General features: G+C 54.7%; 50 protein-coding genes and 3 tRNA genes (2 of these 53 cut by a window edge). 28 read left to right on the top strand and 25 right to left on the bottom strand.

What is annotated here, in order from left to right; all coding sequences use genetic code 11:
* A protein-coding gene (gene recC / locus QT230_RS07605) for an exodeoxyribonuclease V subunit gamma (RefSeq protein ID WP_308320996.1) crosses the window boundary here: on the bottom strand, positions 1–3290 show its 5' portion. The gene continues 310 nt to the left of window position 1, outside the view; 3290 of the gene's 3600 nt are visible here — the first part of the coding sequence; the start codon lies at positions 3288–3290; the stop codon falls past the left edge of the window.
* Positions 3291–3482: 192 nt separating this feature from the next.
* Here recC and QT230_RS07600 point away from each other — a divergent pair, with 192 nt between their 5' ends.
* The 4 genes from QT230_RS07600 (at position 3483) to chrA (ending at position 7518) form a co-directional block, all read left to right on the top strand.
* Positions 3483–3914 carry a DUF2384 domain-containing protein gene (locus QT230_RS07600; protein ID WP_308320995.1) on the top strand — a complete coding sequence of 144 codons (432 nt, stop codon included), beginning with the start codon at positions 3483–3485 and terminating at the stop codon, positions 3912–3914.
* Positions 3915–3949: 35 nt separating this feature from the next.
* Positions 3950–4429, top strand: coding sequence for an RES domain-containing protein (locus QT230_RS07595; RefSeq protein ID WP_308320994.1), 480 nt, complete (start codon positions 3950–3952; stop codon positions 4427–4429).
* A gap of 102 nt (positions 4430–4531) precedes the next feature.
* Positions 4532–6214, top strand: a complete 1683-nt coding sequence (gene ilvD / locus QT230_RS07590; protein ID WP_308320993.1) for a dihydroxy-acid dehydratase — start codon at positions 4532–4534, stop codon at positions 6212–6214.
* A gap of 110 nt (positions 6215–6324) precedes the next feature.
* Entirely contained in the window at positions 6325–7518 is a 1194-nt protein-coding gene (chrA, locus tag QT230_RS07585) for a chromate efflux transporter (protein WP_308320991.1), read from the top strand.
* Positions 7519–7620: 102 nt separating this feature from the next.
* On the opposite strand, the gene QT230_RS07580 is transcribed toward chrA, so the two are convergent.
* On the bottom strand, positions 7621–7893 hold the full coding sequence (locus QT230_RS07580) for an XRE family transcriptional regulator (protein WP_308320990.1): 273 nt from the start codon (positions 7891–7893) through the stop codon (positions 7621–7623).
* 220 nt (positions 7894–8113) lie between these two features.
* Here QT230_RS07580 and purE point away from each other — a divergent pair, with 220 nt between their 5' ends.
* Both purE and QT230_RS07570 read left to right on the top strand, forming a co-directional pair.
* Positions 8114–8629: a 5-(carboxyamino)imidazole ribonucleotide mutase gene (purE, locus tag QT230_RS07575; protein WP_308320989.1), complete on the top strand. Its 516-nt coding sequence runs from the start codon at positions 8114–8116 to the stop codon at positions 8627–8629.
* 11 nt (positions 8630–8640) lie between these two features.
* Entirely contained in the window at positions 8641–9810 is a 1170-nt protein-coding gene (locus tag QT230_RS07570; protein ID WP_308320988.1) for a 5-(carboxyamino)imidazole ribonucleotide synthase, read from the top strand.
* A 30-nt stretch (positions 9811–9840) separates the two neighbouring features.
* Here QT230_RS07570 and QT230_RS07565 read toward each other — a convergent pair whose 3' ends face one another.
* The 7 genes from QT230_RS07565 to QT230_RS07535 all read right to left on the bottom strand — a co-directional run bounded on the left by QT230_RS07565 (position 9841) and on the right by QT230_RS07535 (position 15858).
* Positions 9841–10644 carry a TraX family protein gene (locus tag QT230_RS07565; protein WP_308320987.1) on the bottom strand — a complete coding sequence of 268 codons (804 nt, stop codon included), beginning with the start codon at positions 10642–10644 and terminating at the stop codon, positions 9841–9843.
* Between the two features lie 138 nt (positions 10645–10782).
* Positions 10783–11556, bottom strand: coding sequence for a transporter substrate-binding domain-containing protein (locus tag QT230_RS07560; RefSeq protein WP_308320985.1), 774 nt, complete (start codon positions 11554–11556; stop codon positions 10783–10785).
* 181 nt (positions 11557–11737) lie between these two features.
* The gene (locus QT230_RS07555; RefSeq protein ID WP_308320984.1) at positions 11738–12469 is read right to left on the bottom strand and encodes an ABC transporter permease; all 732 of its coding nucleotides are present in this window, start codon (positions 12467–12469) and stop codon (positions 11738–11740) included.
* Position 12470: 1 nt separating this feature from the next.
* Positions 12471–13172 carry an ABC transporter permease gene (locus QT230_RS07550; protein WP_088699055.1) on the bottom strand — a complete coding sequence of 234 codons (702 nt, stop codon included), beginning with the start codon at positions 13170–13172 and terminating at the stop codon, positions 12471–12473.
* 15 nt (positions 13173–13187) lie between these two features.
* On the bottom strand, positions 13188–13958 hold the full coding sequence (locus tag QT230_RS07545; RefSeq protein ID WP_308320982.1) for an ATP-binding cassette domain-containing protein: 771 nt from the start codon (positions 13956–13958) through the stop codon (positions 13188–13190).
* Between the two features lie 204 nt (positions 13959–14162).
* The gene (locus QT230_RS07540) at positions 14163–15164 is read right to left on the bottom strand and encodes a succinylglutamate desuccinylase (RefSeq protein ID WP_308320981.1); all 1002 of its coding nucleotides are present in this window, start codon (positions 15162–15164) and stop codon (positions 14163–14165) included.
* A gap of 253 nt (positions 15165–15417) precedes the next feature.
* Positions 15418–15858: a hemerythrin domain-containing protein gene (locus tag QT230_RS07535; RefSeq protein ID WP_308320980.1), complete on the bottom strand. Its 441-nt coding sequence runs from the start codon at positions 15856–15858 to the stop codon at positions 15418–15420.
* Positions 15859–16067: 209 nt separating this feature from the next.
* Here QT230_RS07535 and wrbA point away from each other — a divergent pair, with 209 nt between their 5' ends.
* Positions 16068–16667, top strand: coding sequence for an NAD(P)H:quinone oxidoreductase (gene wrbA / locus QT230_RS07530; protein WP_308320979.1), 600 nt, complete (start codon positions 16068–16070; stop codon positions 16665–16667).
* A 116-nt stretch (positions 16668–16783) separates the two neighbouring features.
* Here wrbA and QT230_RS07525 read toward each other — a convergent pair whose 3' ends face one another.
* Entirely contained in the window at positions 16784–17857 is a 1074-nt protein-coding gene (locus QT230_RS07525) for a tartrate dehydrogenase (RefSeq protein ID WP_308320978.1), read from the bottom strand.
* Positions 17858–17999: 142 nt separating this feature from the next.
* On the opposite strand from QT230_RS07525, the gene QT230_RS07520 reads away from it, so the two are divergent.
* Positions 18000–18938 carry a LysR family transcriptional regulator gene (locus tag QT230_RS07520; RefSeq protein WP_308320977.1) on the top strand — a complete coding sequence of 313 codons (939 nt, stop codon included), beginning with the start codon at positions 18000–18002 and terminating at the stop codon, positions 18936–18938.
* 4 nt (positions 18939–18942) lie between these two features.
* On the opposite strand, the gene QT230_RS07515 is transcribed toward QT230_RS07520, so the two are convergent.
* Positions 18943–19479: a lipocalin family protein gene (locus tag QT230_RS07515; RefSeq protein WP_308320976.1), complete on the bottom strand. Its 537-nt coding sequence runs from the start codon at positions 19477–19479 to the stop codon at positions 18943–18945.
* 183 nt (positions 19480–19662) lie between these two features.
* Here QT230_RS07515 and QT230_RS07510 point away from each other — a divergent pair, with 183 nt between their 5' ends.
* On the top strand, positions 19663–21909 hold the full coding sequence (locus tag QT230_RS07510; protein WP_308320975.1) for a glycosyltransferase: 2247 nt from the start codon (positions 19663–19665) through the stop codon (positions 21907–21909).
* On the opposite strand, the gene QT230_RS07505 is transcribed toward QT230_RS07510, so the two are convergent.
* The 3 genes from QT230_RS07505 to QT230_RS07495 all read right to left on the bottom strand — a co-directional run bounded on the left by QT230_RS07505 (position 21891) and on the right by QT230_RS07495 (position 24907).
* Positions 21891–22595: a VTT domain-containing protein gene (locus QT230_RS07505; protein ID WP_308320974.1), complete on the bottom strand. Its 705-nt coding sequence runs from the start codon at positions 22593–22595 to the stop codon at positions 21891–21893. The genes QT230_RS07510 and QT230_RS07505 overlap by 19 nt on opposite strands.
* Before the next feature lie 130 nt (positions 22596–22725).
* Positions 22726–23664, bottom strand: a complete 939-nt coding sequence (locus tag QT230_RS07500) for an ABC transporter substrate-binding protein (RefSeq protein WP_308320973.1) — start codon at positions 23662–23664, stop codon at positions 22726–22728.
* 67 nt (positions 23665–23731) lie between these two features.
* The gene (locus tag QT230_RS07495) at positions 23732–24907 is read right to left on the bottom strand and encodes a TauD/TfdA family dioxygenase (protein WP_308320972.1); all 1176 of its coding nucleotides are present in this window, start codon (positions 24905–24907) and stop codon (positions 23732–23734) included.
* Positions 24908–25087: 180 nt separating this feature from the next.
* Between QT230_RS07495 and QT230_RS07490 the strand changes: the two genes are divergently transcribed.
* The 3 genes from QT230_RS07490 (at position 25088) to QT230_RS07480 (ending at position 27841) form a co-directional block, all read left to right on the top strand.
* Positions 25088–25954 (top strand): LysR substrate-binding domain-containing protein, encoded by an 867-nt coding sequence (locus tag QT230_RS07490; protein WP_308320971.1) that lies wholly within the window; start codon positions 25088–25090, stop codon positions 25952–25954.
* Positions 25955–26054: 100 nt separating this feature from the next.
* Positions 26055–27515 (top strand): sodium:alanine symporter family protein, encoded by a 1461-nt coding sequence (locus tag QT230_RS07485; RefSeq protein WP_308320970.1) that lies wholly within the window; start codon positions 26055–26057, stop codon positions 27513–27515.
* A 26-nt stretch (positions 27516–27541) separates the two neighbouring features.
* Positions 27542–27841 (top strand): MGMT family protein, encoded by a 300-nt coding sequence (locus tag QT230_RS07480; RefSeq protein ID WP_308320969.1) that lies wholly within the window; start codon positions 27542–27544, stop codon positions 27839–27841.
* A 152-nt stretch (positions 27842–27993) separates the two neighbouring features.
* On the opposite strand, the gene QT230_RS07475 is transcribed toward QT230_RS07480, so the two are convergent.
* Both QT230_RS07475 and QT230_RS07470 read right to left on the bottom strand, forming a co-directional pair.
* The gene (locus QT230_RS07475; RefSeq protein ID WP_308320967.1) at positions 27994–29562 is read right to left on the bottom strand and encodes a bifunctional GNAT family N-acetyltransferase/carbon-nitrogen hydrolase family protein; all 1569 of its coding nucleotides are present in this window, start codon (positions 29560–29562) and stop codon (positions 27994–27996) included.
* Between the two features lie 42 nt (positions 29563–29604).
* The gene (locus QT230_RS07470; RefSeq protein ID WP_308320966.1) at positions 29605–30519 is read right to left on the bottom strand and encodes a DMT family transporter; all 915 of its coding nucleotides are present in this window, start codon (positions 30517–30519) and stop codon (positions 29605–29607) included.
* Between the two features lie 205 nt (positions 30520–30724).
* Between QT230_RS07470 and QT230_RS07465 the strand changes: the two genes are divergently transcribed.
* From QT230_RS07465 to QT230_RS07445, 5 genes are all read left to right on the top strand, one after another.
* Entirely contained in the window at positions 30725–32746 is a 2022-nt protein-coding gene (locus tag QT230_RS07465) for an NADPH-dependent 2,4-dienoyl-CoA reductase (RefSeq protein WP_308320965.1), read from the top strand.
* 191 nt (positions 32747–32937) lie between these two features.
* The gene (locus QT230_RS07460) at positions 32938–33984 is read left to right on the top strand and encodes a low specificity L-threonine aldolase (RefSeq protein WP_308320964.1); all 1047 of its coding nucleotides are present in this window, start codon (positions 32938–32940) and stop codon (positions 33982–33984) included.
* 294 nt (positions 33985–34278) lie between these two features.
* Positions 34279–36201 (top strand): PrkA family serine protein kinase, encoded by a 1923-nt coding sequence (locus tag QT230_RS07455; protein WP_308320962.1) that lies wholly within the window; start codon positions 34279–34281, stop codon positions 36199–36201.
* A 35-nt stretch (positions 36202–36236) separates the two neighbouring features.
* A complete protein-coding gene (locus QT230_RS07450) occupies positions 36237–37523 on the top strand; it encodes a YeaH/YhbH family protein (RefSeq protein ID WP_308320960.1) in 1287 nt (428 codons plus the stop codon).
* A 45-nt stretch (positions 37524–37568) separates the two neighbouring features.
* Positions 37569–39137, top strand: a complete 1569-nt coding sequence (locus QT230_RS07445; protein WP_308320959.1) for a SpoVR family protein — start codon at positions 37569–37571, stop codon at positions 39135–39137.
* Between the two features lie 80 nt (positions 39138–39217).
* On the opposite strand, the gene QT230_RS07440 is transcribed toward QT230_RS07445, so the two are convergent.
* A complete protein-coding gene (locus tag QT230_RS07440) occupies positions 39218–39532 on the bottom strand; it encodes a high-potential iron-sulfur protein (RefSeq protein ID WP_308320958.1) in 315 nt (104 codons plus the stop codon).
* Positions 39533–39833: 301 nt separating this feature from the next.
* Between QT230_RS07440 and QT230_RS07435 the strand changes: the two genes are divergently transcribed.
* The gene (locus QT230_RS07435) at positions 39834–40109 is read left to right on the top strand and encodes an Lrp/AsnC family transcriptional regulator (protein ID WP_008958975.1); all 276 of its coding nucleotides are present in this window, start codon (positions 39834–39836) and stop codon (positions 40107–40109) included.
* Between the two features lie 91 nt (positions 40110–40200).
* Positions 40201–41061 carry a DNA/RNA non-specific endonuclease gene (locus QT230_RS07430; protein ID WP_308320957.1) on the top strand — a complete coding sequence of 287 codons (861 nt, stop codon included), beginning with the start codon at positions 40201–40203 and terminating at the stop codon, positions 41059–41061.
* A 4-nt stretch (positions 41062–41065) separates the two neighbouring features.
* On the opposite strand, the gene QT230_RS07425 is transcribed toward QT230_RS07430, so the two are convergent.
* The 6 genes from QT230_RS07425 to QT230_RS07400 all read right to left on the bottom strand — a co-directional run bounded on the left by QT230_RS07425 (position 41066) and on the right by QT230_RS07400 (position 46329).
* Positions 41066–42001, bottom strand: a complete 936-nt coding sequence (locus tag QT230_RS07425; protein WP_308320956.1) for a LysR substrate-binding domain-containing protein — start codon at positions 41999–42001, stop codon at positions 41066–41068.
* An 83-nt stretch (positions 42002–42084) separates the two neighbouring features.
* Positions 42085–44109: a CocE/NonD family hydrolase gene (locus QT230_RS07420; RefSeq protein ID WP_308320955.1), complete on the bottom strand. Its 2025-nt coding sequence runs from the start codon at positions 44107–44109 to the stop codon at positions 42085–42087.
* On the bottom strand, positions 44106–45656 hold the full coding sequence (locus QT230_RS07415; protein ID WP_308320954.1) for a BCCT family transporter: 1551 nt from the start codon (positions 45654–45656) through the stop codon (positions 44106–44108). Before QT230_RS07415 ends, QT230_RS07420 begins: the two co-directional genes overlap by 4 nt.
* A 315-nt stretch (positions 45657–45971) precedes the next feature.
* Positions 45972–46058 (bottom strand) — tRNA-Leu (locus QT230_RS07410).
* Between the two features lie 33 nt (positions 46059–46091).
* A tRNA-Leu gene (locus tag QT230_RS07405) sits at positions 46092–46178 on the bottom strand.
* Between the two features lie 64 nt (positions 46179–46242).
* Positions 46243–46329: transfer RNA gene (locus tag QT230_RS07400), tRNA-Leu, on the bottom strand.
* A gap of 249 nt (positions 46330–46578) precedes the next feature.
* On the opposite strand from QT230_RS07400, the gene rnr reads away from it, so the two are divergent.
* The 9 genes from rnr (at position 46579) to QT230_RS07355 (ending at position 54652) form a co-directional block, all read left to right on the top strand.
* Positions 46579–48993, top strand: coding sequence for a ribonuclease R (gene rnr, locus QT230_RS07395; RefSeq protein ID WP_308320953.1), 2415 nt, complete (start codon positions 46579–46581; stop codon positions 48991–48993).
* Between the two features lie 2 nt (positions 48994–48995).
* Positions 48996–49793 carry a 23S rRNA (guanosine(2251)-2'-O)-methyltransferase RlmB gene (gene rlmB, locus QT230_RS07390; protein WP_308320952.1) on the top strand — a complete coding sequence of 266 codons (798 nt, stop codon included), beginning with the start codon at positions 48996–48998 and terminating at the stop codon, positions 49791–49793.
* A gap of 247 nt (positions 49794–50040) precedes the next feature.
* Entirely contained in the window at positions 50041–50415 is a 375-nt protein-coding gene (gene rpsF / locus QT230_RS07385; protein WP_308320951.1) for a 30S ribosomal protein S6, read from the top strand.
* A gap of 33 nt (positions 50416–50448) precedes the next feature.
* Positions 50449–50676, top strand: coding sequence for a 30S ribosomal protein S18 (rpsR, locus tag QT230_RS07380; RefSeq protein ID WP_007113337.1), 228 nt, complete (start codon positions 50449–50451; stop codon positions 50674–50676).
* Between the two features lie 12 nt (positions 50677–50688).
* A complete protein-coding gene (locus tag QT230_RS07375; protein ID WP_308320950.1) occupies positions 50689–51540 on the top strand; it encodes a hypothetical protein in 852 nt (283 codons plus the stop codon).
* 15 nt (positions 51541–51555) lie between these two features.
* Positions 51556–52002 carry a 50S ribosomal protein L9 gene (rplI, locus tag QT230_RS07370; RefSeq protein ID WP_308320949.1) on the top strand — a complete coding sequence of 149 codons (447 nt, stop codon included), beginning with the start codon at positions 51556–51558 and terminating at the stop codon, positions 52000–52002.
* Positions 52003–52239: 237 nt separating this feature from the next.
* Positions 52240–53628 (top strand): replicative DNA helicase, encoded by a 1389-nt coding sequence (gene dnaB, locus QT230_RS07365; protein WP_308320948.1) that lies wholly within the window; start codon positions 52240–52242, stop codon positions 53626–53628.
* 151 nt (positions 53629–53779) lie between these two features.
* Positions 53780–54076, top strand: coding sequence for a hypothetical protein (locus tag QT230_RS07360; protein ID WP_308320947.1), 297 nt, complete (start codon positions 53780–53782; stop codon positions 54074–54076).
* A gap of 273 nt (positions 54077–54349) precedes the next feature.
* Positions 54350–54652 (top strand): DUF6482 family protein, encoded by a 303-nt coding sequence (locus QT230_RS07355; protein WP_308320946.1) that lies wholly within the window; start codon positions 54350–54352, stop codon positions 54650–54652.
* A gap of 19 nt (positions 54653–54671) precedes the next feature.
* On the opposite strand, the gene QT230_RS07350 is transcribed toward QT230_RS07355, so the two are convergent.
* Both QT230_RS07350 and QT230_RS07345 read right to left on the bottom strand, forming a co-directional pair.
* A complete protein-coding gene (locus tag QT230_RS07350; RefSeq protein WP_308320945.1) occupies positions 54672–55070 on the bottom strand; it encodes a DUF393 domain-containing protein in 399 nt (132 codons plus the stop codon).
* Positions 55071–55072: 2 nt separating this feature from the next.
* Positions 55073–56691 carry the 3' portion of a cryptochrome/photolyase family protein gene (locus QT230_RS07345; protein WP_308320943.1) on the bottom strand. Its footprint extends 10 nt past the window's final position, so only the last 1619 of its 1629 coding nucleotides appear in the window; its start codon lies beyond the right edge, outside the window — the gene reads right to left on this strand; the stop codon is at positions 55073–55075.

The following is a 56691-nucleotide window of genomic DNA, read 5'->3' as shown; positions in this document are numbered from 1 at the left end:
TGGTAGCGGGCATTGTCGGCTTCTAGCGGCTCCAGCCGTACATGGCCTGCTTTTGAGAGTAGCTGGGTGGTCATCGGCCGCTCAATATTGCCCGCTAAGTGAGCGACCCAGGGGCGCAGCAAGTGCTGCCAACGGTATTGGCCGCGGCCACGCCCCTGGCTGACCAGGCTGCTGCTGAGCAGTAGCAGGCGGCAGTGATTGCCTGCCTCATCTTGGCGCAGCTCCCCCAACCAATCTTCCAGCGTAACACTTCCTTCCACATAAACTGCTTGAGGTGCGGCCACTACTTGGGGCCACTCTTGCAGGGCTTCTTCGTAGGCACCAAACAGCGCCTCCATCGGCTCCGCCAGTGCTTCGCGCATCCGTTCGCCAAAGGCGCCCACTGCCAGCACGCCCTGACCTTTAAAACGTTCCAGTGCCAAGTGCAGCGCTTCGATACGCGGCTGGCCGTTATCTACGGCGTGGCGTTGGGCGGCGATTAACTGATCCTGCAACTGCCAGTTCTGCAGCCCATCCAGAGTGAAGGGCTCAACGTCCAGCTGGGTGAGTTCTTCCTGCTCGAAGTAGACGCCCAGGCGGTGATTGAAAAACGCTTTGGCCGGTTCGCGCAGAAAGCTGCCTAGCTGGGCAAGGGTTAACGTGCTCTGCTGTTCGGTGTCCGGTTTTAGCTTCGATGGCTGCGAACCTTGGGAGCTTTCGCTTCGCGGTGCGTGCAGGGCGTGCCACTCGTGGGCGTATGTGAATAGGCGTGCCTGGGCGGGGGAGTCGCTGGCTTGTTGAGTAAAGTAGCGGCGACTAAACGGCTGTAGCGGATGCTCGGTGGTCAGGGCCTCGAGCAGCGGCTCGCCGTGTTGCGTGCGCCAGCCCGCTTCAAGGTGGTCGCGCAGCTGGCCGACCAGTACCGAGGGCGGCATGGGGTTGTTGTCGATCTGACTGCGGCCCACCCAACTGATGTAAAGCTGTTGGCGGGCGGAGAGCAGCGCTTCAAGAAACAGGTAGCGGTCGTCTTCCCGCCGCGAGCGGTCGCCGGGCCGGTAGTCGCTGCCCATCAGGTCGAAATCCAGCGGCGGCTGGGAGCGCGGGTACTCGCCGTCGTTCATGCCCAGCAAGCACACCCGCTTGAAGGGTATGGCGCGCATCGGCATTAAGGTGGCGAAGTTAACTGCCCCAGCCAGGAAGCGCTGGGAAAGGCTGTGCTCGTCGATCTGCCCCAGCCAGTGTTCGCGCACCATGGAGAGCGGCAGGGGATCAAAAAGCGCGGCCTCTTCGGTGCTGTCCAACAGCTGCTGTAGCGCTGTCTCCAGTTTGGTGAGCATGACGCTTTCTTGGGCGTCGTCGGTGAGGAAGTAGGTCTCTAGCAGTTCACGCAGCCGGGCCACCCAGCTGGCGGCGTCGGTAGGCTGGCAGAAGGTCTCCCAGGTGCTTTCCAACTTCTCCAGCAGGTTCGCCAGCGGCCCTGCTAGTGAGGCTTCCAGCCCGCCAATATCGTCAAACGGCTCGATGCCCTGCCAGGCTTCGGCGCTGCCTACCGTATACCCCAGCAGCAGGCGGCGCAGGCCAAACGCCCAGGTGTTCTGGGTGAGGCCTTCGGGTAGATCCAGCCGGGTGCGCTGTTCGGCATTAAGCCCCCAGCGAATCCCCGCGCCCTCAATCCAGCGGCTAAGGGTGGGTAGGTCGTGTTCATCAATGCCAAATCGGCTGCGCAGGGCGGGGACTTCCAGCAGGTCTAACAGGTCGCTCACCGAGAGGCGCAGCTCCGGCAGGCGCAGCAGTTTTTCCAGCGCGATCATCATCGGCAGGCGGTGGCGGCTGGCCTGATCAGAAAGCGTGTAGGGAATGTAGCGCGGGTCGTCGGGTTTCGAGTGATAGCTACCGAAAGCGGAACGGTACTGGCCGAATACGGCTTCAATATGCGGCGCGTAGCGGTCGATATCCGGCACCATGACGATGATGTCGCGGGGGCGCAGATCCGGATCGGCGCTGAACGCGGCTAGCAGCTGATCGTGAAGGATCTCCACTTCCCGTTGGGGGCCGTGGGCGATATGAAACACGATAGAGTCGTCGCTGGTCGGGTCTAGCGCGGGCCAGTGGGTTTGAGTTTCCGCGACTGGGCGCAGCTCACGGATATCATCTTGGAGCTGGCTGAGTAGGCAACTGTGTTCGTCGCTGCTAAACGGCTCAAACATATCAATACGGAGCGCTTGCTGCTCGAACAGGGTTTGGTAGTTGCCCGAATCATCGTGCTCATCGAGCAGGCGCAGGTAGTCACGCCCTTGCTTGCCCCAGGCTGCTAGCAGTGGCTGGGCGTGCAGGTGCAGGGCATCGCTGGCGTCACCGGTACCCAACACATCCAAGGCATCGGGCATGCCTGCCTTGCGTTGCTGGCGGTAGCGGCTGGCGCGCAGCAGGTCTTTGTGTTCGATAATATCTGCCCAGTAGAACTGGCAGGGGTTGTGCACACAGAGCACAATTTGGCAGCAGCGCGACAGCGCCGCCAAAGCTTCCAGCGTTTGCTGCGGCAGCGATGAGATGCCGAAAATAATCAGCCGCCGGGGTAGGCCGGACGGGCACTGCTGACCTTCAAGCTGAACGGCGGCGTCCAAAAAACGGCTGTGTACCTGGGCGCGGCTGCTGTTAAGGCCTGCCTCACCTAGAGTATTAGCCACATCGTCGCGCAGTGCGCGCCATAAAGCGGGCTGCCACAGCTGGTGTGCTTCCAGCGGGCGGGCTTCGCCACGGGCGGTGATGAGTACATCGTTGCCTCTCGCCCAGGCGTCCAGCCAGTCGGCGCGGTAGACCTGATACTGGTCGAACAGATCCGCTAGCCGTTCGGCCAGTTGATAGTGTTTGCGCTGGTCGCGGTCGACCTCTAAAAAGCGCGCTAGTGGCGCAAAGGCTTCCTGCTCGGCAAGGCTGGGCAGCAGGCGTAGTAGGCGCCATATCAGCCGCGATTTATCAAATGGCGAGGTTTCGGGAACTGCCTCGGTGTCTGCCGTCGTGTGGGTCAGCACCGTGCGGTAGGCTTGCCATAGAAAGCGTGCGGGCAGCGTCACGTTCAGCGCCGCCGCTATGCCCGCTCCACCTTGGGCCGGGTCTTCTGCCAATGCCAGTTTCAGCCACTGCCCGATACCGTTGCTCTGCACCAGAATGGTCTCATTCTCAAGCGGCGAAAGCGGGTGTCGCTGCATCCACTCCACTGCCAAACCGCGCAAATCTTCCAGGCGATTGGCGTGTACCACCATAAAGCCCGGCGTTAACGGCGTTGGTGAGAGCAGCGGGTTTGCAGACATGCGCGATGTTTCCTAATGGGTGAGCAGCGGAGTGGATGATTCCTTCACGGCTAAGGCGGTGGCTAAGTGTATGGTGCCATAAGTTTAGTTCTGAAGCTTGAATCCCTAGCATCCTAGATAAGAGCTGCTATGATGAATATGTGATGCATATAAGTTGCATATTGGCTGTGTAAGTGTAGCAGGAGGTTGTCGATGGCAATGGACACGGTAAAAGAATCTCTCAATGAGCCTTCTGGGTATCGGGTGCCCGACTCGTTCGAGCGATTTTTGGCTGACCTGAAGGGCGTTGCTCGCGAAGAGCGTCACCCACTGATTAACCCAAGGTTGTTCGCCAGCGCATTGAGTATCGATATCCAAACGCTGGCCACCCACGCGAATGTCCACCGCACGACGATCTCACGTGCTCAGGGGGCGGAAAAACTACAACGTTATCTGCGGGATGCACTTCGAGTGCTCGGCGCTGCGGCAGATATTAATGGTGATTTTCATGACGCCTTGTTTTGGTTTCGCAATGAACCTCTTGGTGCGTTTGACTATAAAACACCCGAGCAACTCGTAAGTGAGGGACGCGCAGATGACCTGCTGCGTTATGTTCAGGCGCTACAAGCGGGTGTGGTGGGATGATATTGCTGCCAGAGCTAAAAACTCAGGCATACCGTGTGCATGTTCCACGTTGGGCATTTTCACCTACCAGCGGGGCTGGTGCGAGAGAGCATGGCGGGCGGCTGAACCGTGTTGGTGTAGATGCGTTATATCTCTCGCTTGAGAAACAGACCGCGTTAGCGGAGTACAAACAGCTTTCTGCATTAATGCCTCCTGGGCTGATTGTTAGCTATACGGTCAGCGTGACTAGTATTGTCGATTTTCGATCAGGTTATAACTCAAAATGGGATAGCCTGTGGCAAGAGCTTAACTGTGACTGGCGTAAGTATTGGTTTAATCAGCGTATTGAGCCGCCTAGCTGGCTATTAGGCGATATGGTGTTGGAGCAGGGGGCTAAGGGAATACTTTTTCCTTCGTTGGCATACGGCTCAGGCACTAACCTCGTTCTCTATACTGAAACGCTGACAGAGAACGATATGCTTGAGGTCTATGATCCCAAAGGCGATTTGCCACGTGATGCACGATCCTGGCAGTAATTACTTTTAATAACATTACTTATACGGCCTCTAGCCTTGCGCGAACGCCGTAGCATCGCCAAGCTATGCGGATACCGTGAACAACGCTAAGAGAGATCTCCAATGACCGACCCTACCAATAATTCCCGCCGCCACTCTGCTCAAGTAGTCGATGGCCCTGGCAAAGCCGCTAGCCGCGCCATGCTGCGCGCCGTGGGTTTTAGTGATGAAGATTTCAAAAAGCCTCAGGTAGGTATTGCCTCTACCTGGAGCATGGTGACGCCTTGCAATAGCCATATTAATGAACTGGCCGAGTTTGCCCGTGATGGCGCCGATGCGGGCGGCGGTAAGGGTGTGATTTTCAATACCATCACCATTTCCGATGGTATTGCCAATGGCACCGAAGGTATGAAGTACTCGCTGGTGTCGCGGGAAGTGATCGCCGACTCCATCGAAACCGTGGCGGGCTGCGAAGGCTTTGATGGCTTGGTCGCGATTGGCGGCTGCGATAAGAACATGCCGGGCTGCCTGATGGGCTTGGCGCGTTTGAACCGCCCCAGCGTGTTTGTGTACGGCGGGACCATTATGCCGGGTAAAGGGCACACCGATATTGTCTCCGTGTTTGAAGCCATGGGCGCGCACTCACGCGGCGATATCGATTTGATCGAACTTAAAAACATCGAAGAAACCGCCATTCCGGGCCCCGGTTCCTGTGGCGGTATGTACACCGCCAACACCATGGCCTCGGCCATTGAAGCACTGGGTATGAGCCTGCCGGGCAGTTCGGCGCAGAACGCCATCTCCCAAGAGAAGCGTGACGACTGTAAAGCCGCGGGCGAAGCGGTGCTGGCGCTACTGGCCGACGACATCAAGCCCTCCGATATCATGACCCGCGAGGCGTTTGAGAACGCGATTACTGTGGTGATTGCGCTCGGCGGTTCCACCAATGCGGTGCTGCACCTTATCGGTATGGCGCGCACCATTGGCGTTGAACTCACCCTTGCCGACTTCACCGAGATTGGTAAGCGCGTACCGGTACTGGCGGATCTGCGCCCCAGCGGCCATTACATGATGAGCGAGCTGGTGGCGATTGGTGGTATTCAGCCGCTGATGAAAATGCTGCTTGATGCGGGCTTGCTCAACGGCGAATGTTTGACCGTGACCGGTAAAACGCTGGAAGAGAACCTGGCTGAGGTTGAGCCTTATCCTGCTGAGCCCCCGATCATTGCGTCGCTGGGTAATCCGATTAAAGCAGAAAGCCATCTGCGTATGCTTTACGGCAACCTAGCCCCAGAAGGCGCAGTCGCCAAAATTACCGGCAAAGAGGGGACGCGCTTCTCTGGCTCGGCGCGAGTATTTGGCTCGGAAGAGGAGGCCCAGGCGCGCATCAATGATGGCACTGTGGTCGCTGGCGATGTCGTGGTGATTCGCTACGAAGGCCCGAAAGGAGGCCCGGGAATGCGCGAAATGCTCACGCCGACATCCGCGATTATGGGCCGGGGTCTCGGCAATGACGTGGCGCTGATTACCGACGGGCGTTTCTCGGGCGGTAGCCATGGCTTTGTGGTCGGCCATGTGTCGCCGGAAGCCTTCGACGGCGGCCCGCTGGCGCTGGTGGAAGATGGCGACATCATCACTATTGACGCCGTGGCCGATACGATTGACATGCGTGTGCCTGAAGAAGAACTTATGCGCCGGAAGGCGGCGTGGCAGCGGCCTGAGCCGCGCTATAAGCGGGGCGTGCTGGCCAAGTATGCACGCTTGGTTAGCTCGGCCAGTACCGGTGCGGTGACCGACCAGGAATAACCACGCTGCCGTGATGAGCATCTTGTCATGAACTGGTTGTCATAAAGCGTTAAAGCGCAAGGCTTACTATAAGAGCCTTGCGTTTTTTAATTGGGTAACAGGTGGTTGATATGGTGGAGCAAACGCAGACACGTGGGCGCATAGGTGAGGTTTTTTGGGCATTTTTAGCCCTCGGCTTAACGTCTTTTGGAGGCCCTGTGGCGCACCTTGGCTATTTTCGCACCGCGTTTGTGGAGCGCCGAAAGTGGTTAACCGAAAGCGCCTATGCTGATCTCGTGGCGCTATGCCAGTTTTTGCCGGGGCCCGCGAGTAGTCAGGTGGGTTTTGCGCTTGGCTTACTGCGTGCAGGCCCCTGGGGCGCGGCCATGGCGTGGTTGGCGTTTACGCTACCTTCCGCGATCGTGCTGGTGCTGTTTGCCTTTGGCGCGGCGGTGCTGGATGGCCCTATCGCCAGCGGTATTATTCACGGCTTGAAAGTAGTGGCGGTAGCCATTGTGGCTCACGCGGTATGGGGCATGGCGCGCAACCTCTGCCCCGATAAAACCCGTGCGGCAATTGCGCTTGCGGCAATTTTCACGGTGGTACTGGTCAGTGGCCCGCTGGGTCAAGTCGCGGCGATTATACTGGGTGGATTAGCCGGGCTAGCGCTGTGTCGCGATGGCGCTGCTGCTACGGCAAGTGAACCGCTGCATTTTCCGGTATCGCGCCGGGTGGGTATGGTGGCTCTGGGGCTGTTCGGAGGGTTATTGATTCTGCTGCCACTATTGGCGGGAAGCGCCCTTTGGCCCAACATTATTGATGCATTTTACCGTTCAGGCGCACTGGTGTTTGGCGGTGGGCACGTGGTGCTGCCGCTTTTAGAAGCTGAAGTGGTGCAGTCGGGTTGGATTACGCCGGATGAGTTTTTGGCTGGTTACGGTGCGGCCCAAGCGGTGCCGGGGCCGCTATTTACTTTTGCGGCTTATTTAGGCGCACTGCTGCCGGGTATCAATGGTTTTGTTGGCGCCTTGCTGGCACTGCTAGCGATCTTTATCCCCGGCTTTTTGCTATTAGTCGGCGTGCTGCCATTTTGGAATCAGTTTCGTCAGTGGGGCAGTGCCCAGGCATTAATGCGCGGTGCTAACGCAGCGGTCGTGGGTATTTTAGGCGCAGCGCTTTATCAGCCGGTGTGGACGAGCGCCATTATAGGCAAAGAAGAGTTCGCTTTGGCACTGACAGGGTTTTTACTGCTAACCGTATGGAAGCTGCCCGCCTGGGTGGTGGTCGCAGTGATAGCGTTGGGGGGAATTGCGATTGCGCCTTAAGGGAAGGCAAAAGAGGTTTAGTAATATAAAAGAAAAAAATGTATCAGACCGCCGAGAGGCGGTCTGTTGCTGAGGGGCAATAAGAAAGCAGAAAAGTAGCTGCTATGGCGCCTCCAGCTCTAAGGTGCGACGCAGGGCGTGAAGTTCATCCACTCCCAGGTGCTCAAGCCTTCCGGCGAGCAGGTCGCTAATTTTCTGAACGGGAAGCCCAGCCCTGCGGGCTATATCTCGGCTTCCTAGGTCTGATACGGCGATCAGACGTATGATAATACGCATTAATCGCGTACGTTTTTCAAGTTCCCTGACGTCGAGGTCAGGGCTGCTTCGCGGAGGATCAAGCTGTTCCGCAGTGGCAGTTGCGCGTGCCGTGCTCATGTGGCTCCATTAGTCTGAAATGACAATCACACAATGCCGCCAACCGGTGCGTATTTCAATGCCTATTTTGATGAAAATTTCACCCCCTCTGCAAAGCCCGCAAACGGCCTGGCTCTGGTAAACTATCCGCCTTCTTATTTTGTTGTGTGCCTAGGCAGGTGCACGCTACTTTTTTACTTTTAATCTCGCTTTTAAAGGCCGATGGGCCGAGGAGTTTTGCATGTCGTCGAACAGCGCACCCAAGGTGGGCGTGATCATGGGGTCCAAGTCTGACTGGCCGGTCATGGAGCACGCGGTTTCCATGCTGGAGCGTTTGGGCGTGGCCTATGAAACTCGCGTGGTGTCGGCGCACCGCACGCCTGACTTGCTGTTCGACTATGCCAAGAGTGCTGCCGAGCGGGGCTTACAGGTGATTGTGGCGGGCGCAGGCGGCGCCGCTCACTTGCCGGGTATGGTGGCTTCGCAAACAGCGCTGCCGGTGCTGGGTGTGCCGGTGGAGTCGAAAGCCCTGAAAGGCCTGGATTCGCTGCTCTCGATTGCACAGATGCCGGGCGGTATCGCGGTGGGTACGCTGGCGATTGGTAAAGCGGGCGCCACCAACGCGGGTTTGTTAGCCGCACAAATTGTCGGCCTGCAAGATGTCACTGTGCGCAGTGCTGTCGAAGCGTTTCGCGCTGAGCAGACGCAGAAAGTCCTCGATAACCCGGATCCGCGCCCCGAGCCGGAAGCAGAATAAGGAGGCTATCCATGAACTCAGGTTTTGCAAAGGACGTCGATGTGAAAACTGACGTTGTAAAAAACATCGGCGTACTGGGCGCAGGCCAATTAGGGCGTATGTTGGCGCTGGCGGGTTACCCACTGGGTAATCGCTTCACCTTTTTGGATACTACGGGCAATCCCAGTGCGGGCATCGGCGATGTTATTGTTGATCCTGACAACCTGCATTTAGCCGAGTTTTTGGCCAAGGTTGATGTGGTGACCTACGAGTTCGAACATTTGCCCGTTCAACTGGTGCGTGAGATCGAGCAGCACAAGCCGGTTTACCCCAGTAGCCGCGCCATTGAGGTGTGCCAGAATCGGGTCGAAGAGAAGACGTTGTTTGATCGTTTAGGCATTCCCACGCCTGCTTATCGCGTGGTCGAGAGTGCCGAGCAGTTGGAAGCGGCCGCCCGTGAGTTGGGTTGTCCGGTGGTGGCCAAATCGGTCACAGAAGGCTACGACGGCAAAGGTCAGGCGGTCTTGAAGCAGCCTGAGCAGGCGGGCGAGGCGTGGAACGCTATCGGTCACGCGCAGTTGATCGTTGAGGCTTTTGTCGACTTCGTGCGCGAAGTTTCGATGATCGCCGTGCGTGGTCGCGATGGCGAGGTGGTTTTTTACCCCATGGCGGAAAACCAGCATGTAGACGGTATTCTGCGCTACTCGGTGGCGCCGCTGCCGGATTTGGACGCCAGTGTTCAGCAGACCGCTGATGACTATATTCGCGCACTGCTCGATGAGCTGGATTATGTGGGCGTGCTGGCGCTAGAGCTGTTTCAAACCCGCGATGGTAGCCTGCTGGCCAACGAAATGGCGCCCCGCGTGCATAACTCCGGTCATTGGACGATGGACGGCGCAGTGACCAGCCAGTTTGAGAATCACCTGCGTGCCATACAGGGCTTGCCTTTGGGTGATACTCAGGCGATTGCGCCTACCTGCATGATTAATGTGATTGGCCGAGAAGGCGACAACGCGGCGATACTAGCGCTGTCGGATAGCCATCTGCATCGTTATGACAAAGCTGAACGCGCCGGACGTAAGCTTGCCCACGTCAATATCCTTGCGCCTAACCATGCTGAGCTGCTGGAAAAAGTTAACGCCTGCAGCGCTTTGTTGCCGGAGGCGCCACCTCCAGCGTTAAGTTTTTCCATCAAGCAGTAGTTGCCAAAGCCGCCTAGCCAGGCGGCTCTTTTAACTTAACTGGCCACTTAGCAGCAACCACAGTGCGATTAACGCAAAGTGACCGGGGTACCATGCCAGCCATAATCGACGTGGCATTGCCAAGTTAACGGCAGGTATACGCTGAGCTGCACCTGCGGCCAGTATAAGCACTACCACACAGGTTCCTACGGTAAACGATTTAGCCATATCGGAGGCATTCATCTGACCGGCTATCCAAAGTACTGGGAAAGCCGCTAAACCGGCCCAAAGTCGCGACTGGAAATCACTGCCCGCTTGACTCAAAGCGTGCAGCGCAAACATTAATAGCGGAATCAATAGCAGTCCGTTATGACCGTATTCCACCCAAAATCCCAGCAAGTACCAAACGGTAACGCCCACCGCAGCGCCGCCTAACAGCCAGGGCAAACCTAACGTTTGCTGCTGGTAGTGTTGCCAGCCTTGGCGTACCAGCGTCCCCAAGGCTAAGCCACTGGCCAGGGTGAAACAGACATTCAGGATAAAAGCGTCAGATGTGCGCGGCATCATCATGTAGGGGAGCTGGGCGACCAAGCCGATAATTAAAATACGCCGTGAGTAGCGCAGCGGATTGCGTGTATTAAATAGGCCATGCCACGCTACCATGGCAGCAAACAGCGGAAAGGCGATACGACCAATGGAAGAGCCTGCCCAGCTTAAATCCCAATCGCCGGGTAGCACATAGCGAGTGAGGTGATCCACGGTCATGGTGATCAGCGCCAGCCACTGGCCCCAGCCTGTCCAATGGGAAGAAGGGCGAGGGAGAGTACCTGCATGTGGGCTAGTCGAGTGAGCCATAAAACCTCCGTGTTGAATAGGCGCAATGATACACAGACAGAGGTGGCTTTACCTAGTTCACTGAATTGGCTGCGCTAGGCAGAAACGCATCACCCCGGCAATTGCCGGGGTGATCGTGGTTGTGGCTTGCTGTGGGGCTTACTCAGCTTCACCGAAATAACGGTTGTAGATCTCGTCGTAAGTACCGTCTTCCTGTACTTCAGCTAGGGCTTCGTTGAACTTCTCGGCCAGCGCTTCGTCGCGTTGACGGAAGGCGATACCAAAACCGTCACCGAAGTACTCTTTCGGCTCACTGATGCGCTCGCCTATTACGACGTACTCAGCTTCTTCGCTTTCCAGCAGGGTGGATTGACCAATTGGGAAGTCGAGGAACACGATGTCCAGACGCTCAGCTTCCATATCCAGCACCATGTCGTCGGCGGTGGAGTAGCGGCTGATGTCGGCAACGTCGCTGAAGTTGTCAGTGACGTAGTTGTCCTGCAGAGTGCCACGCTGAACGCCGATGGTCATGCCTTCCAGCGTCTCTTTGGTGGCTTCGCTAATGCCCAGGTCGCTTGCCGCAAACCATGCAGAGGGCATAGTGATATAGGGGTCGGAAAACAGCACTTGCTCACGGCGCTCGTCGTTGATGGTCATTGACGACATGATGGCGTCATAGTTGCGCGACATTAGGCCAGGAATAATGCCGTCCCACTCTTGCTCAATCCATTCGCAGGTAACGCCCATGCGATCGCACAGTTCGTTGCCAAGGTCGATATCGAAACCGGTGAGTTCGCCTTCAGCGGTGCGGAACTCCATCGGCTCGTAGGGCACGTCAACACCAATGCGCACATTGTCGTAGTCACGTGCTTGCGCTGAGGAGGCGGCTGCAACGGCTAAGCCCAGTAGCGAGAGAGTTAGTAGCTTTTTCATGTTGTTACTCCGTAGAAAGCGGGTTCGCCTAATGGTGATCCCCGTTTTTAACTGACAAATAGTTGTTAGCCGATAAATAAATTAACTCAGGTTGGCGCTGACGAAAAGAGGGCGTCACTTTGTGAACCAACGTTTGTTTGACGGTTGCACCGTTTTTCCATGATCAATCGGTTTTCCAAGATCAAGCATCTTGTGGCCGGAGATGCGCGAGCAGCTTTTTTTCGAGATAGCGGAAGAAGAACAAAATCGCGAACGTTAAGCATAGATAGATGGCGGCCACGAATAGAAATGCCTCAAACGGCGCGTAGTAGCGGGCGTAGACAAAGCGCGCGGCACCAGTTAAATCCATTAGCGTGACCACGCTGGCAATCGCGCTGGCGTGAAGCATAAAAATCACTTCATTACCGTAGGCGGGTAGGGCACGGCGAAAGGCGCTGGGTAAAATGATTCGGCGCATCATTAAATTCTGCGACATGCCATAGGCACGGGCGGCTTCAATCTCGCCTTTAGCAGTGGCTTTGATGGCGCCCCGAAAAATCTCGGTGGTGTAGGCGGCGGTATTGAGCGTGAAGGCAATCAGTGCCGGATAGAAAGCTTCACGTAGGACCGGCCATAAAAAGCTCTCTTGGATGCCATCAACAAAGACGACGCCGTAGTAAATGATATAGAGCTGAATCAGCAGCGGTGTGCCACGAAAGACGTAGGTGTAGAGGTAAATCGGCAGGCTGATCCACTTATGCTTGGAGCTGCGCATAATGGCCAGCGGCACAGCGAGAATGAGCCCCACAATCAGCGATAAAAATACCAGTTGAGTGGTTGTGACCAGGCCTTCCCAGTAGTAACCCAGTGTATCCGCGGTGAAAATCGTGTTACCAGCAAGAAGGTCACTGAACCATGTGGAAATATCAAGCATATCACTGACCTCCAAAGCCGATGTCGTAGTGTTTCTGCAGGCGCGCAAAAATCCATTCGGATACGCTGGCGATGAGTAGGTACGCTACGGCGACGGGGAGCAAAAAGGTAAACGGCTCATGGGTCGCTCGGGAGGCTTCCGCTGCTACACGTACCATATCGGTCAAGCCGATGACGGAAACCAGCGCAGTGGTTTTGAGCAGCACCATCCAGTTGTTGGATAGCCCCGGTAACGCGTGGCGCATCATTTGTGGAAAGCGGATGCGGCGAAACACGAGACCGCTGCTCATACCATAGGCTTTGCCCGCTTCGATCTGGCCGTTATCCACCGCCATAAAGGCGCCCCTGAAGGTTTCGCCCATGTAGGCGCCGAAGATAAAACCAATGGTCAGCACGCCCGCGGCGAAGGCATTGAAGTTAATGTAAATATCGATGTCGTAGCTGTAATAGAGCATGTCGCTGATGGCGTTAACACCGATCTGGCCACCAAAAAACAACAACATCATTAATACGAGATCCGGCACACCGCGAATCAAGGTGGTGTAAACCGTGGCAGTCCGCCTTAGGAACCAGTTGCGCGACATCTTTGCACTGGCGGTCAGTAGCCCCAAAATAATCGCTAAAATCAGTGACAGCACTGCTAATTGAACGGTGACGCCTGCCCCCTCGATCAGCCTGGGGCCATACCCTTGTAGATCAATCATGGTAAGCCTCGCGGATCAGTATTTGGGGGCCAGAAATTGCTGCAAGCGCGGTGATTGCGGATTGCCCAGCACTTGCTCCGGTGGTCCCGCCTCTTCCACTAAACCTTCGTGAAGGTAGATCACCTGGCTGGAGACATCACGTGCAAAACTCATCTCATGGGTGACAACGACCATAGTGCGGCCCTCTTCGGCCAAACCATGCATGACTTTCAGTACATCACCCACCAATTCGGGATCAAGGGCGGAGGTGGGTTCGTCAAACAGCATCACTTCGGGGTCCATCGCCAGCGCCCGAGCAATCGCACCGCGCTGCTGCTGGCCGCCTGACATCTGTGCCGGATAGGCGTTGGCGCGCGCCGTTAAGCCCACGCGATCGAGCAGGGCATGGGCGTGTTCCAGGGCTTCTTTCTTAGGTTTTTTCAGCACATGAATCGGCGCTTCGATAATGTTTTCCAGCAGCGTCATATGGGCCCAAAGGTTAAAACTTTGAAACACCATAGAGAGCTTGGCACGCATTTGTACTACCTGCTTCCAATCTTCGGGCTCGCGACCGTGTCGAGTGGTTTTAAAGCGGATGGGTTCGCCATGCACAATGAGGTCACCGTCGTCGGGCTGTTCAAGCAAGTTCATACAGCGTAAAAAAGTACTTTTACCCGATCCAGAGGCACCTATCAGGGTGATCACATCGCCCTTTTGGGCTTGTAGTGAGAGACCTTTCAGAACTTCCGTATCGCCAAAGCGTTTTTTAATATTACGCACTTCAAGGGGAGTAGGCGTAGCGGCCATATCATTGGCTCCAGTACAGAGTTGCCGCAGCAACATATGGGTTGGATGCGGCTGGCGCGAAAAAAGGGGCGATTCTATCAGGCTGGGCGCATTATGCGCGCTTTCCTTATAACATTATGCACTCGACGTTGGTCTTATCGATGTCGAGGGGCCTGTTATCGCCTTACCATTGTTATTGTCTTAGCTAGATTGCTTACCTGGGGTTCAAGCGATAGGCGCCACCAATAGCGCGGCACGGGCGCCGACCTCTACCTGGGCATTGGGGAACACCACGTAGAGAGGCGTATCGCCCACACGAAACTCACCGGCATTACCATCCTTCGCCAATAGGGTGTGTGGCTCAAAGCGGCTAAAGTTAGCCGTATCCTCGGCAAAACAGAGCTGGAAGTCATCGGAGTGACGTATTAACTCGTGTTGAACCTGAAAAAACTGCATTTGCGTGACTGGCTGACTGGGCGGAGAGCGCCCTTCACTAAGCGCTGAGAGCAGCGCGTGCATCGGTTTTAGGGATGCCATATCGTTTTGCCCGAAAGGGGCGACGCGCCCAAGCTCAAAGGTAAATGCCTGGGCGGCGTGATAGTGCTTGCTGTAGTGAGAGAAGGTCCAACTGTGCTGATGCTGGTGCAACACAGCCTGCATATCCGCCGCTGCTAGCCAGCCCCACTGCTCGGCCTCTGTGGGGAAATCGGCATAGGGTTCTACAACGAAACGGGTATAACGGCTATCCCTTATCGCGGTATGTAGGTCGTAATGCAGCTTGGGTAGCCCGGAATGGCGCGCATAAAAACCATCCACAGCGGCCATTAACGCCCGGGCGCGATCTGGCTCTTCACCTTCGGCGCGTAGTTCGTTGTGTAGTTCGTTGTGTAGTTCGCGGCTAAATAGCCGGTTTAAATTGGTGGTAATAAAACGCTGCTGTGCCTTAAGTGCGGGTAGATTGCCTAAAATCACCAGGACGGGTGCGCCGAGCTTTATACTGCCTGCTTCTAAGCCGCTTAACCATTCACCTACCAATTCAACCGGAGCGGTTTCATTGCCATGGATGGCGGCTGAAAAAATGCACGCGTGGGCGCTTTGGCTTACCGTGTTAGGCGTCAGTTCCAAAACGCCAGGCGCATGCAAACAGTAACGGCCGCTTGCGAAGACGCCTTGACTAGCGGCGGGGGACTGCCCGTCAAGCGACCAGTCGAGCCATTGGCCTAGCATTGTCGCTCCTTAGTATTTGTTGTCTATGCTCGTCGTCAGTACAAAAGTGAGCCTAGCATCACCATGCTGAGCGTTTGTCACAAGCTAGTAGGTCGTTCGCGTGTAAAAGCCTAGCTTATTCGTGAAAAAGCGTATTTAGGCAGCAAGTTGGATCTTAACCGCGGCTCTAATAAGTCACTAGTATCAAAAAAGCACCCATGCTGAGCATGAGCGCTTTTTCTCATTATGCTTCGTAATTACGTAGAACGTTGGGTTATGCAGAGCGCTGGCGCTGCATTTCTTCCTGATACTTGCTGGCAAGAGACGTTTTTTGTCGCTCTTGCAACCCACGTCCAGCCAGTTGAAAAACCTCTTGCTCCTCTTCATCCAGGTGGTGGGTGACTAAATCCTGGAGCTGCTTGGCGTGGGTAAGCCAATGTGTGGCGCTGTAGTCGGTTTCATCAAGAAGCTCTAAAAGCTCATCAATCTCATGGTGTTCGGCAACGCTATGGCGGGCTTTCTCCTGGGTCATGTCAATCGACATCATGGGGATATAGAGCGCTCGCTCTTCTGCGGCAGCGTGATAGTGCAATTCGGCACGCACCTGCTGATAAAGGTTATCGCGCTCGCCGCTATCTCCATGTGTTTCAACTAAGCGGGCAAGCAGGTCGCGCTGAATATCGTGGTCCTTGCGCAGGGCTTCAAAAATCGTCATTCCAAACTCCTTGGATACGTTGGCTATATATAGACAAGTCAAAAGCTAGTGGTGGATGGCGGAAAGTGCAAGGTAGCGTTCGTCGATGAAATCGACGCTCGCGGACGAAAACATTCGCTTTTTTCTACTATAGGTTGCGCTATCTTAGTGTTCACCAGTTTGTTGGGTAACACCCCATCGCAACGCGGAACGATGTAAAGGAGATAGCAATGACAAAGGTACTAGTTCTTTATTATTCAATGTATGGACATATCGATACGATGGCGCACGCTGTTGCAGAGGGTGCAAAAGGCGTGAGCGGTGTAGAAGTAACGGTTAAGCGTGTACCCGAAACCATGCCGGAAGAGGCGTTTAAAAATGCCGGTGGTAAGCAGGATTACGATACCCCGGAAGCGAATCCGCAAGAGCTTGCCGATTACGATGCGATCATCTTCGGTACGCCTACCCGCTTCGGTAACATGGCCGGTCAAATGCGTACTTTTCTGGACCAGACTGGTGGCTTATGGGCGAATGGGGCGTTACGTGGCAAAGTAGCTAGCGTGTTCACCTCGACCGGTACCGGCGGCGGTGATGAGATGACCATTACTTCTACATGGACCACGCTTGCCCACCACGGCATGATCATCGTGCCTATCGGCTATGGCGTTGAAGAGCAGTTTGATATTTCCAAAGTCAGCGGTGGTACACCCTATGGTGCAGCAACCTTGGCAGGTGGAGACGGTTCTCGCCAACCTGATGAGCGCGAACTTAAAATTGCCCGTTTCCAGGGTGAGTTAGTGGCTAAAACGGCGGCCAAGCTGGCCAGCTAATTAATCGTTTAAGTCAGCTAGTAAGTTCGATAGCGCATAACTCATCTAGCTCGTAATGTAAAAGCCTCGCTGGAGAAATCCAGCGAGGCTTTTAATTGGCTGATTATTTTAGGGGGTTACTCTGCCAGCTTGTCGGCAATCGCTTTGCCTAGGCTTTCCGTGGTGCCATTACCGCCTACATCGCGGGTCAGTACATTGGCGTTCCCCTGGCTTAACACTGCCTCGATAGCTGTGACCATTGCATCACCGGCCTCTTTATAGCCGAGGTGTTCAAGCATCATCGCCCCCGACCAAATCTGGCCGATGGGGTTGGCGATGCCTTTGCCGGCGATATCCGGCGCGCTGCCGTGCACTGGCTCAAACAGGCTAGGGAAGTTGCCTTCTGGGTTGATATTGGCCGAAGGGGCAATACCGATAGTGCCAGTGCAGGCAGGGCCTAAGTCCGAGAGAATATCGCCGAATAGATTGCTGCCCACTACGACGTCGAACCAGTCCGGGTGGAGAACGAAGTTGGCAGTGAGAATATCGATATGGAATTTATCCACGGCGATCTCTGGGTAGCCCTTGGCCATCTCGACCACCCGCTCATCCCAGTAGGGCATAGTGATGGAGATGCCGTTGGATTTGGTCGCGGAGGTAAGTTTTTTACGCGGGCGGGTTTGTGCTAGCTCAAAGGCGTACTTCAGTACGCGGTCAACGCCGGTGCGGGTCATGACCGTGTCTTGAATCACCACTTCCCGGTCGGTGCCTTCAAACATCTTGCCGCCAACGCTGGAGTACTCGCCTTCGGTGTTTTCTCGCACCACGTAAAAGTCGATATCGCCGGGTTCGCGGCCTGCCAACGGGCTTTTAATGCCGGGCATCAGTTTGCAGGGGCGCAGGTTGATGTACTGGTCAAAACGGCGGCGGAACTGGAGCAGCGAGCCCCATAGAGAGATATGGTCGGGGACTTTATCGGGCCAGCCGACCGCGCCGTAAAACAGTGCATCGAACCCTTTCAACTGCTCGAACCAATCATCCGGGAGCATTTTACCGTGCTCGAGGTAGTAGTCGCAGCTACCAAACTCAAAGGTAGTGAATTCTAGGTCAATATTAAAACGCTTAGCGGTGGCCTCAAGCGAGCGAACGCCTTCGGGCATGACTTCAGTGCCGATGCCGTCACCGGCGATAATGGCGATACGGTGGGTCATAGTGGTTCCTTATCTCGTTTGTTGCTTTGCATGCTTGTGAGTCGTGAGTCGTGAATAAAGTGTAGCGACTATTTTGGTGGAGATAATCAGGCTATTATTCAATCTATTGTTGCGTAAAAGTGAAGAATGGCTGAGGGCTGGCATGGCTTACTTGGATGATTTGGCATTTTTTCAGCACTTGGCGCGGGCCGGGAGTTTAACGGCGACTGCTCGTGAACTGGGGCTGTCGCTCTCGGCGGTGAGCAAGCGGCTAAAGCAGTTGGAGGCGCGCCTGGGAGTGGAGTTGGCGGCTCGCACCACGAGGCGGTTGACGCTGACGGCAGAGGGCGAGCGCTATCTGGCTCGTGGTGCGCTGATTTTGGATGAGCTGGATGAACTGGAAAATTCATTGGGAGAGGGAGCCGATCAGGCGCTGAGTGGTCGGCTGCGGGTCAACGCCACCTTTGGTTTTGGTCGCCGCCATATCGCACCGCTACTGTCACGCTTTTGCGCCGAGCACTCTGAGGTGGAAGGGTGGTTAGAGCTGACTAATTTTCCCCTTAACCTGAGCGATCATGGCTTTGATATTGGCATTCGCGTGGGTGAGCCACCGGAGTCGCGTTTGGTTGCCCGGCGTATTTTGGCCAATCGGCGGGTACTCTGCGCGTCGCCTGACTACATTGCCCAAGCTTTGCCTATCCACACACCGGCAGATTTGCAGCAGCACGCCTGTTTAGTCATCCGTGAGAACGACAGTGATTTTCCGCTATGGCGTTTTGTGCCCAGCGGCCAACCGACCCAGTTAGCATCTGGAAAGGTGCAGTCGGTCAAAGTCAGCGGTCGGCTGGCCAGCAACGATGGTGAGGTGATTACCCGTTTAGCCTTGGACGGCCACGGTGTAATGCTGCGCTCCTGGTGGGACGTTAACGAGCACCTTGCCAGCGGGGCATTAGTTGAACTGCTGCCAGGCTGGCAAGGCGTGCGGGCGGATTTTTACGCGGTATTCGAGCAGCGCCGCCATGTGCCCGCCCGGTTACGCGCCTTTATTGACTATGTTCAGCGCGAGATGAACGGGCGGGTGTCGGCAATGCCCGAACATTAATCGGTTATTGAGTCGGGCACTCCTCACCTTGAGACACGTCGATTAGCTCATCGGTGGGGAAGTCTAGTTCGGCTGCCCGTTGGCGCAGGCGGTTTTCGGTCGCGCTATCCATCTCCGGCGTACGCGAAAGTATCCATAGGTAGTCGCGATTTGGTCCGGCCACTAGCGCCCACTGATAGTCGTCATCCAGTTCTAAAATGTTGTAGCCGCCGTAGAAGGGCCCAAAGAAGCTCACTTTCAAACGCCCAACGCTCTCTTCATCAATAAAGTAGGCGCGGCCTTCGGCTTCGTCCCATGCCTGCTCTTCCAGGTTGTAGCCGCGGTTGATTACCCGCACGCCGTCATCATCACGCAGGCTGTAAGTGGCGGTGACGCAATCTAGGCCGCGCTCAAAAGAGTGATCCAAACGGGCAATTTCGAACCACTGGCCGAGGTAGCGGTCTAGCTCAAAACCCGTGATTGGCTCAGTGCCATCGGGAATGCCGGTGCAGCCGGTGAGTAAGGCCATGCTGACGACGCTGCTTCCTAGCAGTACTTTCATTAACACGCTCCTTGGCGGTGAACTATGGTTTGCGGTGATATGGTTGGCGACGAGCTATGGTTGGCGACGAGCTATGGGCGATCGACTATGGTGAGTGCTGTTGCTGTATAGTAACGGTATTTTAAGGCCTAAACCGCTGCACTGGCGGCGACCCCATTTTTATCATTGAAAAAGCGCTTTTAAATGCCTCGACGCTCCTTTCTTCGTTTTTCCCGCCAGCGCTGGTTGCGGCTGTTCTTCTATCTTAATCTGGCCCTGGTGGTTGGGCTGATTGCCCACCAGATCTGGCTGTACGTGGCAGAGCCCAAGTTTGAGTCGGTGCACACCCTTGAAGTGGCCAATATTCGCGAGGTGTTGACGGAGCGAACCGACTACCGATTTGCGGTGGTGGGCAACATCAATAACTCCGTGAGCGTGTTTCAAGAAGAGATCGTACCGCTGATTAATCAGGGCGGTATCGACTTTCTGATTTCGGCGGGGAATGCCGTGAGTGGAGGGCAGCAGGAGAGCTATCAGGCGATTTACCAGAGTCTGGAGAAGCTCAATGTTCCTTACTTACTCACCTACGGCGACAACGAAGATAGCGACTTTGGCAGCTACCTGTTTTATGAATACTTTGGCCCGCACTTTTACTCCTTTGTCGCCGGTAATAGCCACTTTATCTTTGTGGACGGTACCGGTAAGTCATCCACCTCTTGGCAGCTTGATTGGTTATCCCGGGAGCTCACGGCTTCTGAGGCGCAGCATAAATTTTTGTTTGTGGGCTTGCCGCTGCACAATGTGGTGAGCGACGCGCCGCTGTTTGAGGCGGACAATTATCTCAATGATCCGCGACTTGCGGATGGCATTATGGCGCTAGCGGAAGAGTATGGCGTCGATACGGTGTTCTCCGCCAACCTGACACTCTTTTCCCAGCAGACGATCAACGGTGTGGATTACGTTACAACTGGCGGTGCGGGCGGTATTCTGATCGATGCCGATAGCAGCTTCCATCACTATGTCATCGTCAATGTAGCCGGTGACAATGTCACTATTGCCCCGGTGCGTTTGAACGTGGATAGCCCCGGCTGGTGGCGTATGGTCACCAGCGTCTGGTCGACGCTTTATGCGTTTTTCTACGTCAGCTATACGCGGTTTTTGCTGATTGTCGGTGTACTGTCGCTACTCGCCCTGCGTTTGCATCGGCTGATTTTTGAAGACCGTGATTACTACCCCGATTTTGATATTGATCCGACGCCTTTTCTGGGTAAATCACTGCGCGTGGCGATGGTATCCAACAACTATTTTCCCTTTGTATCCGGGGTGTCGGTATCGGTGGACCGCCTGCGCAATGGCTTATGCGATCTAGGTCACTCACTTCAGTTGTTCGTACCGCGCTACCGAGAAGCGTGCAAGGACGATAGCTCCATAAAGCGCATTCCAACGCTGATGGCGTTTGGTCAGAAGGGTGAGTTTCGGTTAACTAATCCGTTTAGCGCACGGTTTCGCCGCTGTCTACGGGCCTTCAAGCCTGACCTTATTCACGTTCACCACCCTTTCTGGCTGGGCTCCATGGGGCTGTTTATGGGGCGTCGGCTTAAGGTGCCGGTGGTCTATACCTACCACACGCGCTTAGAACATTACGCCCACTTTGTACCGTTACCGGGGGCGCTGTTTCGTAATCTGATCTCGCATTACTTGATCAAGCGCTTCTCTAATCGCTGCCAGGGGGTGATTGTGCCGACCTATTCGGCGGAAGAGTATTTGCGCATGATCGGCGTAAAAACCCCCTCGCTGGTGCAGCCGACGGGCATCGATGTCGCGCGTTTCGCCCACGTTGATGAGCGTGAGCTGGATGCGTTGCGTGAGCGATTAGGCGTTAGCTCTTCACGTAAAATATTGATTAGCGTTTCGCGGATTAGCAAAGAAAAAAATATTAGCTTTATGCTGGAAGCTCTCGCTGAGCTCCGTTATCAGGGGCACGATGATTTTCATTTGCTGTTGATTGGTGATGGGCCGGATCGCGAGGCGATTCAAACCCAAATCGATACCTTAAAGCTAACCTCGCAGGTCACCCTGGTGGGCGCAGTGCCGCCGGAGCGCATGGCGCTTTATTACCATCTGGGCGATCTGTTTGTGTTTGCCTCCACCTCGGAAACCCAGGGCATGGTGATCCTTGAGGCGATGTCGGCGGGTCTGCCCGTGGTGGCAGTGCGTTCCAGCGGTATCGATGACGTGGTACGCCAGGGAGTCAACGGCTTCAAAACACCGCAAAATCGCCAGGCGTGGGGACAGAAAGTAATGGAGTTAAAAGATAACGTTGAGCTGCGCCAGCAGTTGGGCAGGCAGGCCAGCCACTTTGCCGAAGAGTTTGATATTGCCAACTTTGCCTCAGCGGTGGCTAACTTTTACGCCGAAGTGCTGGCCAAATATCATTCACCTTCGCGATGAGACTGTTGTTTGGATGCTTGGCGCCGGTTGGCATAGCGTTTAAGGCCTATTAACAGGCCAACCCCGGCGGCGAGTCCGACAGCCGCTAGAATGATTTCCTTGGCCGACGCGGCGGTGAACAGAGCACCTAACTGGCTGCCGAGCAGAATCACCGCCGCCAGCCCCGGCACGATACCCAGTGTGGAGCCGATCATATAGTCGCGAAACTTCAGGTGAAAAGCGCCCGCCAGCATATTGGTGAGCGTAAAAGGGGCGAGCGGCAGCAGGTTAATCACCGTCATGGTGCGTATGCCGCGCTTGGATAGATAGCCTGATAAACCGCGTAGATGTTGGCCGCCGTAGTGCATCAGCGCATCTCTGCCTAACCAGTGGCCTACCCAGTAAGAGACGACCGACGAAGAGAGCGTGCCGAGAGTGGCGTAGACGAGCCCCCACACAGGTCCAAACAGTAAGCCTGTCACGACCACGAGCAGGCTGAGTGGAAAGATCAACAGCAGGGCGCTGATGTAAACGCCCATGACTGCGGCAAACATCCAGGGCGCGGTACGCCACTGGCGGATGTAACCGATCAACTCGCTAAGGCGCGCCTGAGTCAGCAGGTCGTAGCGCTGCAGTAAATGCCACATAAGGCCTAGCAGCACGACGGCTACCAGTAGGCCAACGCCTTTTATTAATGTCCGCGACATATGCGCCCACCCCACCGGCCAAAAAGTCCACAGCATACGCTAGCGGCGCGATGGGATGAAGGCGCTTTTGCGCTAAGCGATCGTTCTAAGCGACAGTTGTTGAACGGGTCTTTAATGGTTGAGCAGGTCTTTAATTGTTGAGCTGGGCTTCAATGACCGGCCAGGCGGGGTCGCCGTCGATGGTGGTCACATCTGCCAGCATTGCTTCGATACGCTCTGGGTGCTCATTGATCCATTGATCGGCCACCTCCGCTAAACCTTGCTCTTCTTGGCCAAAGGCTTGAATCATCCAACTCTGCTCTTCGGCGCTAAAGGTGAATTGCTCAAAAAACGTCACTAGATTGGGGTTGGCATCGGCATAGTCGCCGCGCAGTAGCGTTAACACATCGCTTTCACCGTTGCTCTCACCGAATAGATCTTTGGGGTCTTCCAGGTAGCGCATGGGCAGTTCAAGGTTCATCCAGTGGGGCGTCCAGCCTACCCAGACAATTGGCTCTTCTCGTGAAATCGCATCCTGCGCGGCGGAGAGCATGCCCACTTCACTGGTATCGACTATCTGCCAGTCACCTAACCCCCAAGTGTCGTTATCAATTGCTTCATGGAGAATTTCACTGGCGGCGGAGCCTGCACCAAAGCCATAGATCTCGCCGTCGAACTGTTCGCGATTTTTATCCAGATCAGCAAAACTTTGAATACCGCTCTCATACAGATATTCCGGCACCGCCAGGGTCATTTGTGCGCCATCAACGTTATTGGCGACATCAATCAATACGCCTGATTCTTTGCGCGGATTGAACATTTCTCGTTGAGCCGGCAGCCAAGCACCCAGGAACGCATCTATATCGCCGCTTTCAATGCCTTGATAAATCACCTGCAGGCCAATTTCCTGAGTGCTGGTTTCGTAGCCCAGTGGGTTCAGTAGCTGTTCGGCGATGGCGGTTTTGACGGTAATGCCGGGCCAAGCGGGAACGCCGAAGTCGAGGGTTTGGTCGTCGGCGTGAACCGCAGAAACGAAGAGTGCGGCGGTGGCAAAGGCAATGCCAGAGGCGAGAGGTGTGAGGTGTGTCATAGGATCTTCCTGCTTGTTTTAATAAAGATAAGCTTTTGTTATCTAATGAAGTTATAAGGTGCTGCGGTTAATCGTTGCGGGCTAGCACGCGAAGGCGTGAAGCGAGCATGTCGCGATCTAAATAGGTGCCTTGTAAATGGCGTGCGCCACTGTTGGGATCGAACTCGCGGCGTCCATGGAGTACACGACGATTATCAAACGCCACCATCTGGCCGGGGAGCAGAGTGAACTCCAGTTGGTGTGCTTCGCTATGAAACAGCTTCCACAGCAGGGCATAGGCGCTGTACCAGGCCTCCATCTGCTCTACCGGCAGGTGAAGGGCATCGCGAATCCAGTTGTTTAAGCGCATTTCGACCAGATTGCCTGCACTGTCCAGGGTGATAACGGGGGCACGTGTGGCGATATCGTGGGTTTCATCCTGGAAGCGAAAGTCGATGGGGGTTTCACTAAGAATCGCCAGCGCCGTCGGGTCTTGCTGGCGCAGGGCTTCGACCACCCGCGCACCATCGGCAAACAGTGACTCGCCGCCGCTAGCACCGTTTTGCAGGCAGTAGAGCAACTGAATATCCGGCGGATGGCGCCAGTTGGGTAGATCGATATGCAGTGGCAAGCCCACTGCTGTGTAAGCCGCGTTATTGGGATTGGGTTTGGAGCGCACATCAAAACGGGCGCCAAAATTGGTGGCGCGTTGGGGGCCAATGCGTTCAGCCAAGCGGCTCACTTCCTCTTCTACCAAGGGGCCATCGGTCATCAGCGCTAGGCCGTCACGCAGCATCGCGGTGAGCCAGGCTTTCTCGCCCTGCGGGGTAAGAAAGTCGCTATGGCGGATGTGCTCCGGGGCGAAATTATCGACCCAAGGCCGGATGTTGGGCACGGCAGACATCTGCTCGGCTTCGGGGCGGCGCTGATAAAGCCAGCCACGATGAAAAGCACTGGTATGGCCATCCTGCCATTGCAGGTGTAAGTGCCCATCCTGTAGCGCCACGTTGGGAGGCTCAGTGATGGCCTCAAGGGGCAGGTAGAGCCGTTCGCGGGTCTGCGGATGACGGCAGGCCGGGCAGGCGCAGTGATCGCGTAGCCAGCGCAGGGGCAGGGTGGTTTGCTGACCATCTTGCCACTCCAGTGCCACGCCTTTCTGAGTCAGCGTCGCTTGAGTGAGTGCCGGGCCTGTTTGATAAGGATTTAATTCGCCCATTTCAGGGGAATGGGGAGCCGTTAGGGTGGTTTCTAAAGCACTATTCATGATAACTCCAGGTAACTCCCTTATCGGCAGTGCCCTAGAGGTATGGGTGTAAGGGCTTTGCTCAAAGGGTATTGCTTACAGGGTGTGTGTAAGTGCTACCTAGGATGAGGAGTAGCCGTAGCAGTGACAAACGATTAATCTGACCCCTAAGGTGTTATTTAATTTATAGGTCTCTTTTCCATGAGCAAGTTACCGCCATTGCTATGGCTACAAGCGTTTGAGTCGGCGGCGCGCACGTTGAGTTTTACCGCCGCGGGAAATGAGTTAGGCGTCACTCAGGCAGCGATTAGTCAGCGCGTTCGCTTGCTGGAAGACCGCGTGGGTCAGAAGCTGTTTGTGCGTCATGCGCGCAGCTTAACGCTCACTCCCGCCGGGCAGGCATGGCTACCGAGTATTCACGATGCCTTTGTGCGTATCAGTGAGGGCACTCTGGAAGTGTTTGGAAGTACATCCGAGCAGCCGGTCACGCTGCGCACCACGCCGGTTATTCAGCAGTCTTGGCTGGCGCCGCGATTGATTGCCTTCCACCGGGCTCACCCCCAAGTGGCGATTCGCTTGGTGAGTGCTATCTGGCCCGACGACTTCGGCCCAGAGGGGGCAGATATCGAGATCCGCTATGGCAAAGGCGAATGGGTGGGTGTAGAGATGCAATCATTGGGCGAAGAGCAGTTACTGCCTGTTTGTTCCCAGGCATTGGCTGAAAAGCTGACTACCCCCGCTGATTTAGCCGGGCATACGCTGCTCCATGCGACAGGCTTCGGCGTAGGATGGCCGGGGTGGCTGCAAGAGGCGGGCGTTGCCCATCTGGAAGCGCAGTGTAGGTCAATAACCTGCGATCATCAGGTGATGACATTGGCTCTCGCAAGCCAAAGTGGCGGCATTGCGCTCGCTCACTATCGATTACTACAACAGCGCACGGATCTGGTGACACCTTTTGAGCTCAGCGTGCCTAGCGATGAGCGATTCTGGCTGGTGCGTCCAAGCCGACGCCACGTTAGCGATGAAGCGGTGCTGGTGTGGCAGTGGCTTTGTGCTTCAATAGGGTAAGTGGTTATTGTTGCCTTAACGTCTTTTGCCAATTTTCTTGCCATTTTGGTGCAACCGTGAAGAATGATGTGCCTTCATTGTTTAAAAAGGTGTGTTTTTCATGGACTTTACTCTTCCTCCGCTGCTCACCTCGCTGGTGGATCGCGGTAATGGCTTGCTCTGGGGCAGCGTGCTGATTTACCTGCTGATTGGTGCAGGCATCTATTTCACGGTGATGACCCGCGGTATTCAACTGCGCTATTTCGGCCATATGTTCAAGCTGCTGGGCAGCTCTCGCCAATCAAATGGCGGTATCTCTTCGTTTCAAGCGCTCTCCACCAGCCTGGCGGCCCGGGTAGGCACGGGTAATCTGGCAGGTGTCGCGGTGGCCATCTATTTTGGTGGCCCTGGGGCCATTTTCTGGATGTGGATGACCGCCATGGTGGGGATGGCGACCAGTTTTGTAGAATCGACCCTGGCCCAGGCGTATAAAACCGACCACGGCGACAACACCTTCCGTGGTGGCCCGGCACGTTATATCGAGCGTGGGCTGGGGCTGCGTTGGCTGGCCGTTTTATTTTCTATCTGCTTGATTATTGCCTTTGGATTAGCGTTTAACAGCGTTCAGGCCAACTCTATCGCCCAGGCCATGGAACAGGCATTTGCCATTCCCACCTGGGCCATGGGGTTAGTCTTGATGGCTATTGTGGCTCCGATTATCTTTGGCGGCCTGAAGTCGATTGCCAAGGTGGCTGAGCTGGTTGTACCGCTTATGGCACTGCTCTACTTGGTGCTGGCGCTGGTGGTTGTGGGTTTAAATATCAGTGACTTACCTGCAGCGATCATGACCATTGTGCGCAGTGCATTTGGTTTTGAGCAGGCGGCCGGTGGTGCGGTGGGATATGCGGTTTCCCAGGCTATCATGAACGGCATTCAGCGCGGGCTGTTTTCCAATGAAGCGGGCATGGGCTCGGCGCCCAATGCGGCAGCCACTGCCTCAACGCGGCCAAATCACCCTGCTGCCCAGGGCTTTATTCAGATGCTAGGGGTGTTTCTGGATACCCTGGTGATCTGCACGGCCACGGCGGCCATCATCATTATGGCGGGGCCTGAATTGATGGCGGGGGATGAGAATAACGGTATTCAACTGACTCAAATGGCGCTCTCCAGTCATGTAGGTGATTGGGGTGGCATGTTTATCGCGGTGGCGATTCTGCTATTTGCGTTTACCTCGGTGATTGCTAACTACTCATACGGCGAGTCCAACATTGAGTACCTGGCCGGGCGCCGCGCGCCTTTAGCGGTAATGATTTACCGTTTGGCGGTGCTGGCGATGATTATGATCGGTTCGGTGGCGAGTCTAGGGGCAATCTGGAACTTTGCTGACCTCTCCATGGGGATGATGGCGATTATTAACCTGGTCGCTATTCTCATGCTGTCGCCGGTGGCTTTCGCGCTCTTCCGCGACTACGAAGCTCAGTTGAAAGCGGGCAAAGAGCCGGTGTTTGATCCTAGCCGCTTCCCTAAATTGGTCAACAAGGTTGACCCAAAGGCTTGGCCTGCTATTAATAATAAGCGGTAAACACCTGTATATAAGGAGAAACGGCGATGCCCCGGCCGGAGTTACTCGAACAGATCTACACCATTGTCGATCAAATCCCGCCTGGGCGTGTGACCACCTATGGCCGCATTGCCGCGATGACCGAAGGCGCCACGCCGCGTATGGTGGGGTCGGCGATGCGCCACCTGCCGGATGGTCATCAGTTGCCCTGGCATCGCGTCATTGCAGCGTCGTTGAAGCTTGCTGATCATGGTGGCGCCGAACGCCAGCATCGAAAATTACGCGATGAAGGCGTGCTGTTCGATACCAACGGCCGCGTGCCAGCGCACCTAGTCTGGCCTGATTGAACCTTATAAGGCAGTTTTAGAAACAACAACGCCGCCCAATTGGGCGGCGTTATCGTAGTTACGGATGCCTCTGATGAATGCGGCTCTATGACAGGCGTTGGCGATGTGCTTTACCCCTCACTCCTTACCCTTTACCCCTTACAATTAACGCCTCACTCTTCTAAATTAGCCCCCGATTTCCACGACCAGTCGCGCCAGCGTAGATCGAATAGATCCTTGCGGCGATCTTTCAAATTGGTCACCGAACCTTCGGCCCGTACCACCGTCAGGCGGGTTAGATCCAGATCCGAGAAGAAGATCATCTCGGTGTTGGGCGTGGTTTCCGCCAGTACTGCATCGTGAGGGAAGGCGAAGTCAGACGGCGAGAACACTGCAGATTGGGCGTACTGGATATCCAGATTTTCAATCGAGGGCAGGTTGCCGACGCTGCCACAGAGCACCACGTAGCACTCGTTTTCAATCGCCCGCGCCTGACTGCAGTGGCGCACCCGCAGGTAACCGTTTTTGGTGTCGGTCCAGAAGGGCACGAACAGAATATCCATATCCTGGTCGGCCAGCAGGCGGCCAAGTTCCGGAAACTCCACGTCGTAGCAGATCAGAATGCCCACACGGCCTGCATCGGTATCAAATACCTGTAGCTCATCGCCACCCTCAATCACCCAATCGCGGCGCTCTTGAGGCGTAATATGTAGCTTTGCTTGACGCTCGACGCTGCCATCGCGGTGGAACAGGTAGGCGATGTTGTAGAGTCGATCATCGTCGCCCACTTCAATCATCGAGCCGCCGACAATATTGATGTTGTAGGAGACCGCCATACGCGAGAGTTCAGACTTAAAGCGCTCGGTGAAACCGGCCAAAAAGCGAATCGCGCCCATTTGGTCCTGCTGGGCAGCGCGGTCTTGAAGGCCCATCAACGGCGCGTTAAACAGCTCTGGGAAAACGGCAAAATCACTTTGATAGTCGGAGAGCGCGTCGACGAAGTACTCGATCTGCTGTAGCGCGGCTTCCACCGAGGAGAATTCACGCATCTGCCACTGCACGGCACCCACGCGCACTTGGGTTGGCTTGTTGTCGAGTACGCTGGCAGCGGGCTCAAACAGAATGTTATTCCACTCCAAAAGGGTGGCGTAACCGCGCGACTGCTCATCTTCCGGTAGGTATTTGCGCAGTAGGCGCTTTACCTGGAAGTCATTGGCCTGCTGGAAAGAGAGAATTGGATCGTAGATCTCTTTGCGGGAGACTTTATCAATATATTGCGCGGGGGTGAGTTCATCGGCGTACTGGTGATACTCAGGAATACGCCCGCCGGCAAGGATTGCCCGCAGGTTTAGAGAGCGGCACAGCTCTTTGCGCGCTTCATAAAGGCGGCGGCCCAGGCGATATCCGCGGTAGTCCGGGTGAATCAGGACATCCAGCCCGTACATGGCGTCGCCATCCTCGTCGTTGAGGATAATCTCGCGATGGCCGATCAGGTCATCGTACTTATGCGGGTTGGAGAATTCGTCGTAATCCACCTGTACGGTGAGCGCTACGCCCACCAGAAGGCCATCGTCTTCAATCGCGATTTGGCCGTCGGGAAACTCTTGAATGAGCTTGTCGATAGTATGCTTCGGCCATGAGCCGCCGATATCGTGATAGACGGCGTCCATCAATGCCTTGAGCTGATCGTAGTCATCGCTCATCAGGTTGCGCAGATTAAGATGCAGTTCTTCCAGGGACATATCAGGGCTTCCCAGCGTTAGAAATCGACGGCCATTCTAGCATTATCGGGCGCTACTCGGCTTATCCGAGGTTAAATCACGTGTTAATGGGCGTGTCAGCGTTTGCGCCATGATGACCCCCGCCAGAATCAGCAGCCCGCCGGTAAAGTGGAACCCCGCCACTTGTTCTCCCAAGAAGGCCATCGCAATCAGCGCGCTAAACAGCGGCATTAAGTTAATGAAAATACTCGACTGGTTGGCGCCGATCTGGCGCACCGCGCGCATCCATAAAAAGGTGGTAATGATCGAGGCGGGAATGCCCGCATAAACAATGAGTCCGATATTCTGGCTATCAATGGGAGTCATTGGCCCCATCAAATAGGGGGGAAGCAAGAACAGCACAGCAAAACAGACTTGGGCGTAGAGCATCACCCAGGGGGGTAAATTCATCGACCAGCGCTTGAGCATTACGCCATATAGCGCATAGCAGGTTGCTGCTACCACCATCAGCGCATCACCCAGGGCTACCTGTAACTGCAGCAGCGAGAGCGGATTACCGCGCCCTAGTAGAACGGTAACCCCTACAAAGGCCAGCACTCCGCCAACGATGCCGCCCTGGGTTGGCGGCTCGCGGAGAATCAGCGCGCTAAGCAGAACGGTAAGTAACGGCACCATGGCGGCGAGAATGCCCATGTTGGTAGCAGTCGTGGTTTCTGCCGCCACATAGGCCAGCCCTTGCCATAGGCCCATGCCGAGCAACCCCAGCAGTGCCAGCTTAGGCCACTGGCGACGGATTTCGTCGCGGTGGCGTAACACTGCGGGCAACACAAACGGGGTCATCACCGCCAGGGCGAGCAGCCAGCGTAAAAAAGCAATGCTGCTTGGCGCAATGGCACCTACGCTAAGCTGATTGATGGTCATGTTGCCCGACCAGATAAGCACGGTGGCGAGTGGCGGCAAAAAGTAAATCAACGGCATAGCAACGGTTCCTTATCGTTAGCCGGGTAATGTGACGCGGATTCGCGCTCTGGGCAAGTGGTTGGCCCAAGTATCGAGAGACCAAGTATCTAGAAACCAAACATCGAGAGACCAAGTATCAAGGGGCTATACGTGGTGTCCAGGATGTCATACGCTTGTTTGAATTTGTTTTATAATGACGCTAATAAGATACAAGGAGACCGTGATGAGCCAAACGCCTGCGTACCCGAATTTGTTTCGTCCTCTGACCATCGGCCATTTAACCTTGCCCAACCGCGTACTGATGGGCTCAATGCATACCAATTTGGAAGAAGCACCCAATGGCTTTGAACGCTTAGCTGCCTTCTATGCCGAGCGGGCGCGGGAAGGGGTTAGCCTGATCGTCACCGGCGGTATTGCGCCTAATCCAGAGGGTGCGGTGTTCCAGGGAGCCAACGCGCTTGTTGATGAAGCGCAGTTGCCAGAGCATCGAGGGGTCGTTGATGCGGTGCATGCGGAGGGCGGCCACCTATGTATGCAGATTCTCCACGCCGGGCGTTACGCTTACTCGCCGGACTTGGTTGCACCTTCGACCATTCAAGCGCCAATTAATCCCTTTATGCCTCGGGCGCTGACCAGCGATGAAGTTGAGCAACAAATTGCCGACTATGTTCGCTGTGCCAAGCTTGCTCAACAGGCGGGGTACGATGGTGTTGAGATCATGGGTTCGGAAGGTTACCTGATCAATCAGTTTATCTGCCAGCGAACCAATCAGCGTGATGATGAGTGGGGCGGGGCGTTTGAGAACCGCATGCGCTTTGCGGTCGAGATTGTCCGCCGTGTTCGGGAAGCGGTGGGGGAGCGTTTTGTGATTATCTTCCGCCTCTCGATGATTGACCTGGTAGAAGAGGGCAGCACCTGGCAAGAAGTCGTTACGCTGGGCCAAGCAATCGAGGCCGCCGGAGCGAATGTGATCAACACCGGTATCGGTTGGCACGAAGCGCGGGTGCCCACGATTGTGACCAGCGTGCCCCGCGCTGCCTTTACCGAAGTGACGAAACGCATCAAATCGTCGCTGTCGATTCCGCTGATCACCACCAACCGCATCAATATGCCCGAGGTCGCCGAGCGCGTGCTGGCGGAAGGGCACGCCGATATGATCTCCATGGCGCGGCCTTTCCTGGCCGACCCTGCCTGGGTGCGTAAAGCCAAGGAGGGCCTGGCGGAAGAGATCAATACCTGTATTGCCTGTAATCAGGCCTGCCTTGATCACACCTTTGCAGGGAAACTGACGTCTTGCCTGGTTAATCCCCGCGCCTGTCACGAAACTGAACTGGTGATTGAGCCTGCTAATACGCTTAGACGCGTCGCCGTGGTAGGCGGTGGGCCAGCAGGATTAGCAACCGCTGTCACCGCGGCCAGTCGCGGACATAGCGTGGTGTTATTCGAGCAGCGCAGTGAGCTGGGTGGGCAGTTTAACTATGCGCGTAAGATTCCCGGTAAAGAGGAGTTTAACGAAACCTTGCGCTACTACCGGGTGATGCTGGAGAAGTATGCGGTAGAGGTACGCTTGAATACCACCGCCACTGCAGCAGCGCTTGCCGATTTCGATGAGGTGGTGATGGCAAGCGGCGTTCAGCCCCGGGAGCTAAGCCTGCCCGGTCACGATCACGGCAAGGTGCTTAGTTACGCCGAAGCAATTGAATCCCCTGATCGTGTTGGCCGTAAAGTAGCTGTCATTGGTGCGGGAGGCATCGGTTTTGATGTGTCTGAATTGCTGGCCCACCAAGGACACCCGGCATTGGGTATCGCTGATTGGTGTGACGAGTGGGGCGTTGATTTAGCAGTGGGCGAACGAGGTGGCCTAAAAGCGCCGACGCCGCCCGTGGTGCCCCGCGAGATTGTTATGCTCCAGCGTAAATCCTCCAAACCAGGCAAGTACCTGGGTAAAACCACCGGTTGGGTTCACCGCGCATCACTTAAGCAGCGGGGGGTGAAAACCCTTACCGGCTGCGAATACCTCAAAATCGACGACGAAGGGTTGCACATTCGCCGCGAGGGTGTCGACCAAGTACTCGCCGTTGATAGCATTGTCGTGTGCGCCGGACAGGAGTCGGTACGTGATCTACTGGCGCCGCTGGAGCGTGCAGGAACGGCGGTACATATTATTGGCGGCGCCGATGAAGCCAGCGAGCTGGATGCCAAACGCGCGATTGAGCAGGGCACTCGATTGGCGGCGAGCTTGTAAAAAAGAGGGTAAGGGCGGCTTGATAAGTAAGTGCTTAAAAGCGCAGGTGACGTTAGCCCATAAATGGCGATAGACTAAATGACCTGTTATTAAGGGATTTCTTGGCCTAGCTATTAAGCATAGCTAGGTACTAAAGGTGCGAGTGGCACCCAGCTTGCGCCGTAAGATCGTCAGATATAAGGACTATCGTCATGACCTCGGAGTGTAGCCCGCGATTTTTAGCCAGTGATAACACCTCCGGTATCTGTCCGGAGGCGATGGAATATCTGCTTGAAGCCAACCGTAGCGATGACTTGGCTTACGGTAACGATCTCTGGACTGCCCGTGCCGCGGATCGCTTCCGCGAGATGTTCGACTACGACTGCGATGTCTTTTTTGTTTTCAACGGCACTGCCGCCAACTCACTGGCGCTCTCCGCCATGGGACGTAGCTACCACAGCGTTATTTGCCACGAGCTGGCGCATATCGAAACCGATGAGTGCGGTGGCCCAGAATTCTTCTCTAATGGCGCAAAGCTGCTCACCTCATCGGGTGCCAACGGCAAGCTAACACCGGAAGGCATTGAGGCGCTGGTGACCAAGCGCAGCGATATCCACTACCCCAAACCCAAAGTCGTCTCGCTCACCCAAGCCACCGAAGTCGGCACGCTCTACTCTCGGGAAGAGCTGTTGGCGATTCGCGCCATTGCTGACAAGCATGATCTGCGCCTGCATATGGACGGTGCCCGCTTCGCCAACGCCTGTGCCAGCCTCAACGCCACCCCGGCTGAACTCACCTGGCAGGTAGGGGTGGATGCGCTGTGTTTTTCGGGTACCAAAAACGGCCTAGCCTTTGGCGAAGCAATCCTGTTCTTTAATCGGGAGCTGGCCGAAGACTTCTCCTACCGCTGTAAGCAGGCGGGCCAGTTGGCCTCAAAAATGCGCTTTGTTTCCGCACCCTGGTTAGGGCTACTAGAAAGCGGCGCATGGTTAACCAACGCCCAGCATGCCAATGAGATGGCACGCTACCTATCAGAAGGGCTGCAAGCGCTACCTGGTGTATCGCTGATGTTTCCTACCCAAGCCAATAGCGTATTCGTTGAATTGCCGCCCTCCGCCATTGAAGCGTTGAAAGATAAAGGCTGGACCTTCTATACCTTTATTGGCGCAGGCGGCGCCCGTTTTGTCTGTGCTTGGAACACTACCGTTGAATTGCTGGACGAGCTGTTGACCGATATTCGCTCGGTACTTGAGCGTTAAAGGCGCCAGTTACTCTCTTTATTGCCACTGTTTGCCACCACCTGCGACCTCGCGATGCCGCTGCCTATGGCAGCGGCATCGTCGGTTAGTGCTTTGCGTTTATGGGTGCCGCCTGGACTAACGCAACTATTCGTCTCAATAATTCTCTTATCTATATCGCTGCTGCGTTGAAGGTTTAGTCATCACTTTTTGCTAATGCTGACTACGCTAAAGAAGCGACACCTCGTTTGGCACACCGTTGCGAGACACTTGGCTTTACGGTGACTGCCTGGGGATGGGCCACAGGAGAGTTCCATGAGCATCTTTGATCACGTTCAAGACCGTTTTTCCCGCGTTCAGCAAGAGGATATGAGCCTTGAGGAGTATCTGGCGCTTTGTCGCCGTGATCCGAAGGTTTATGCCAGTGCTGCAGAGCGCATGCTGGAAGCCATAGGCGAGCCTGAAGTGATCGACACGGCGAAAGACCCGCGTCAATCACGTATTTTTTCTAATAAAGTGATTCGTCGCTACCCTGCCTTTGCCGAGTTTCATGGTATGGAAGAGGCCATTGAGCAGATCGTGTCCTACTTTCGCCATGCGGCACAAGGGCTTGAAGAGCGCAAACAGATTCTCTACCTGTTAGGCCCAGTAGGTGGTGGTAAGTCATCGCTTGCTGAGCGTCTCAAACTGCTGATGGAGCGGATTCCGTTCTATGCCATCAAAGACTCTCCGGTTTACGAATCACCGCTGGGCCTGTTCTCACCCGAAGAGGACGGCGAACTGCTGGAGAAAGAGTACGGTATTCCCCAGCGCTATTTGCGCAGCGTTATGTCGCCCTGGGCGGCAAAGCGGCTGAAAGAGTACGGCGGCGATATCTCTCAGTTCCGGGTGGTGCGTTTATACCCTTCGCGGCTTAATCAAATCGCTATTTCCAAAACCGAGCCAGGGGATGAGAACAACCAGGATATCTCCTCGCTGGTAGGTAAGGTCGATATTCGTCAGTTAGAGCTCTACTCCCAGGATGACCCGGATGCCTACAGCTTTTCCGGCGGTTTATGCCGTGCCAACCAGGGGCTGATGGAGTTTGTGGAGATGTTCAAAGCGCCGATTAAGGTGCTGCACCCTCTGCTTACCGCCACCCAAGAGGGTAACTACAACCCTACCGAAGGGATGGGGGCGATCCCCTTTGATGGCGTGATTCTAGCTCACTCAAACGAGTCTGAGTGGCAGGCGTTTCGTAACAACCGCAATAACGAGGCGTTTCTTGATCGGGTCTATATCGTCAAAGTGCCTTACTGCCTGCGCGTGTCTGAAGAGGTCCAAATCTATCAGAAGCTGCTTGAGGACTCTTCGCTTAATGCGGCGCCCTGCGCGCCGGATACCCTGCGCATGCTGGCGCAATTCTCAGTGCTTTCGCGGCTAAAAGTGCCGGAAAATTCCAACGTCTACTCCAAAATGCGCGTTTACGACGGTGAAAACCTGAAAGATACCGACCCGCGTGCCAAGTCGATTCAGGAGTATCGCGACGCTGCAGGTGTGGACGAGGGGATGCAGGGGCTCTCTACCCGCTTTGCGTTTAAGATTCTTTCCAAGGTCTTCAACTTCGACAGCACCGAGGTGGCTGCTAACCCTGTGCATCTGCTCTACGTACTGGAGCAGGCGTTGGAGCGTGAACAACTGCCGTCGGAAGTGTTTGAGCGCTACCTGGGCTTTATCAAAGAGTATATGGCGCCCCGCTATGTCGACTTTATTGGAAAAGAGATCCAGACCGCCTACCTCGAATCCTATAGCGAGTATGGCCAGAATATCTTTGACCGCTATGTGACCTACGCGGATTTCTGGATTCAGGATCAGGAGTATCGGGATCATGAAACCGGCGAGCTGCTCAACCGTCAAGCGCTTAACGAAGAGCTGGAAAAAATTGAGAAGCCTGCGGGCATTTCAAATCCCAAAGATTTCCGCCACGAGGTGGTCAACTTTGTGCTGCGGGCACGGGCGCAAAACAACGGTATGAACCCAAGCTGGCAGTCCTACGAAAAACTCAAAGGTGTTATCGAACACAAAATGTTTGCCAATACCGAAGAGCTGCTGCCGGTCATTTCGTTCAATGCCAAGGCCTCCCGCTCGGATCAGAAAAAGCATGAAGACTTTGTGGCGCGGATGGTCGAGCGCGGCTATACCGAAAAACAGGTTCGGCTACTTTCCGAGTGGTACCTGCGCGTGCGCAAGTCTCAGTAGCGGCCCGCGTTTAAGACAAGAGCCAAGGAGGTCGCATGACCTACTTTATTGATCGCAGGCCTAACGCTAAACATAAGAGCGCGGTAAATCGTCAGCGCTTTTTAGAGCGCTACCGCAAGCATATCAAGCGCTCGGTAGAGGAGGCCGTTAACCGCCGCTCGATTACCGATATGGAGCGCGGCGAGAAAATCTCGATACCGACTAAGGATATTTCTGAGCCCGTGTTTCAACACGGCCCCGGCGGGGCACGCAATATTGTCTCGCCGGGCAACAAAGAATTTGTCGCAGGCGATAAAATCCGCCGCCCTAGCGGTCAGGGCGGCGGCAGTGGCGCAGGTGAGGGCGGTGCCTCTAATCAGGGGGAGGGCGTCGATGAGTTTGCCTTTACGCTTAGCCGTGAGGAGTTCTTGGAGTTTGTCTTTGATGGGCTTGAGCTGCCCCATTTGCAGCGCAAGCCGTTAAAGTCGCTCGAAGAGGTCAAGATGGTGCGGGCGGGTCTCTCCCGCGATGGTGTGCCGTCACGTATTAGCATTACCCGCTCCATGCGGGAAGCCTATGCCCGGCGTATTGCCATGCGCGCACCGATTAAACGGGCGCTAAAAGAAGCGATTGAAGCCCTGGAGGCCGAGGAGCGTAAAGACCCGGTACTGCGCAATCCTGCGCGTATCACCGAGCTGAAAGCCGACATTGAGCGCCTGGAGAAGCGCATCGCCGGGGTGCCGTTTATTGATACCTACGACCTGCGCTATCACCAGCTTAGCGCCCAGCCACAGCCCTCCAATCAAGCGGTGATGTTTTGCGTCATGGACGTTTCCGGCTCGATGACCCAAAACCACAAAGATATTGCCAAGCGCTTTTTCCTGCTGCTCTATCTGTTTCTGGAGAAGCACTACGAGAAAGTCGAACTGGTCTTTGTTCGTCACCATACGGCGGCTCGGGAAGTCAGTGAGGAGGAGTTTTTCTACTCCCGGGAAACCGGCGGCACGATTGTTTCCAGTGCGCTGAGCCTGGTGAATAGCATTATCGAAAAGCGCTACCCCGTTGGCCAATGGAATCTGTATGTGGCCCAGGCCTCCGATGGCGACAACTGGGACGATGACTCCAATATTTGCCGCGACTTGCTGGTCAAACAGCTAATGCCGCAGTTGCAGTACTACGCCTACGTTGAGATCACGCCCCACGACCATCAGTCTCTTTGGCATGAGTATGAGAGTGTGGTTAAAGAGTTCCCCGAACGCTTTGCCATGCGCCAGATTGTGGAGGCGGGCGATATTTATCCGGTCTTCCGTGAACTGTTTAAGCGTCGCTTAAGCCAGTCCTAGTGACCTTGTATAACAGGTTAATGACCGCGTGCAGAGGAGTGGGCTATGAGTGCGACCCGCAAGCGTAAGCCGATTGCCACCGGCTCCGATTGGAACTTCAGCGTACTGGAGCGTTTTGACGCGGAGCTGGCCAGGCTCGCCGATGAGTATCGGCTGGATACCTATCCCAACCAGATCGAAGTGATCACCACCGAGCAGATGATGGATGCCTATGCCAGTGTCGGCATGCCGGTGGGCTATCATCACTGGTCGTTTGGTAAGCAGTTTCTGGCCGTTGAGCAGGCATATAAACGTGGCCAAATGGGCTTGGCCTATGAGCTGGTAATTAACTCCGACCCCTGCATCGCCTACCTGATGGAGGAAAACACGCTGATGATGCAGGTGCTGGTGATGGCCCACGCCTGCTATGGGCACAACTCCTTCTTTAAGGGCAACTACCTGTTCCGCACCTGGACCGACGCCTCTTCGATTGTTGATTACCTGGTGTTTGCGCGCCAATACATTGCCAAGTGTGAAGAGCGCCATGGTGTGCAAGCCGTTGAGCAGTTGCTGGATGCCTGCCATGCACTGCAAAACTATGGTGTCGACCGTTACAAGCGCCCCTCGCCGATTTCTGCCGAAGAGGAAGCGAAGCGCCAGGAGGAGCGCGAAAGCTACCTGCAAACCCAGGTGAACCTGCTGTGGCGCACGATTCCCGATAACGCTGAGGACGGCGAACGCTTGCCAGGCAGCTTATTACCCGAAGAAGATGATCCGCTCGGGCTGCATAGTGGCGGGCGCTACCCTTCGGAACCCCAGGAAAACCTGCTCTACTTTATTGAGAAAAACGCCCCGCTGTTGGCGCCCTGGCAGCGTGAAATCGTGCGCATTGTGCGTAAACTGGCGCAATATTTTTACCCCCAGCGGCAGACCCAGGTCATGAATGAGGGCTGGGCGTGTTTCTGGCACTACACGCTGATGAATCGCCTCTACGACGATGGCAATGTCGATGAAGGGGTGATGCTGGAGTTTTTGCAGTCTCACGCAGCGGTTATTAACCAGCCAGCGTTTGATAACCCACATTTTAATGGGATTAACCCCTACGCACTTGGCTTCGCTATCTTTATGGATATTAAACGTATATGTGAAGCGCCTACCGACGAGGATCGCGAGTGGTTTCCGGATATAGCTGGGTCGCCTTGGCGGGATACGCTGGAGTTTGCGATGCGCAACTTCAAGGATGAGTCGTTTATCCAACAGTTTCTATCGCCCAAGGTGATGCGCGACCATAAGCTGTTTTTAGTCGTGGATGACGATCAGGTGGATACCCTGGAAGTTGCGGCGATTCATAATGAGCAGGGTTATCGTCAAGTGCGGGAAGCGCTTGCCACTCAGTACGCGCTGTCAGTTCGCGAGCCTAATATCCAGGTGGTTGAAGCGGCGATTCGCGGTGATCGCTCTTTGACGCTGCACCATGTGCAGGATAGTCGTCGTCCGTTGGGTCGTAGCGTCTATCCGGTGATTCGCCATTTGCAGCAGCTGTGGGGGTTCCCCGTTCATCTGGTCTCTATGGAAGAGGGGCGTGTAACACGGCGTTTTCACTGGCCAGTAGAAGACGAAGTTCCGGCCTCTTAGCTGCAAGTATATTTCCTACAAAACTACCCCGCACAACAGGCGGGGTAGAGGTGCTTACACAGCTATAATATTTTGAACGCTTAAGCTTGGGCGGTCCAGGATTGGCACCAGCCAGCGGGCTCGACGCTATTCTCCGGAAATAGCTGACAACCTTCATTGTCGGCATTATAAAACATGCAGTTATCGCAGCGCTCACCATCCTCATAAGCCGGATGATCGCTGGCTTCACTGGCATCTTCTACATAGTTAAGCGCTTGGGCATTGCTTGCGGAGGGGGCAAGACGCGGGAGCTCTTGAGCAAAGGCAGTCTTGGAAAGAATGCCTACGCCAAATGGCAGGGCAGCAAGCCCCATCACGCTGTTGCGCATGAAGTCACGACGGCTTTTATTAGCCATGAGTTCTCCTTATCGTCACGGTCTGACGTTTGGTCACATTATCGGGTGGTTATCCACCTCTTGATGCCCCGCATAATCTTACAAGCCGGAGCTCACTGCTACATCTTCTGAGCTGCTACATTTTCAACTCTATTCTTCCACTACATGCTAGCGAATGTACAAGGGTTGTGCGAATACTGCGACGGGGATAGCGACAATTGGTCACGCTGTGGCTGGGTGCTGCGCTCGCTTCCCCGTCGCTGCTATACTCTGCGCATCTTCGACATTACTTTTTATGACCATTTTTTCTAAGGGGCGTGCCATGCAAAACGCAGTCATTTTAATCAATACCGACAAAGGCCAAGTCAAGGCCGTGGCCGAGCGCCTGGCCGATGTGGAGGGTATCAGTGAGGTTTACTCCACTTGTGGCCGTTATGACTTAGTGGCGATTGCCCGCACCCGTGATTTTGAAAGCCTGGCCGAGCTGGTGACTGAGCGCTTAAACGCCGTGGAAGGTATCAGCGATACAGAAACCCTGAATGCCATGCAGGTGCATTCCCGTCATGATCTTGAAACCATGTTCTCTCTGGGTTGGTAGTGTTGTGCTGGTTGGATAATTCGCAAAGTACTCACTAGCGTATTAAAAAAATGCAAAGCGCTTAAGAAGCATTAAAAAAGGGGAAAGTCTGTTGGCAACATCGCTTTTGAGCTGGCGTCGTCAAGGGCGGCGCTTAGGCATTGCCGTGCTGTTTGTGGTGGTCGGCACAGGGCTATGGGAGTTTCAGGAGCGCCAGCATAAAGATGCCTACACCTGGATGGGGGTACCCACCTGGGAGGAATTTCGTCCCACGACAATGCATCGGGTGCTGCGCAATGATGGTTATTTAGTCGGCTGGTCCGATGTACGGGTTAATCCGCTATGGGTCAGCTATCAGGTGCAAGCAGTAGATGATTCACGCATCGGTTCGCGGCCTGATTTTCAAGCGGATTGGCGCACGCTGTGGCCGGTGGGCACCGACAGCTACGCGGGTAGCGGCTACGACAGAGGCCACTTGGCACCCAACTACGCGATTGCGGCGGTGCATGGGCGCAGTGCTCAGATCGATACCTTTCTAATGAGCAATATGACCCCCCAGCGGCCCAACCTGAACCGGCAGCTCTGGCAGCGCTTGGAGGAGGCGGTAATGGATCACTTTGCGCCTCGTTTTGATCACTTGCAGGTGATAACCGGGCCAGTATTCCCCGAGCACTTTATGGATAACGTGTTTAATCGCGTGGGGTTGGTAGAAGTTCCAGAGGCATTTTATAAAATTATCGTAGCGCCCCATAGTGACGCGCCATTAGCGCTGGCGTTTATCATGCCGCAAGACGTGCGCGGTAATGAGCCGTTAGATGACTACTTAGTGACCATCGATGAAATTGAAGCACGTACAGGGCTTAACTTCTTTCCCGAGTTAGCAACGGAAGTAGAGTCGGTATTGGAAGGGGAGTTACGTATACAAGGATGGGCGCTTGAGGAAGTAGCGAAGCGGCCGGGGCGTTATCAATAGTAGTTTAAGTACTTAGCGGCTGATATGCCTGGAACTCGTCTTTATCCAGTACCCAGTGGCGGAAGGCGCGCATGGGGCCCGTCAGATGTCGGTGCTGTGGCGTAAAAAGCGATAGTTTTCCTCGGCTGGGTATGCTGAGTGGCAGTGCCTGAACAAGGTTTCCTTGTTGAAGCTCGGCATCTAAAAGCCGCATCCAGCCTAAGGTTACTCCCTGGCCAGCCAAGGTAGCATTCATCAGTAGCTGGAAGCTGTTCGCGCGCAGCGTATGCAGGGGTGCCTGCCACTCTAATCCAAGTTCATGGAACCATATTTCCCAGCTTAGCCAGTCGTGGTAATGATCTTCCACTACCATCATGGTGTGATTCTCAAGCAGGTGCGCAGGCTCAATTTTATTGCCATGGCGCTCCAAGTAGATGGGACTGCAAACGGCTGCTACCAGCTCATGTTCAAAGATGGCATCCGCTATAAGGCCCGGTGGATCAACTTCATTGGGTACATGGTAATAAATACCCAGGTCAAACTCCGCCAGGTCAAGGCGATGTGGGTCTTCTACCGTCAGGATGCGAATTTCAATGTTAGGGTAAGCGCGCTGAAAGTCGGGCAACTGGCGTGCCAACCAGATCGAAGCAATGGTCGGGCTTGAGGCGAGAGTCAATTGTCTGTCGTCTCCACGACGCCTGAGGCGCGCGGTTTCATCGCCTAAATCGCGAAGTAGGCGTTGCACCACTCGAAAGTAGTGCTCTCCGGTTGGGGTGAGTCGCAGTCCTTCATTATGACGCTCAAAAAGAAGACGGCCTAGGTCATGCTCAAGGCGCTTGATTTGCCGACTAATCGCGCTTTGCGAGAGGTTGAGCTCGTTTCCAGCCTGCGTGAAGCTACAGTATCGTGCGGCAACTTCAAAGGCGCGCAGACAAGATAGCGGCGGTAAAGCATCACGCATGGATAAAGCCTTAACAATAGAGAGTTAGTAGTCTCAAGCATACCACTGCCGAGCGACGACTGCCGCCCGGCTGGGTTGTGAAACTATACGGCCGTACGAGGAATCTCTCGCTGCCACGATTTATCGCTCACCAGCATGTCGCCTTCGTAAGCATGCTGCTCGGCATTCAAGTAAAACGTGTGTTCATCGCAGTGCAGGTGGTAGCGGCTGACGACGCTGACGGCAAAGCTGTTTTTCTCTCCTTCACGGCGTGCGCGGTACACCCACTCGATATCAGCGCGTGTCCGGGTAGCATCGTCAGGGTGGCTGGTGTAGATCTCCTTGGCGTACTGCTCAACCTGCAAGCCGTGATCAAGAAATTTGATATCTCCCATGTCATCTTCAATGGTGACACTCACCTCGCCGCTGCCCACATCTTCGCTGATCGTGCGCTTGGGATGGCCGATGCGTAGTGTTGCCACAGAGCAGGGTGGGGCGCTTTCTGGCGGCTCGAAAGGCATGGAAATATAGGGCGCCTTGGATAATGGCAGCTCTAGGCTCGGCGTACCTGACTTGAGGATCAGATCAGCGCGTTTTTTTGGCGACCAAACCAGTGGAAAACTAGCGCTGGAGAGAGCGACCCGTAAGCGGTGCCCTTTGGGCAACCGATAGCCAATAAGATCCATGGCAAGCCTTATCTGCATGGGCTCATCAGGTATGGGGGGAGTAATAGTTCCTGAGTCTTCGCGCAAGTTCAGGTTAAGTGTGCCGTAGGTGATCAAAGCACTTTCGCCGCTAGGCGATACGTCGCATAAGCGTGCATGTAGTTGGCCGCACGCCTCGTTACTAGCCAGTGTTAGTGAAACGCAAGGCTGCCCCAGTATGTCGAGCCCGTGTACATAAGGTTCGGAGTCAAATGTCAGTGACAGTGCATCATCACGGCGCTGGTCGGGCGGAAAATCGGCCCCAAACCATAATGGAATATACTCCCCTTGCAGAGCGCCAGTAGTAAGAGGCGATGCGATCAAGCGATCTTGGCTTAGGTGAGTGTCGGGCGCTAGGCCCTGGTCACCCAGGATCAGTGTGATAGACCCACTCTCGTCGTCAGGGGCTGGCCAACCATGGGTGCGTACCCACTGGCCCGGCCGCTGCCGATACTTGGGAGCAGGCGGAACGCCATCCTGAAGGTAAAATGTGCAGGCGGGTTCGTCCATTACCCCTGTATCAATGTCCTTGAGCCAGTAATCCCACCAGCGCAGCGCCTCTTGTAAAAAGCCAATGGCCGGATCGGGCAGCGCAAAGTGCGGATACTTGTGCATCCAGGGGCCCAGCAGGGCCTTTTTGGGGCACTGAAGATGCTCCATCATCCTAGGGATCGTATTGATATAAGAGTCGCCCCAGCCGCTTATCATGTAAACGGCTGCTTCAATGTCGGCATACTCCTCGCAGATAGAGCCATGCTTCCAATACTCGTCGCGATGCTGGTGAGTGAGCCAGGTTTCGGCTAGCAGCGGCATATTCTCGAGGCGAGACTTCCACATATCGCGCCATTGATCGCCTACTAGCGCGGGGTCTGGTGCGGCCGCGGAAAAGCTCAGCATGGTGGCCGCCCAGCCAAGATTCTCCAGCAGCATATTGCCGCCTTTGTAATGAATATCGTCCGCGTAGCGGTCATCGGTCGAGCAGAGCGTGATGATGGCCTTGAGCGGTTCGGGTCGCAAAGCGGCTACTTGCAGGCTATTAAAACCGCCCCAGGATATTCCCATCATGCCGAGCTGGCCGTTACACCAAGGCTGGCTGGCAATCCACTCAATGACTTCAAGGGCGTCTGCCTGCTCTTGAGGGGCGTATTCATCTTCCATCAGGCCATTTGATTCGCCGTTTCCACGCATATCTACCCGAATGCAGGCATAGCCGTGACCTGCGAAGTAAGGGTGGGTCAATTCATCGCGAATCGCGGTTCCATCGCGCTTTCGGTATGGGAGATATTCCAGGATGGCTGGAACCGGTTGTGCTTCAGCGTCAACGGGTAACCAGATCCGCGCGGCTAAGCGGGTGCCGTCAGCCAGTAGAATCCAAGTGTTTTCTATTTCGCGGGTGCTATGCGGAAAATCCTGCTTGATATTCATGAGTCACGCTTGCTGCTAGTGAGTGTTGGAGCACGATTAAGCTGCTCAGGATTTTTTAGCCAGACCCAAAGCGAGCCAGTTGTTATCAGTACGATGAACAGTGCTGGCAGTCCGCCTAGGTTAGACAGCATCTTGACGCCATCAATGCCTACGAAACTCACCATCACCCAGGCGACGATACCCACAATCACCCCCCAGGTGACTTTCATGGTAATCCCCGCATTGAGGTCTGAATCCGCTGTTAGCCCACGGGTGCAGAGATTGCCGATGGCATCGGTCTGCGAGTCGGCGGCCGTTACATAAGAGATATAAGCAATGAACAGCAGTACCGGTATCCACAGCCCTGAAAAGGGTAGCTGCCGGAATAGCGCATAAAGAACGTTTTCCACCCCGCGGTCATTGAGGATGGCGTAAAGATCGACCCCGGTGTGGGTCTGATAGTAAAGCGCAGTGCCAGAAAAGATCAGAATCCAGACGCTGGCGAATAGCGCTGGGTAAAGCAGGTTGACACGAAGAAACTCACGTACGGTGTAGCCGCAGGATATCTTGCCGAGAAACAGGGCGGCCACGGGGGCCCAGGAGAACCAGACGGCCCAATAAAAGATGGACCACCACTGTGGCCACTGATCTTCCCCCGCCGCGCCGGTAAACAGACTTTTGGTAAAAAAGTTATCGATAAACACGCCGAACGACTCTACTCCGAGCGCCAAGCTGAAAATGGTGGGGCCCGCGACAAAAGCGAACACGCCCAGAATAAGCAGCAGGACAGCATTTAGAGATGAAAATCGCGCAATGCCTTTTTGCAGCCCGCTGGCGGCGGAAAGAACGAATGTTGTCACGATAATGGCAATGATAACGCCGAGTCGAAGAGGGCTGGTTTCGCCACCCATGTATTGGCCCACGCCACCCGCAAGCGTCAGGGCGCCGGTACCCAGTGAAGAAGCCATGCCTGCTACCAGGGCATAGAGAGAAACCGCATCTATAAGTCCTGCGCAGCGTCTAATTTTTGGGCCGAAAACAGGCTCCAGCATGCTGGAAATCGAGAAGCGAAGGCGCAGGTTGTAAAACGCTAGGGCAAAAATCAATGCGGGTACGGCATAAATGGCGTAAGGCGTGAACGTCCAGTGTAAAAACATGGTCGACATCGCAAATACCATGGCATCACTTGAGCCAGCCTCCAAGCCACTTGAACTTGGCGGGCTCATGAAGTGATAAAGCGGTTCGGCGGTGGTCCAGAACAGCACCCCTACGGCCAAGGTGGTACAAAGAGTAATCGAGAACCAGCGCAAAGGTGATAAAAGAGGCTTTGCGGAAGGGCCACCAATTCGAACATGGCCGATTGGAGAGAAGTAAACAATAACCGCCATAACAAGCAGGTAAAGGCTACCTATGCTGAATAGCCATGAAAAATTATTCAGGATGGCTTCATTTAGCCCGCTCGCAACGGCTAGAAAAGCGTCTAAATTGATATAGCTGGCAATGACTGCCGCAAGTAGAACCAGGAATGTTGGCCAGAAGACCAACGGTCGCAGCGATTTTCTCGGCATACCGTTCTCCCTTTATCGTTATTGCTATGCATGAATTTCATGGCATAACAACCTAACGCCATTCTAATCCTGATATAAAGCGAAGACTCGGAATGGGGGCATGCGTTTAATACATGGGTGGCCGATAAGTTAGCTGGCCATAAAGACAGCAAACGATGGGAGTTAAAATCTAGAATATGGGCAAGCAAATAGTTAGGATCGGTGGCGGCTTAAACCCGGGGAATAAAAGAAGCGTACAGATGATAAAAGGAGGGGGGACTAGAAGATAGAAAAACTGAAGCGAGTACACTGATGCGGACTGGCCCATGTAAGTCATGGTGCCCAGGAGAGGACTTGAACCTCCACGTCCATACGGACACTAGCACCTGAAGCTAGCGCGTCTACCAATTCCGCCACCTGGGCGCATCATGTTGTCACTTGCGGGTTGTGTTCGATTGGTGCCCAGGAGAGGACTTGAACCTCCACGACCATACGGTCACTAGCACCTGAAGCTAGCGCGTCTACCAATTCCGCCACCTGGGCGAACACAAACCTTACATTGCCTAGCACCGTACTACTTATATAAATTGATAGCATAAAAGCAGTTTGGTGCCCAGAAGAGGACTTGAACCTCCACGTCCATACGGACACTAGCACCTGAAGCTAGCGCGTCTACCAATTCCGCCATCTGGGCAAGTGGCGCGTATAATACCGGTGTGATGGTTAAATGCAAGACCTCGTCAGCGCTTTTTAGCAAGCAAATTTTATAAACAACGGCTAAGACGGTTGGGTGATTGAACGTGCGGCGCTATACTGCGCCTATGACTAAACAAAACTCTATTCATTTCAGTTTCTCAAGCGCTGGAATATCCCGCCCGCAACGCACCGCGTTTGCGCTTTTTTTATGCCTCTCGCAAATGACCCCCTCAAGGATGTTGATCGCATGAAGTATTGGACATTAAGTGATGATCCGCACGCCGAGCGCGAGGCGCATAAATACGGTAATCCAGCGCCGAGTCGAGAGTATCTGCTTGACGCATTAGAGAGCTATGGCAAGCCGATTACCCACGAAAATATGAGCCGCATGCTGGGCTTAGAAGACGAAGAGCTTATTGAAGCCGTTAGGCGCCGTTTAGCGGCGATGGAGCGCGATGGTCAGGTGCTGCGTGACCGCCGCGGCGCCTATGCCTTGATCGATAAGCTCGATCTGGTTAAAGGTAAAGTGTTGGGGCACCGGGACGGCTTTGGTTTCCTGCTGCGTGATGATGGCAAAAAGCCCGATCTGGTGTTGCCACCACGCCAGATGCGGCGTGTTTTCCATGGTGATCACGTGCTGGCACGCATCAGTGGAAGCGATCGCCGCGGCCGTGAAGAGGCGACCATTGCTGATGTCATTGCCCGCAACACGCAAACCATCGTGGGTGTTTATCGCAGTAATACGCCAGAATTCGGCATTCTGATCCCGGAAAATCCGCGTATCACCCAAGAAGTGATTATTCCTCATAGCGCCTGCGGTGGTGCTAAAGATGGTCAGGTCATCTCGGCTAAGATCGTTCAGCAGCCCGCCACGCGTATTCAGCCAGTCGGCGAAGTGATTGAAGTTCTCGGTGAGCGCATGGATCCGGGTATGGAAATTGATATTGCGATCCGCAGTTACGATATCCCCGCTGAGTTTCCGCCTGAAGTGCTTGACCAGATTGGTGGCATTTCAGCTGAAGTGCTGGAAGAGGATAAGCAGCACCGTGTTGACCTGCGGGATGTGCCCTTAGTCACTATCGATGACGAATCTGCCAAAGACTTCGATGATGCAGTGTGCGCGTGGAAAACCAAATCCGGTAGCTGGAAGCTGCTGGTCGCTATCGCCGATGTTTCACACTACGTGCGTCCCGGCACGCCACTAGATGATGAAGGCCGTACCCGGGGTAACTCGGTTTACTTCCCCGGCCAAGTGGTTCCTATGTTGCCGGAGTTGCTATCTAACGGGCTCTGTTCGCTGAATCCCCACGTGGATCGTTTGGTACTGGTATGCGAGATGAATATCTCCAAAACTGGTGCTATCAGCCGCTACCGTTTCTATGAAGCGGTAATGAACTCTCACGCTCGCCTTACCTATAACAAGGTGGCCGCGATTCTCGACGAGAAGAGTGAAGAGGGGGAGGCGTTAAGAGCTGAGCACAGCAAGCTAGTGAAGCCGCTGCAGAGCCTGGAAGAGCTCTACTATTTGTTGCGTGAAGCGCGTGCAGAGCGTGGCGCGATCGATTTTGATACCACTGAAACGGCAATTGTCTTTAACGATGAGCGTAAAATCGAGAAAATCGTTCCGCGCAGCCGCAACAATGCCCACAAGCTAATTGAGGAGTGCATGCTTGCCGCTAACGTGGCAACCGCACGCTTCCTGGATAAGCATGACCTGCCAGCGCTTTACCGTATTCACGAGCGTCCCACCCCGGAACGGCTCGATAAGCTGCGGCTGTTTTTGAATGAGTTAGGCCTATCGGTAGGCGGTGGCGATATGCCGACACCCCAGGATTACCAGGCGCTGCGCGAAACAATTGCCGATCGTCCGGACTTCGACATCATTCAGACGGTGATGCTGCGATCGATGAATCAAGCGGTTTATTCGCCGCAAAACGAAGGTCACTTTGGCTTGGCCTATCAAGCCTACGCACACTTTACCTCGCCAATTCGCCGGTACCCTGATCTGCTGGTCCACCGCGCTATTCGTTCAGTGATTCGCGGGCCGCGCCAGACCAATACAGTGTTACGGGTTGAGGGGGCGCCCGTTGAGCCACCCAGCAAGTGGTGCCCCTATACGTTTGAGCAAATGCTTGAGCTAGGTGAGCACTGCTCGATGACCGAGCGTCGCGCCGACGAAGCGACCCGCGATGTTGAAAGTTGGCTGAAGTGCGAGTTTATGTCCGACAAGCTCGGTGAGACGTTCGAGGGTACCATTGCTTCAGTTACTCAATTTGGCCTGTTCGTTCGCCTGGATGAGTTCTATGTAGAAGGGTTAGTACACGTTACCTCACTGCCTTCGGATTACTATCACTATGAGGCTGAGAAGCACCGCCTGAAAGGCGAGAGAACGGGCACGACCTATCGATTGGGCGACGGTTTGACTGTCCAGGTGGCTCGCGTTGATATGGACGACCGTAAAATTGACTTTGGGCTGAACGATGAGAAGCCCCGCCCACGTCGCCAGCCGCGTAAAAGCCGCGGTGGGGAAGGGAGCCCTAATGCTAAAGCTAAAGCTAAAGCCGGGGGTGACAAGGCTGCTAGCAGCGAGAAGCCGGCAACGCGCCGAGGCCCTCGCCGGACACGTAACGGTCCGCGCAAACCATCACCGAATAAGGGTTGAGCATGAAGTCGGCGTCATCACGGCGGGGCCCTCGTCAGGCTGTTCGCACTCCGGATGGGCTGGATCAAGTGTATGGCATTCATGCTTTGCAGAGCTTGCTAGACAGGGGGGGAGCGCCACGCGAGTTATGGTTGCAGCAGGGGGCTGGAAGCCGCTTAAGTGAGTTAGTCGCTCAGGCTCAGGCAGGTGGCGCTCGCGTTAAAGAGCAGCCCCGCGACCTGCTTGATCAGTTGACCCAAGGTGCCGCCCACCAGGGGGTGGTGGCGTTTTGTCCGCCGCTGACGCCCGAAGGTGAAGAGTCGCTGTGGTTAAAGCTGCGTGCTTGGCCGTCGTCTATGCCACCGCTGCTGCTAATTCTTGATGGCGTCACCGATGTGCATAATTTTGGTGCCTGTCTACGTAGTGCAGATGCCGCCGGTGCCCACGGGGTCATTGTGGCTAAGGATAAAGCGGCACCGCTTAATGCCACGGTGCGTAAAGTGGCCTGCGGAGCAGCCGAGGTGGTGCCGGTTTATCAAGTGACCAACTTGGCACGTACGCTTGCCAAGCTAAAAGATGCCGGTGTGTGGATAACTGGTACGGCTGGCGAGGCTGAGGCCAGTATCTTTGACATTGATATGACAGGTCCCATCGCACTGGTGATGGGGGCGGAAGGCAAGGGCATGCGGCGCTTAACCCGTGAAGCGTGCGATAACCTCGCCAAGCTGCCTATGGCAGGGGAGGTTTCTAGTCTCAATGTTTCGGTGGCCACCGGGATTTGCCTGTTTGAAGCTGTTCGTCAGCGTCAGCTTGCAAGTTAGCCGCCGTACTACTAAAATGCATGCGCCCGTTTGTCTGCAAACGGGCGTTAGCTGTGAGAACTAATAGTTGAAACAGTAATTGAAACTGTCGTTGAAAAGCAGTTGTTGAAATAAAAGTTCTGTTTGATGCCCTTTAAGCCGCCTAGTGCGGTGGCGGAGCACTTCAGTTAACTCCTTGCTTCCCTGTCGTCGTTGTCTGCGCTAGCAGCAGCACACAAAGGAAGCTGCCAAACCGCAAGGAGATCCTATGCGTCATTACGAAATCGTGTTTATGGTCCACCCGGATCAAAGCGAGCAGGTGCCGGCCATGGTCGAGCGCTATACCAGCCTCGTTACCGAAAACAGCGGCACTGTGCATCGTCTAGAAGATTGGGGCCGTCGTCATTTGGCTTATCCGATCAACAAGATTCACAAAGCTCACTACGTGCTGATGAACGTTGAATGTTCCGGTGAGACCCTCGGCGAGATCGAGAATATCTTCCGTTACAACGACGCCATCATCCGCAGCTTGGTTGTACGCTGCAAAGAAGCTGTCACCGAAGCTTCACCGATGATGAAACCGGCAGAAGAGAAACGTCCGCGTCGCGAAGAAAAACCGCGCGCTGAAGAAGAGACTGCCTGATTTTATTCACTGCACGTTTTAAGGAGCTAGTCCATGGCACGTTTTTTCCGTCGCCGTAAGTTTTGCCGCTTCACCGCTGAAGGCATCAAGCAGATCGATTACAAAGATCTTGACACGCTGAAAGCCTACGTCACTGAAACTGGCAAGATCGTACCAAGCCGTATTACCGGCACCAAAGCACGTTATCAGCGTCAGTTGGCGACTGCTATCAAGCGCTCGCGTTATCTGGCGCTGCTGCCCTACTCCGATAGCCACCAGTAAGCGTTTAACGTGATGCTGGCACTAGCCCGATGGCTAATGCGGGGTACGCCTTACGCTGCAGGCGTGGCGGCCCTGGCAGCGCTAGTGCCTTGGTTGTTCTGGTTAGGGGCAGCCATCGCCGCACTGATGACATTACGCAAAGGCTTCGTGCCTGCGCTGCCGGTCATCATTGCAGCAGCGCTACCGGCTGGCTGGTGGTGGGCCCAGGGTGACGTGATTCCGCTTGCTAGTATACTGCTAGTAACGCTGATGGCCGTTATTTTGCGCGAGAGGATGCGCTGGGGTGAGACATTGATTGTGGGGACATTGGTCGCCGCGGTGATGATTCAACTAGGCATCTTCAGCCCTCCTGGCGGCACGGAGCTAATGCTTGAGCAGTTGCGAGAAGGTTCAGAAGAAGTGGATCGCATGCTCACGGAATTTGCCAATCAGGGCTACGATACTCAGACCCTTGCCACGCTGGTGGTGGGTGGGGTCACCGGGTTTGTGGTGCTTTTGGCAGCCATCGTATGTTTGGCGCTCGCGCGTAGTTGGCAAGCTGGGTTGTATAATCCAGGCGGCTTTCGCGATGAGTTTCACGCACTGCGTTTGACGCCCAAAGAGCTGGCCATTTTGGTAGTGATTGGGGTGGCAGGCACGCTGTTAGGCGCGCACGCGTTGGCGATGCTTGGCTGGATTCCGCTATTGGTAGCTGGCGTTGCGTTAGTGCACGGGTTTATTGGATTAAAGGGGATGAACGGGCTGTGGCTGGTAGCATTTTATGTGCTGCTGATCACGACCTGGCCCACGATTCTCATTGTGCTGCTGTTGGGGCTGATTGATACATTCGCGAACATTCGCGCACGCCTTGCCCGTAGCAACTGACAAGAGGTTTACGAGATGGAAGTCATTCTGCTCGACAACATTGGTAAGCTGGGCGGCCTGGGTGACAAGGTCACCGTTAAGCCTGGTTATGGACGTAACTATTTGGTGCCTTATGGTTTAGCCGTACCGGCCACCAAAGACAACATCGAAGCGTTTGATGCACAGCGTGCTGAGCTCGAAGCGCAAGCCGCTGAGCGCAAGGCCGAAGCCGAAGCGCGCGCTGAGCAGCTAAACGACATCGAGCTGTCTTTGGTTTCCAAAGCAGGCGATGAAGGTAAACTGTTTGGTTCTATCGGTCCGCGTGACCTGGCCGACGCGATTTCCTCTGCTGGCATCGATGTTGCCAAGAGCGAAGTGCGTATGCCGAATGGCCCGATTCGCCAGACTGGTGAATACGACATCGCCCTTCACTTGCACGCTGAAGTGGATGCCGTTGTTCGTGTGGTGGTAGTCGCAGAGTAAGCTTTGCACTAGCACACTCGCCTCAAAAGGCGCGGGTCTTCCCGCGCCTTTTGTTATTTCTAATGCTCGTGTTTTCGCGTTAGCTTCGGGTGTTGCCTAAAAACTATTGAGCGCTATTGATCGTTGTTTTTAGCCAGCATCTACATTGTAATCGTTTAGAGTCGGTGGTCGCGCTTCATCGCTGCGGTTAAGATTGGCATCTTCACTGGCTAAGCCTTGTGTTTAAAGGAGCTCGCTATGCAGGACCAGCCTTCTGCTGATCAAGAAACGGCAGCACTAAAGCTGCCGCCGCATTCGCTGGAGGCGGAGCAGTCGGTGTTGGGCGGGCTTATGCTGGACAACCAGGCCTGGGATAACGTTTCAGAGCGGTTGGTAGCCGATGATTTCTACCGTTATGAGCACCGTTTGGTGTTTAACGTGATGATTCATCTGGCTGAAGCCGGTCAGCCAATGGACGTGGTGACGCTCTCTGAAGCATTAGAAGACCGCGACCAGTTAGATACCGTGGGCGGGCTTGCTTTTTTGGCGGAACTGGCAAGGAACACTCCGTCAGCCAGCAATATTCGCGCTTACGCGGATATCGTGCGTGAGCGGGCGACGCTAAGAAAGCTGATTCGTGCCGCCAACCAAATTGCTGACAGCGCCTTTTCTCCCCAGGGACGCCCTGCGGATGAACTGCTCAATGAGGCGGAGCGGCTGGTTTTCCAAATTGCCGAAGAGCGTCCTAAAACCGGCGGTCCTATTGGCATGAGCGATCTACTCACCAAAGCCGTTGATCGCATTGATGAGTTGTTTAATCTTAAAGGTGAGATGACCGGGCTTTCGACCGGGTTTCGTGATCTGGATGAAATGACCACCGGCCTACAGCCTTCGGATATGGTGGTCATCGCAGGTCGGCCCTCAATGGGTAAAACGACCTTTGCCATGAACTTGGTTGAACATGCGGTTATTTCCAGCGACAAGCCGGTCATGGTGTTCTCCATGGAGATGCCTGCCGAATCGCTCATGTTAAGGATGCTTTCGTCGCTAGGTAGGATCGATCAAAACCGCGTGCGTACCGGTCAGTTGGAAGACGAAGATTGGCCACGCCTAACCTCCGCCGTCAATTTGCTGAAAGATAAGCAGCTGTTTATCGACGATACCGCGGCCTTATCGCCAAACGAAATGCGCTCGAGATTGCGCCGTATAGTGCGTGAACATGGCAATGTAGCGCTGGTGATGATCGATTACCTTCAGTTGATGCAAATCCCCGGTTTCAGTGAAAACCGCACCGGGGAAATTTCCGAAATTTCGCGCTCTTTAAAGGGCTTAGCGAAAGAGTTTAACTGCCCCGTTGTCGCGCTTTCTCAGCTAAACCGCTCGTTGGAGCAACGACCTAATAAGCGTCCGGTCATGTCGGATCTGCGGGAGTCCGGAGCGATTGAGCAGGATGCGGACGTCATTGCCTTCGTTTATCGCGATGAGGTCTATAATCCAGATAATCCTGATAATCAGGGGATTGCTGAGTTAATTATCGGTAAACAGCGTAACGGGCCAATCGGCACGGTACACATGGCGTTTATCGGTAAGTACACACGCTTTGAAGATTTGGCTCCGGATAGTTATGGTCAAGCTTTCGGCGACTAGGTTTTTAATAGCAGGTTTTTAATAGCAGGTTTTTAATAGCAGATTTTTAGTGACAGGCTCTTGATGTCAGGTCTGTGATGGATAACTTGAGAATGGGGGGCAGTTCGTATAATGCCTCACCCACGATTTGTAAAAAAAACGGGAGTAGCAGATGGCAGGTGGATTTCGGCGCGGTAATCGGCAGCGTCTTCCTAAGCTTGAGGGTCGCGGTGAGCTGCAGGCGCTTGAGCGCGAAGGCCCTTTTAAAGAGTGGTTGGGAATGCCAGATCTTTATCGCTACTACTTAGTCGTGGAGGGCGAGAAGTATAGCTACCAAACTGAAGATGGCGATTTGCCTGTCAAGGTGGGCGACAAAGTGGTATTCCGCTATAAAGAAACCAAAGGTGGTAACTGGATTGACCGCAACTCTCTCGGTAAAGCCATCGATCCTTCTGAATATCAACGATAAGCACTCATACTTGACGTTTCAGTTACGCGCTTTTTCAAAACCCTTTCAAGTACTTTACCAAGTACTTTACCAAGTACTTTACCAAGAATTCTCTCAAAAGCTTTCTCAAGAACGTTCTCAAGAAAGTTCTTGAGTACGTACTCAAGAACTTTCTTGCACTGTTGCCGTCCTAGTTATTATGTTTTGTAATATTAATGTAATAACTAGGCAACGGAAATGTCATTGGGTGCGGTCATGCTGTGACCCAATGTCGTAAAGTAATAGGAGGGAGCCATGGAACTGAAGGATCTTAAACAATTTGTCGCCAGCCACGATAACTTTGAAATTCGTGTCATTACCCATTCGGGTAGCCGGTTTTATCAGGTTGAGTTAGAAGATGTTGAAGGCGAGCGCCATATGTTTATGCTGCGTTCTAAGCCGATGCTTTTTCGTTCGCTGGATGATGTCTATATGGAGCTCAAGCGTGCCGGAATTCATCGCGCCTATTTAGTCCAGCACGTGCCCCACGACGAAGTGATAGGTCGTGATGCCCACTATAGCGAGCCGCTGACGTCGCGTATGCCGTTGGTTTTTTAACGGTTATATGAAGTAATCATTAGCGTTTAGCCTGACGCTTTTCCCACCACTGCCCAAGCTTTATACGGCGACGGGCAAAAAACCGATAGCCGGTATTCATTACGCCGTGCATGACGGGTAAACACGATATCTTTACCAGCCGCCTGTAACCTAGTACAGCATACAGGGCACGGCTGGCATCCATACCGACGTACCACACTCCTCTACTGTCTTGCAGATGTAGCTGTCCCATCATTGCGTCAAATTCACGCCCATACTCGCAAGCGTTAAAGTGGCTGTCCTGAATATCCACTAGCGCGATATGTTCCTGGTGTCGATGCTTTGTAAGCCACGCAACTTCCTGCTGACAGAAAGGGCAGTGACCGTCATGAAACAGCGTGACAGGCGGTGACGCGTGAAGAGGTGAATAGCGGCTCATCGTTACTCCTTATTGGTATCACTTTTGGAAGTGGTATTACGTTTGATAGCGACATTGCTCGTCGTTCTGGAGTAGCCCTGTGTGTGGCTGGATTGCCCGTAGCCAGTTGAGGTTTCAAGTTGTGCCAAAAAGCTTTTAGCCTGTTGGCGCATGGCTTCGCGTTTGTCATCGGACATCCGGCTAAGTGAGGCGTATATCAGCTTCATGCGTGGGTTCTTATTCAGGCGCTCCGCGTTATTTTCGAGAAAGTGCCAGTAGAGGCTGTTGAAAGGGCAGGCTTTTGGACCTGTGACCTGTTTAGGCGAGTAGCGACAGTGCTGACAGTGGTCTGACATCTTGTCGATATATTTACCCGATGCACAGTAGGGCTTAGAGCCCATTAACCCGCCGTCTGCGTGGAGAACCATACCCAATGTATTGGGTAGTTCTACCCACTCGCTGGCATCAGCATAGACCGCCAAGTACCAGTCACACAGTGCCTCGGGTTTAATGCCGCAGAGTAGGGCAAAATTGCCGGTGACCATCAGTCGCTGAATATGATGGGCGTAGCTGTTGTCGATGGTCATTTGAATGGCGCGCTGCAGGCAGCGCATATCGGTATTCGCATTCCAATAAAATGTGGGCAGGTCACGCTCAAAGCCCAGTTGGTTGGCGCTTTTGTAGTCGGGCATTTGAGTCCAGTAGAGCCCGCGCACATATTCTCGCCAACCGAGAATCTGGCGGATAAAACCTTCTGCGGCGTTAATCGGGACGTCGCCATCATAGTAACGCTGCTCAGCGGCTGCGCAGACTTCATGGGGCGATAGCAGGCCAATATTCATCGCCGCTGAGAGTCGCGAGTGATACAAAAACGGCGCAGTATCGCTTATCGCATCCTGGTAGTGGCCAAACTGGCTCAACCCGTGCTGCATAAAGTGCTTAAGATCCACTAATGCCTGCTTTCGGGTCACTGGCAGGTTAAAGTTCGCCAAGTTGCCCATGTGGTCGCTAAAGTGGCGCTCGGCATCCGCCAAGGCGGCTTTAGTCAGCGCATCCTGGCCGTGTTGCGGCAAATCAGGGAAATCAAGCGCCGCTTTGATAGGTTGACGATTGTCATGGTCAAAATTCCACTTGCCGCCAGCGGGTTCGTCGCCCTCCATTAGCAGCCCTGTGCGCTTGCGCTGCTCGCGGTAGAAGTACTCGAGCCGCAGCTGTTTGCGGCCGCTTGCCCACTGGCTAAAGTCATCTGGTGTGGTGAAAAAGCGCTCATCCTCAATTAGTCGCCAGGGAATCGTGGCGTCTATACGTTGTTGCATCGCCTCCCATAGCCGCCACTCGCCGGGACGTGCAACGCGAATTTCATCACAGCCATACTGCTGAGCGATACGTTCTGCTTCATCAATGAGGGAGTGGGTGTTATCGACATCGTCCAGTGCGCTGTAGTGCACTTGAAAACTTTTTTCGCGCAGCGCTTGGGCAAAGTGACGCATAGCCGCCAAGAAGAGGCCAATTTTATGTATATGATGCGGTACATAGTGCGCTTCTTCGGCGACTTCACACAGGGCGACGACTGCATCTGCCGGCGCATTTTGCAGCGTTGAGAGGGAAAGGGAGAGCTGATCGCCAAGAACCAACAGCAAAG

This window comes from Halomonas sp. SpR8 (assembly GCF_031010195.1).
Lineage (GTDB): Bacteria > Pseudomonadota > Gammaproteobacteria > Pseudomonadales > Halomonadaceae > Vreelandella.
This window is presented reverse-complemented; position numbering and strand designations above follow the sequence as displayed.

Excerpts from the sequence above, each read along its gene's own strand:
- QT230_RS07600 (WP_308320995.1), top strand. The coding sequence starts at position 3,483 with ATGGCAATGGACACGGTAAAAGAATCTCTCAATGAGCCTTCTGGGTAT.
- ilvD (WP_308320993.1), top strand. The coding sequence starts at position 4,532 with ATGACCGACCCTACCAATAATTCCCGCCGCCACTCTGCTCAAGTAGTC.
- chrA (WP_308320991.1), top strand. The coding sequence starts at position 6,325 with ATGGTGGAGCAAACGCAGACACGTGGGCGCATAGGTGAGGTTTTTTGG.
- QT230_RS07580 (WP_308320990.1), bottom strand. The coding sequence starts at position 7,893 with ATGAGCACGGCACGCGCAACTGCCACTGCGGAACAGCTTGATCCTCCG.
- purE (WP_308320989.1), top strand. The coding sequence starts at position 8,114 with ATGTCGTCGAACAGCGCACCCAAGGTGGGCGTGATCATGGGGTCCAAG.
- QT230_RS07570 (WP_308320988.1), top strand. The coding sequence starts at position 8,641 with ATGAACTCAGGTTTTGCAAAGGACGTCGATGTGAAAACTGACGTTGTA.
- QT230_RS07565 (WP_308320987.1), bottom strand. The coding sequence starts at position 10,644 with ATGGCTCACTCGACTAGCCCACATGCAGGTACTCTCCCTCGCCCTTCT.
- QT230_RS07560 (WP_308320985.1), bottom strand. The coding sequence starts at position 11,556 with ATGAAAAAGCTACTAACTCTCTCGCTACTGGGCTTAGCCGTTGCAGCC.
- QT230_RS07555 (WP_308320984.1), bottom strand. The coding sequence starts at position 12,469 with ATGCTTGATATTTCCACATGGTTCAGTGACCTTCTTGCTGGTAACACG.
- QT230_RS07550 (WP_088699055.1), bottom strand. The coding sequence starts at position 13,172 with ATGATTGATCTACAAGGGTATGGCCCCAGGCTGATCGAGGGGGCAGGC.
- QT230_RS07545 (WP_308320982.1), bottom strand. The coding sequence starts at position 13,958 with ATGGCCGCTACGCCTACTCCCCTTGAAGTGCGTAATATTAAAAAACGC.
- QT230_RS07540 (WP_308320981.1), bottom strand. The coding sequence starts at position 15,164 with ATGCTAGGCCAATGGCTCGACTGGTCGCTTGACGGGCAGTCCCCCGCC.
- QT230_RS07535 (WP_308320980.1), bottom strand. The coding sequence starts at position 15,858 with ATGACGATTTTTGAAGCCCTGCGCAAGGACCACGATATTCAGCGCGAC.
- wrbA (WP_308320979.1), top strand. The coding sequence starts at position 16,068 with ATGACAAAGGTACTAGTTCTTTATTATTCAATGTATGGACATATCGAT.
- QT230_RS07525 (WP_308320978.1), bottom strand. The coding sequence starts at position 17,857 with ATGACCCACCGTATCGCCATTATCGCCGGTGACGGCATCGGCACTGAA.
- QT230_RS07520 (WP_308320977.1), top strand. The coding sequence starts at position 18,000 with ATGGCTTACTTGGATGATTTGGCATTTTTTCAGCACTTGGCGCGGGCC.
- QT230_RS07515 (WP_308320976.1), bottom strand. The coding sequence starts at position 19,479 with ATGAAAGTACTGCTAGGAAGCAGCGTCGTCAGCATGGCCTTACTCACC.
- QT230_RS07510 (WP_308320975.1), top strand. The coding sequence starts at position 19,663 with ATGCCTCGACGCTCCTTTCTTCGTTTTTCCCGCCAGCGCTGGTTGCGG.
- QT230_RS07505 (WP_308320974.1), bottom strand. The coding sequence starts at position 22,595 with ATGTCGCGGACATTAATAAAAGGCGTTGGCCTACTGGTAGCCGTCGTG.
- QT230_RS07500 (WP_308320973.1), bottom strand. The coding sequence starts at position 23,664 with ATGACACACCTCACACCTCTCGCCTCTGGCATTGCCTTTGCCACCGCC.
- QT230_RS07495 (WP_308320972.1), bottom strand. The coding sequence starts at position 24,907 with ATGAATAGTGCTTTAGAAACCACCCTAACGGCTCCCCATTCCCCTGAA.
- QT230_RS07490 (WP_308320971.1), top strand. The coding sequence starts at position 25,088 with ATGAGCAAGTTACCGCCATTGCTATGGCTACAAGCGTTTGAGTCGGCG.
- QT230_RS07485 (WP_308320970.1), top strand. The coding sequence starts at position 26,055 with ATGGACTTTACTCTTCCTCCGCTGCTCACCTCGCTGGTGGATCGCGGT.
- QT230_RS07480 (WP_308320969.1), top strand. The coding sequence starts at position 27,542 with ATGCCCCGGCCGGAGTTACTCGAACAGATCTACACCATTGTCGATCAA.
- QT230_RS07475 (WP_308320967.1), bottom strand. The coding sequence starts at position 29,562 with ATGTCCCTGGAAGAACTGCATCTTAATCTGCGCAACCTGATGAGCGAT.
- QT230_RS07470 (WP_308320966.1), bottom strand. The coding sequence starts at position 30,519 with ATGCCGTTGATTTACTTTTTGCCGCCACTCGCCACCGTGCTTATCTGG.
- QT230_RS07465 (WP_308320965.1), top strand. The coding sequence starts at position 30,725 with ATGAGCCAAACGCCTGCGTACCCGAATTTGTTTCGTCCTCTGACCATC.
- QT230_RS07460 (WP_308320964.1), top strand. The coding sequence starts at position 32,938 with ATGACCTCGGAGTGTAGCCCGCGATTTTTAGCCAGTGATAACACCTCC.
- QT230_RS07455 (WP_308320962.1), top strand. The coding sequence starts at position 34,279 with ATGAGCATCTTTGATCACGTTCAAGACCGTTTTTCCCGCGTTCAGCAA.
- QT230_RS07450 (WP_308320960.1), top strand. The coding sequence starts at position 36,237 with ATGACCTACTTTATTGATCGCAGGCCTAACGCTAAACATAAGAGCGCG.
- QT230_RS07445 (WP_308320959.1), top strand. The coding sequence starts at position 37,569 with ATGAGTGCGACCCGCAAGCGTAAGCCGATTGCCACCGGCTCCGATTGG.
- QT230_RS07440 (WP_308320958.1), bottom strand. The coding sequence starts at position 39,532 with ATGGCTAATAAAAGCCGTCGTGACTTCATGCGCAACAGCGTGATGGGG.
- QT230_RS07435 (WP_008958975.1), top strand. The coding sequence starts at position 39,834 with ATGCAAAACGCAGTCATTTTAATCAATACCGACAAAGGCCAAGTCAAG.
- QT230_RS07425 (WP_308320956.1), bottom strand. The coding sequence starts at position 42,001 with ATGCGTGATGCTTTACCGCCGCTATCTTGTCTGCGCGCCTTTGAAGTT.
- QT230_RS07420 (WP_308320955.1), bottom strand. The coding sequence starts at position 44,109 with ATGAATATCAAGCAGGATTTTCCGCATAGCACCCGCGAAATAGAAAAC.
- QT230_RS07415 (WP_308320954.1), bottom strand. The coding sequence starts at position 45,656 with ATGCCGAGAAAATCGCTGCGACCGTTGGTCTTCTGGCCAACATTCCTG.
- rnr (WP_308320953.1), top strand. The coding sequence starts at position 46,579 with ATGAAGTATTGGACATTAAGTGATGATCCGCACGCCGAGCGCGAGGCG.
- rlmB (WP_308320952.1), top strand. The coding sequence starts at position 48,996 with ATGAAGTCGGCGTCATCACGGCGGGGCCCTCGTCAGGCTGTTCGCACT.
- rpsF (WP_308320951.1), top strand. The coding sequence starts at position 50,041 with ATGCGTCATTACGAAATCGTGTTTATGGTCCACCCGGATCAAAGCGAG.
- rpsR (WP_007113337.1), top strand. The coding sequence starts at position 50,449 with ATGGCACGTTTTTTCCGTCGCCGTAAGTTTTGCCGCTTCACCGCTGAA.
- QT230_RS07375 (WP_308320950.1), top strand. The coding sequence starts at position 50,689 with ATGCTGGCACTAGCCCGATGGCTAATGCGGGGTACGCCTTACGCTGCA.
- rplI (WP_308320949.1), top strand. The coding sequence starts at position 51,556 with ATGGAAGTCATTCTGCTCGACAACATTGGTAAGCTGGGCGGCCTGGGT.
- dnaB (WP_308320948.1), top strand. The coding sequence starts at position 52,240 with ATGCAGGACCAGCCTTCTGCTGATCAAGAAACGGCAGCACTAAAGCTG.
- QT230_RS07360 (WP_308320947.1), top strand. The coding sequence starts at position 53,780 with ATGGCAGGTGGATTTCGGCGCGGTAATCGGCAGCGTCTTCCTAAGCTT.
- QT230_RS07355 (WP_308320946.1), top strand. The coding sequence starts at position 54,350 with ATGGAACTGAAGGATCTTAAACAATTTGTCGCCAGCCACGATAACTTT.
- QT230_RS07350 (WP_308320945.1), bottom strand. The coding sequence starts at position 55,070 with ATGAGCCGCTATTCACCTCTTCACGCGTCACCGCCTGTCACGCTGTTT.